Annotated in this window: 47 protein-coding genes, 6 tRNA genes and 2 pseudogenes (2 of these 55 only partly in view); 24 read left to right on the forward strand and 31 right to left on the reverse strand. The window is 71.5% G+C overall.

Translation table 11 applies throughout. The features are described from left to right. From BC793_RS49540 to BC793_RS12915, 3 genes are all read left to right on the forward strand, one after another. Positions 1–1,092: the 3' portion of a hypothetical protein gene (locus tag BC793_RS49540; RefSeq protein WP_239169969.1), read on the forward strand. Its footprint begins 498 nt before the window's first position; only the last 1,092 of its 1,590 coding nucleotides appear in the window; its start codon lies beyond the left edge, outside the window; it ends in the stop codon at positions 1,090–1,092. Positions 1,093–1,184: 92 nt separating this feature from the next. Beyond that, positions 1,185–2,369 (forward strand): AAA family ATPase, encoded by a 1,185-nt coding sequence (locus BC793_RS12910; RefSeq protein ID WP_109592674.1) that lies wholly within the window; start codon positions 1,185–1,187, stop codon positions 2,367–2,369. Next, a complete protein-coding gene (locus tag BC793_RS12915; RefSeq protein WP_203896166.1) occupies positions 2,366–3,778 on the forward strand; it encodes a vWA domain-containing protein in 1,413 nt (470 codons plus the stop codon). The genes BC793_RS12910 and BC793_RS12915 overlap by 4 nt, the downstream gene beginning before the upstream one ends. A gap of 689 nt (positions 3,779–4,467) precedes the next feature. Here the strand turns inward: BC793_RS12915 and BC793_RS12920 are convergent. The 4 genes from BC793_RS12920 to BC793_RS12935 form a co-directional block, all read right to left on the reverse strand. Continuing rightward, entirely contained in the window at positions 4,468–5,349 is an 882-nt protein-coding gene (locus BC793_RS12920; protein ID WP_109592676.1) for a phosphotransferase family protein, read from the reverse strand. A 181-nt stretch (positions 5,350–5,530) separates the two neighbouring features. Then, positions 5,531–7,102 carry a DHA2 family efflux MFS transporter permease subunit gene (locus tag BC793_RS12925; RefSeq protein ID WP_109592678.1) on the reverse strand — a complete coding sequence of 524 codons (1,572 nt, stop codon included), beginning with the start codon at positions 7,100–7,102 and terminating at the stop codon, positions 5,531–5,533. A 58-nt stretch (positions 7,103–7,160) separates the two neighbouring features. After that, positions 7,161–7,748 (reverse strand): CPBP family intramembrane glutamic endopeptidase, encoded by a 588-nt coding sequence (locus tag BC793_RS12930; protein WP_109592681.1) that lies wholly within the window; start codon positions 7,746–7,748, stop codon positions 7,161–7,163. After that, positions 7,745–8,191: a hypothetical protein gene (locus BC793_RS12935; RefSeq protein WP_146246245.1), complete on the reverse strand. Its 447-nt coding sequence runs from the start codon at positions 8,189–8,191 to the stop codon at positions 7,745–7,747. The genes BC793_RS12930 and BC793_RS12935 overlap by 4 nt, the downstream gene beginning before the upstream one ends. A gap of 236 nt (positions 8,192–8,427) precedes the next feature. Here BC793_RS12935 and BC793_RS12940 point away from each other — a divergent pair, with 236 nt between their 5' ends. After that, a complete protein-coding gene (locus BC793_RS12940; protein ID WP_109592685.1) occupies positions 8,428–10,278 on the forward strand; it encodes an elongation factor G in 1,851 nt (616 codons plus the stop codon). A gap of 38 nt (positions 10,279–10,316) precedes the next feature. On the opposite strand, the gene BC793_RS12945 is transcribed toward BC793_RS12940, so the two are convergent. Beyond that, positions 10,317–11,765, reverse strand: coding sequence for a nucleotidyl transferase AbiEii/AbiGii toxin family protein (locus BC793_RS12945; protein ID WP_239169970.1), 1,449 nt, complete (start codon positions 11,763–11,765; stop codon positions 10,317–10,319). A gap of 2 nt (positions 11,766–11,767) precedes the next feature. Next, on the reverse strand, positions 11,768–12,616 hold the full coding sequence (locus BC793_RS12950) for a GNAT family N-acetyltransferase (RefSeq protein WP_109593028.1): 849 nt from the start codon (positions 12,614–12,616) through the stop codon (positions 11,768–11,770). Between the two features lie 48 nt (positions 12,617–12,664). On the opposite strand from BC793_RS12950, the gene BC793_RS12955 reads away from it, so the two are divergent. Next, entirely contained in the window at positions 12,665–13,231 is a 567-nt protein-coding gene (locus BC793_RS12955) for an NUDIX hydrolase (RefSeq protein ID WP_109592687.1), read from the forward strand. Here BC793_RS12955 and BC793_RS12960 read toward each other — a convergent pair. The 9 genes from BC793_RS12960 to BC793_RS13000 all read right to left on the reverse strand — a co-directional run bounded on the left by BC793_RS12960 (position 13,209) and on the right by BC793_RS13000 (position 17,971). Beyond that, positions 13,209–13,796, reverse strand: a complete 588-nt coding sequence (locus BC793_RS12960; RefSeq protein ID WP_109592689.1) for a dihydrofolate reductase family protein — start codon at positions 13,794–13,796, stop codon at positions 13,209–13,211. The two genes, BC793_RS12955 and BC793_RS12960, sit on opposite strands and share 23 nt — an antisense overlap. A 279-nt stretch (positions 13,797–14,075) precedes the next feature. After that, on the reverse strand, positions 14,076–16,106 hold the full coding sequence (locus BC793_RS12965; RefSeq protein WP_146246246.1) for an NACHT domain-containing protein: 2,031 nt from the start codon (positions 16,104–16,106) through the stop codon (positions 14,076–14,078). A gap of 103 nt (positions 16,107–16,209) precedes the next feature. Beyond that, on the reverse strand, positions 16,210–17,217 hold the full coding sequence (locus BC793_RS12970) for a hypothetical protein (RefSeq protein WP_146246247.1): 1,008 nt from the start codon (positions 17,215–17,217) through the stop codon (positions 16,210–16,212). 252 nt (positions 17,218–17,469) lie between these two features. Then, positions 17,470–17,543, reverse strand: a tRNA-Met gene (locus BC793_RS12975). A 5-nt stretch (positions 17,544–17,548) separates the two neighbouring features. After that, positions 17,549–17,640: transfer RNA gene (locus tag BC793_RS12980), tRNA-Ser, on the reverse strand. 20 nt (positions 17,641–17,660) lie between these two features. Continuing rightward, positions 17,661–17,733: transfer RNA gene (locus BC793_RS12985), tRNA-Ala, on the reverse strand. A gap of 5 nt (positions 17,734–17,738) precedes the next feature. Continuing rightward, positions 17,739–17,812: transfer RNA gene (locus BC793_RS12990), tRNA-Leu, on the reverse strand. A gap of 7 nt (positions 17,813–17,819) precedes the next feature. Beyond that, a tRNA-Gly gene (locus BC793_RS12995) sits at positions 17,820–17,894 on the reverse strand. Positions 17,895–17,898: 4 nt separating this feature from the next. Beyond that, a tRNA-Arg gene (locus tag BC793_RS13000) sits at positions 17,899–17,971 on the reverse strand. 284 nt (positions 17,972–18,255) lie between these two features. Here BC793_RS13000 and BC793_RS13005 point away from each other — a divergent pair. Continuing rightward, entirely contained in the window at positions 18,256–18,612 is a 357-nt protein-coding gene (locus tag BC793_RS13005) for a DUF2784 domain-containing protein (protein ID WP_109592695.1), read from the forward strand. Here the strand turns inward: BC793_RS13005 and BC793_RS13010 are convergent. After that, the gene (locus BC793_RS13010; RefSeq protein ID WP_109592697.1) at positions 18,590–19,171 is read right to left on the reverse strand and encodes a TetR/AcrR family transcriptional regulator; all 582 of its coding nucleotides are present in this window, start codon (positions 19,169–19,171) and stop codon (positions 18,590–18,592) included. The genes BC793_RS13005 and BC793_RS13010 overlap by 23 nt on opposite strands. Positions 19,172–19,217: 46 nt before the next feature. Between BC793_RS13010 and BC793_RS13015 the strand changes: the two genes are divergently transcribed. Then, on the forward strand, positions 19,218–19,973 hold the full coding sequence (locus BC793_RS13015) for a class I SAM-dependent methyltransferase (protein ID WP_109592699.1): 756 nt from the start codon (positions 19,218–19,220) through the stop codon (positions 19,971–19,973). On the opposite strand, the gene BC793_RS13020 is transcribed toward BC793_RS13015, so the two are convergent. From BC793_RS13020 to BC793_RS13030, 3 genes are read right to left on the reverse strand one after another with little or no spacing between them, the layout of a single operon-like run. Next, on the reverse strand, positions 19,951–21,360 hold the full coding sequence (locus tag BC793_RS13020) for a glucose-6-phosphate dehydrogenase (protein WP_109592701.1): 1,410 nt from the start codon (positions 21,358–21,360) through the stop codon (positions 19,951–19,953). The two genes, BC793_RS13015 and BC793_RS13020, sit on opposite strands and share 23 nt — an antisense overlap. After that, the gene (locus tag BC793_RS13025; protein WP_109592704.1) at positions 21,357–22,067 is read right to left on the reverse strand and encodes a response regulator; all 711 of its coding nucleotides are present in this window, start codon (positions 22,065–22,067) and stop codon (positions 21,357–21,359) included. The genes BC793_RS13020 and BC793_RS13025 overlap by 4 nt, the downstream gene beginning before the upstream one ends. Then, the gene (locus BC793_RS13030; RefSeq protein WP_211340633.1) at positions 22,064–23,617 is read right to left on the reverse strand and encodes a sensor histidine kinase; all 1,554 of its coding nucleotides are present in this window, start codon (positions 23,615–23,617) and stop codon (positions 22,064–22,066) included. The genes BC793_RS13025 and BC793_RS13030 overlap by 4 nt, the downstream gene beginning before the upstream one ends. Before the next feature lie 82 nt (positions 23,618–23,699). Between BC793_RS13030 and BC793_RS13035 the strand changes: the two genes are divergently transcribed. The 4 genes from BC793_RS13035 to BC793_RS13050 all read left to right on the forward strand — a co-directional run bounded on the left by BC793_RS13035 (position 23,700) and on the right by BC793_RS13050 (position 30,431). Beyond that, complete coding sequence (locus BC793_RS13035) at positions 23,700–25,049, forward strand: cation:dicarboxylate symporter family transporter (protein WP_109592708.1); 1,350 nt, start codon at positions 23,700–23,702, stop codon at positions 25,047–25,049. Positions 25,050–25,308: 259 nt separating this feature from the next. Further along, the gene (locus tag BC793_RS13040; RefSeq protein ID WP_158319237.1) at positions 25,309–28,611 is read left to right on the forward strand and encodes a toll/interleukin-1 receptor domain-containing protein; all 3,303 of its coding nucleotides are present in this window, start codon (positions 25,309–25,311) and stop codon (positions 28,609–28,611) included. A 72-nt stretch (positions 28,612–28,683) separates the two neighbouring features. After that, positions 28,684–29,661 (forward strand): ATP-binding cassette domain-containing protein, encoded by a 978-nt coding sequence (locus tag BC793_RS13045; RefSeq protein ID WP_109592712.1) that lies wholly within the window; start codon positions 28,684–28,686, stop codon positions 29,659–29,661. Next, positions 29,658–30,431 carry an ABC transporter permease gene (locus BC793_RS13050; RefSeq protein ID WP_109592714.1) on the forward strand — a complete coding sequence of 258 codons (774 nt, stop codon included), beginning with the start codon at positions 29,658–29,660 and terminating at the stop codon, positions 30,429–30,431. The genes BC793_RS13045 and BC793_RS13050 overlap by 4 nt, the downstream gene beginning before the upstream one ends. Here the strand turns inward: BC793_RS13050 and BC793_RS13055 are convergent. Continuing rightward, the gene (locus BC793_RS13055; RefSeq protein ID WP_239169971.1) at positions 30,405–33,815 is read right to left on the reverse strand and encodes an AfsR/SARP family transcriptional regulator; all 3,411 of its coding nucleotides are present in this window, start codon (positions 33,813–33,815) and stop codon (positions 30,405–30,407) included. The genes BC793_RS13050 and BC793_RS13055 overlap by 27 nt on opposite strands. A 250-nt stretch (positions 33,816–34,065) precedes the next feature. On the opposite strand from BC793_RS13055, the gene BC793_RS13060 reads away from it, so the two are divergent. Further along, positions 34,066–34,677 carry a hypothetical protein gene (locus BC793_RS13060; protein WP_109592716.1) on the forward strand — a complete coding sequence of 204 codons (612 nt, stop codon included), beginning with the start codon at positions 34,066–34,068 and terminating at the stop codon, positions 34,675–34,677. Here BC793_RS13060 and BC793_RS13065 read toward each other — a convergent pair. The 3 genes from BC793_RS13065 to BC793_RS13075 are packed head-to-tail and all read right to left on the reverse strand — an operon-like array spanning position 34,659 to position 37,152. Next, a complete protein-coding gene (locus BC793_RS13065) occupies positions 34,659–35,330 on the reverse strand; it encodes a potassium channel family protein (protein ID WP_109592718.1) in 672 nt (223 codons plus the stop codon). The genes BC793_RS13060 and BC793_RS13065 overlap by 19 nt on opposite strands. Further along, entirely contained in the window at positions 35,323–36,657 is a 1,335-nt protein-coding gene (locus BC793_RS13070) for a TrkH family potassium uptake protein (RefSeq protein ID WP_109592720.1), read from the reverse strand. The genes BC793_RS13065 and BC793_RS13070 overlap by 8 nt, the downstream gene beginning before the upstream one ends. 12 nt (positions 36,658–36,669) lie before the next feature. Further along, a complete protein-coding gene (locus BC793_RS13075) occupies positions 36,670–37,152 on the reverse strand; it encodes an anthrone oxygenase family protein (RefSeq protein WP_239169972.1) in 483 nt (160 codons plus the stop codon). Between the two features lie 184 nt (positions 37,153–37,336). Between BC793_RS13075 and BC793_RS13080 the strand changes: the two genes are divergently transcribed. Next, positions 37,337–38,815: a hypothetical protein gene (locus BC793_RS13080; protein ID WP_146246248.1), complete on the forward strand. Its 1,479-nt coding sequence runs from the start codon at positions 37,337–37,339 to the stop codon at positions 38,813–38,815. 248 nt (positions 38,816–39,063) lie between these two features. Further along, positions 39,064–40,011: a pectate lyase family protein gene (locus BC793_RS13085; protein ID WP_109592724.1), complete on the forward strand. Its 948-nt coding sequence runs from the start codon at positions 39,064–39,066 to the stop codon at positions 40,009–40,011. A gap of 60 nt (positions 40,012–40,071) precedes the next feature. Here the strand turns inward: BC793_RS13085 and BC793_RS13090 are convergent, their stop codons facing one another. Genes BC793_RS13090 through BC793_RS13100 form a run of 3 tightly spaced genes read right to left on the reverse strand, consistent with a single transcriptional unit; the run spans position 40,072 to position 45,189 of the window. Beyond that, positions 40,072–43,044: an NACHT domain-containing protein gene (locus tag BC793_RS13090; RefSeq protein WP_146246249.1), complete on the reverse strand. Its 2,973-nt coding sequence runs from the start codon at positions 43,042–43,044 to the stop codon at positions 40,072–40,074. Positions 43,045–43,078: 34 nt separating this feature from the next. Next, on the reverse strand, positions 43,079–44,110 hold the full coding sequence (locus BC793_RS13095) for an LLM class F420-dependent oxidoreductase (RefSeq protein WP_109592729.1): 1,032 nt from the start codon (positions 44,108–44,110) through the stop codon (positions 43,079–43,081). After that, positions 44,110–45,189, reverse strand: coding sequence for an alcohol dehydrogenase catalytic domain-containing protein (locus BC793_RS13100; protein ID WP_109592731.1), 1,080 nt, complete (start codon positions 45,187–45,189; stop codon positions 44,110–44,112). The genes BC793_RS13095 and BC793_RS13100 overlap by 1 nt, the downstream gene beginning before the upstream one ends. Positions 45,190–45,279: 90 nt before the next feature. On the opposite strand from BC793_RS13100, the gene BC793_RS13105 reads away from it, so the two are divergent. The 5 genes from BC793_RS13105 to BC793_RS13125 all read left to right on the forward strand — a co-directional run bounded on the left by BC793_RS13105 (position 45,280) and on the right by BC793_RS13125 (position 48,818). Then, positions 45,280–45,867, forward strand: a complete 588-nt coding sequence (locus tag BC793_RS13105) for a TetR/AcrR family transcriptional regulator (protein ID WP_109592733.1) — start codon at positions 45,280–45,282, stop codon at positions 45,865–45,867. 77 nt (positions 45,868–45,944) lie between these two features. Then, the gene (locus tag BC793_RS13110; RefSeq protein ID WP_109592735.1) at positions 45,945–46,706 is read left to right on the forward strand and encodes an SDR family NAD(P)-dependent oxidoreductase; all 762 of its coding nucleotides are present in this window, start codon (positions 45,945–45,947) and stop codon (positions 46,704–46,706) included. 1 nt (position 46,707) lies between these two features. Next, positions 46,708–47,655 (forward strand): SDR family NAD(P)-dependent oxidoreductase, encoded by a 948-nt coding sequence (locus BC793_RS13115; RefSeq protein WP_109592737.1) that lies wholly within the window; start codon positions 46,708–46,710, stop codon positions 47,653–47,655. Between the two features lie 51 nt (positions 47,656–47,706). Next, the gene (locus BC793_RS13120; protein ID WP_373871218.1) at positions 47,707–48,159 is read left to right on the forward strand and encodes a pyridoxamine 5'-phosphate oxidase family protein; all 453 of its coding nucleotides are present in this window, start codon (positions 47,707–47,709) and stop codon (positions 48,157–48,159) included. A gap of 59 nt (positions 48,160–48,218) precedes the next feature. After that, positions 48,219–48,818 (forward strand): TetR/AcrR family transcriptional regulator, encoded by a 600-nt coding sequence (locus BC793_RS13125; protein ID WP_109592739.1) that lies wholly within the window; start codon positions 48,219–48,221, stop codon positions 48,816–48,818. Positions 48,819–48,822: 4 nt separating this feature from the next. Here the strand turns inward: BC793_RS13125 and BC793_RS13130 are convergent, their stop codons facing one another. The 4 genes and pseudogenes from BC793_RS13130 to BC793_RS13140 all read right to left on the reverse strand — a co-directional run. Continuing rightward, positions 48,823–49,851, reverse strand: a complete 1,029-nt coding sequence (locus tag BC793_RS13130; protein WP_170167232.1) for an MBL fold metallo-hydrolase — start codon at positions 49,849–49,851, stop codon at positions 48,823–48,825. Positions 49,852–49,976: 125 nt separating this feature from the next. Beyond that, positions 49,977–51,485 (reverse strand): aldehyde dehydrogenase family protein, encoded by a 1,509-nt coding sequence (locus BC793_RS13135; protein WP_109592741.1) that lies wholly within the window; start codon positions 51,483–51,485, stop codon positions 49,977–49,979. 33 nt (positions 51,486–51,518) lie between these two features. Next, a pseudogene (locus BC793_RS52795) lies at positions 51,519–51,719 on the reverse strand (SDR family oxidoreductase); the annotation flags it as partial. Positions 51,720–51,893: 174 nt separating this feature from the next. Then, positions 51,894–52,610: pseudogene (locus tag BC793_RS13140) on the reverse strand (SDR family NAD(P)-dependent oxidoreductase); the annotation flags it as partial. 49 nt (positions 52,611–52,659) lie between these two features. On the opposite strand from BC793_RS13140, the gene BC793_RS13145 reads away from it, so the two are divergent. The 4 genes from BC793_RS13145 to BC793_RS13160 all read left to right on the forward strand — a co-directional run bounded on the left by BC793_RS13145 (position 52,660) and on the right by BC793_RS13160 (position 56,034). Beyond that, positions 52,660–53,397 (forward strand): enoyl-CoA hydratase family protein, encoded by a 738-nt coding sequence (locus tag BC793_RS13145; RefSeq protein ID WP_109592743.1) that lies wholly within the window; start codon positions 52,660–52,662, stop codon positions 53,395–53,397. 74 nt (positions 53,398–53,471) lie between these two features. Next, the gene (locus BC793_RS13150) at positions 53,472–54,299 is read left to right on the forward strand and encodes a CoA transferase subunit A (RefSeq protein ID WP_275416172.1); all 828 of its coding nucleotides are present in this window, start codon (positions 53,472–53,474) and stop codon (positions 54,297–54,299) included. Beyond that, complete coding sequence (locus BC793_RS13155; protein WP_109592747.1) at positions 54,296–54,988, forward strand: CoA-transferase subunit beta; 693 nt, start codon at positions 54,296–54,298, stop codon at positions 54,986–54,988. The genes BC793_RS13150 and BC793_RS13155 overlap by 4 nt, the downstream gene beginning before the upstream one ends. Further along, complete coding sequence (locus BC793_RS13160; RefSeq protein WP_109592749.1) at positions 54,985–56,034, forward strand: NAD(P)H-dependent flavin oxidoreductase; 1,050 nt, start codon at positions 54,985–54,987, stop codon at positions 56,032–56,034. The genes BC793_RS13155 and BC793_RS13160 overlap by 4 nt, the downstream gene beginning before the upstream one ends. On the opposite strand, the gene BC793_RS13165 is transcribed toward BC793_RS13160, so the two are convergent. Then, the gene (locus tag BC793_RS13165) at positions 56,018–57,181 is read right to left on the reverse strand and encodes an acetyl-CoA C-acetyltransferase (protein ID WP_109592751.1); all 1,164 of its coding nucleotides are present in this window, start codon (positions 57,179–57,181) and stop codon (positions 56,018–56,020) included. The genes BC793_RS13160 and BC793_RS13165 overlap by 17 nt on opposite strands. A gap of 62 nt (positions 57,182–57,243) precedes the next feature. Here BC793_RS13165 and BC793_RS13170 point away from each other — a divergent pair, with 62 nt between their 5' ends. Continuing rightward, on the forward strand, positions 57,244–57,470 hold the start of the coding sequence (locus tag BC793_RS13170) for an acyl-CoA dehydrogenase family protein (RefSeq protein WP_109592753.1). Its footprint extends 907 nt past the window's final position; 227 of the gene's 1,134 nt are visible here — the first part of the coding sequence; its start codon is at positions 57,244–57,246; its stop codon lies beyond the right edge, outside the window.

The raw sequence follows: 57,470 nt of genomic DNA on the forward strand, positions 1-57,470 counted from the left end.
CGCGCCTCCGACCTGCGGGAACGCTGCAACAGTCCGGCCACGGCGCCCGATGATCCGGCGCGGCCGGCCTGGATCGACGACGTTCCGGCCGGACGCGGGTACGCCGTTCACCGGTGGACGGCCGAGGCGGCGATCCTTCGGGAGGCCGACGGGTACGGCGGGCCGGTCGCGGTTCGGCTCGGCAACGGGCGGCGGCTCCTCCTCACCGGCGACGGCGGCACCGTGACGCGTGCCGGAAACGGCGCGCCGGTCCTGCCGCACGCGGCTACCTGGCTGCCACCCGATCTGGAGCTTCTCCGGGCGGGGATGATCACCGCCGCGGCGCTGCACCCGCTGGTCGCGGAGGCGCTGGCATCTGTCGCGACCGGTGACGGTGATCGTGATCGTGTCGACGGTGCGGCGCCGGCACGGTACGACCCCGACCCAGGTCCCGACCTTGGCGCTGGCGCTGGCGCTGGCCCTGGCCTTGGCGCTGGCGCTGGGGCTGGCCCTGGCCTTGGCGCTGGCGCTGGGGCTGGCCTTGGCGCTGGCCTTGGCGCTGGCCTTGGCGCTGGCCTTGGCGCTGGCCTTGGCGCTGGCCTCGGCCCCGGGACGGACGGGTCTCGGCTGGTCGAGTGCTGCGGGGAGGTGCACCGGCTGGGCCTGGTCGACGGCCGGCTCACTCCGCTCGACCACGAAGCCGGCGAGCTTCGCCGCGAGGAGCTGCTCGCACTTCTCGGCGGGCCGCCGCTGCCCTGCCTGCGGGCAGTCACCACCGCCACCCGGCAGCCGGAGTGCCTGGACGAGGTGCGTGCCCGGCTGGATCACGGCGATCATGCGGGCGCCACCGCGGTCATCGCCGAACTGCTGGGCCCGGACCTGGAACCGGAAGGCGCCTTGCGTGAGGTGCTCACCGATGCCGAGGCGGGCCGGATCGAACACGGGCTGTACCGGGCGGGACTGGCGACCGGCTTGAACGCCCCGATCGGATCACCCAAGGACCGGGCCGGACGGCGCGGTCGTCATCACCGGCTCCCGAAGAACCGGCTAGCGAAGAGCCGGCTCGCGAAGACCCGGCTCCGGCTCCCGAAGAGGGCAGCCGTCCTCCGCTGAACCGCGGCCGGCGCACGCGTTCGTGCGTACCCCCTGATCTGTCGTGGTGGCCGCGAGCCGGCCACCCCCGTCTCCCCAAGGTGATCGAATTGATGCTTTCTGACCGGAATCTTCCCGTGGCCGACGACCTGATCGCTCTGCTCACCGCGACCGGCACCGAGCCGCGGCCGGACAATCAGCTGGAAGCCCTCACCCTGGCGGTGGCCGCCGACCTCCCGGTACTGCTGTGGGGTGAGCCCGGCATCGGCAAGACCGCCACCCTCGAACAGCTCGCCGAGGGGCTCGGACTGCCGTTGACCACGGTGATCGCCAGCGTGCACGAGCCGTCGGACTTCGCCGGGCTGCCGGTCGTCGGCGACGACCCGGCGACACAGGGCGTGCCGATGGCGCCGCCGGACTGGGCGGTTCAGCTGGTACGCGCGGGCCGGGGCCTGCTGTTCCTGGACGAGTTGTCGACCGCCCCGCCCGCGGTGCAGGCGGCGCTGCTGCGGGTGGTGCTGGAACGGCGGGTCGGCGCTCTGCGGCTGCCACCGGGCGTGCGCATCGTGGCCGCCGCCAACCCACGGTCGTCGGCCGCCGACGGGTGGGAGCTGAGCCCGCCGCTGGCCAACCGGTTCGTGCACCTGCAATGGACGTACGAACACGAGGTCGTGGTCCGCGGCCTGGCCGGCACGTGGCCGCGGGCGGTACTGCCACGGCTCGACCCGGATCTGCTGGCGGCGGCGGTGGCGCGGGCCCGGCGGGCGGTGTGCGGATTCCTGGAGGCACGGCCGACGCTGGTGCACCGGCTGCCCGACAGTGAGGCCCGCCGGGGTGGTGCGTGGCCGTCGCCGCGCAGCTGGGACATGACGTTGCGGCTGATCGCGTTCGCCACCGCGGCCGGGGTGTCGCGGGAAGTACTGTCCATGCTGGTCCGCGGCACGGTCGGGGACGGTCCCGGCCTGGAACTGCTGGCTTTCGTCGACCGGCTCGACCTGCCCGACCCGGAGACGCTGCTCGCCGACCCGGCCGCCGCGAACCTGCCGCACCGCGGTGACCTGCGGCAGGCCACCCTCGACGGTGTGGTCGAGGCGGTTCGCAAACGGCCGGACCGGTCCCGTTGGGATGCCGCGTGGGCGGTGCTGGTCCGGGCGCTGGAGACGGGCGCGCCGGACCTGGTGGTGGTGCCGGCCTCCACCCTGGCCGCCCTGCGCCGCGACGAATGGCCGGTCCCGGTGGAGATGGAACGCCTGGCCCCGGTGGTCGGCCTCCGCCGGCGGGTGACGGCGGCCCGATGACGACGACGGCAGGCGGCGGGTCACCGCAGATCGCCCGCAGCGGATCGCCGCCGACGGCACCACACGGCGGGGCACCGCACACGACACCACACCGCGGTTCGCCCCCGGCGGCACCACACCGCGGCTCGCCGCCGGCGGCACCACACCGCGGCTCGCCGCCGGCGGCACCACACCGCGGTTCGCCGCGGGCGGCCTTCACCCGGGAGGAATCCGACAAGTTGTACGCCGCCAGACTGTTCGCCGCCGAGGCGAGACCGTATCTGGCGACCGCGTTGTACGCCCTGAAACCGATCCTGTCGTGGACGGTCCCGACGATGGCCGTCGACCGGTACTGGCGCTGCTACGTCTCCCCCGCTTTCGTGGCCGCGACACCCGTCGACGAGCTGGCCGGTGTCTGGGTGCACGAGGTCTCACACCTGCTGCGGGACCATCACGGCCGGGGTGAGCGGCTGGCCACCGAGAAGGACCTGACCGGCCCGGGCCACCGGCTGCGGATGAACATCGCCGCGGACTTCGAGATCAACGACGACGTGTACGGCGACGGCCTGCCCCGCCCCGCCGGCGTGATCGGCCCCGAACTGCTGGGCCTGGCATCCGGGAAGCTCATGGAGGAGTACCTCCCGATGATCGCGATGGGCCTGTACTCCCGGCAGCTGGTGTGGATCGACTGCGGCGGTGGCGCCGACGGGTCGGACCGCCCGTGGGAGCTGGGCCCGGACGGCGCGCACGGCCTGGACGAGCAGACGCGGGCGCTGGTCCGGTACCGGGTGGCGCAGGGACTCATCGGCCGCGGCGACGCGCCCGGCGGGTGGCAGCGCTGGGCCGAGAAGGTGGTGCATCCGCCGCAGCCGTGGCGTGAACTACTCGGCAGCGCGGTCCGGTCCGCCGTCTCGGCGCCGGGGGTCGGTGAGGACTACGTCTACCACCGTCCGTCACGGCGTTCGTCGAGCCTGCCCGGGGTGATCCTGCCGAGCCTGCGCCGCCGCCCGCCCCGGGTGAGCGTGGTGATCGACACGTCGGGCTCGGTGAGTGACGCCGAACTCGGCAGCGCCCTCCTCGAGGTCGCCGCGATCACCCGGGCCGTCGGTGGCCGCCGTGACCTGGTGCGCGTCGTCTCCTGCGACGCGGCCGCGCACGTCACCGGCGAGATCTGCGAGTCCGAGGGCATCCCGCTGCTCGGTGGTGGCGGCACCGATCTCCGGGAGGGATTCGCGAAGGCCCTGGCGACCCGGCCGGCCCCGGACGTGATCGTGGTACTGACCGACGGGCAGACCCCGTGGCCCCAACGGCAGCCGCCGTGCCGCACGGTGATCGGCCTGTTCCCCCGTCCACGCTTCGTCGACGAGAACGACCCGGACTTCGAGCTGGACCTGCCCCCGTCCTGGGCGCGCGTGGTGACTCTCGGCTGAGCCGGGCCGGATCTCGCCGTCAGGGCGGCTCACCCGCGGGCATCACCCCCGCGGGAAACGGGGGGCGGTCCTGGCGGCGCTTCTTCAACCCACCCAACCCAGCTGGCCCTCACCGCCGCCTCAGCGGCTGGGAGACAGCGGTGAGAACCAGCCAGGAAGATCCAGCTGGCTCCCACCGCTGCCTCAACAGCCCCGAGACAACGGTGGAGACCAGCCAAGAAATCCAGCTGGCCCTCACCGCTGCCTCAACAGCCCCGAAACAGCGGTGGAGACCAGCCACGAAGATCCAGCTGGCCCTCACCGCTGCCTCAACAGCCCCGAAACAGCGGTGGAGACCAGCCACGAAGATCCAGCTGGCTCCCACCGCTGCCTCAACAGCCCCGAGACAACGGTGGAGACCAGCCAAGAAAATCCAGCTGGCTCCCACCGCTGCCTCAACAGCCCCGAGACAACGGTGGAGACCAGCCAAGAAAATCCAGCTGGCTCCCACCGCTGCCTCAACAGCCCCGAGACAACGGTGGAGACCAGCCAAGAAAATCCAGCTGGCTCCCACCGCTGCCTCAACAGCCCCGAGACAACGGTGAGGACCAGCCGGGCATGATCCACGGTTGCGCGGACGGCCCCGCAGATCTCGGGTGGTGAGGCCGGTGCCCACGCGACGGCGGGCCGGGGGCGGCGTCTGGCCTGGTTCAGCGGGGGCGGAGAGCGCCACGGATCAGCGGGGTCACGACGGCGGCGAGACCAGCGGCTTCGGTGGCGGTGAGTGCCGGATCGGCCCGGCGGATCTCCAGTGCCTCGTCGAGGCCGTCGAGGGGCTCGCCGCCGGTGCGGTTCAGGAAGGCGGTGAGGAACGCGGCGGCCGCGACGGCATGCGGATGAGCCGGGGAGGCGGCGACCTGCGCCATGATCACCGCGGTGAGGCATACGTCGACGGCGGGCCGGCCCTGGGCGGCGTTGTGCCAGTCGATGACCACCGGGCCGCGGGAGGTCAGCATGACGTTGTCGGGATGCAGGTCACGGTGCAGAATCCGGTCGCTGGAGGCTCCATTGCGCTGCGACGGAGGCCGGCGCGCGCCGGGGTCGCCGGAGGTAACGCCCGGGAGCCCGGCAGACCGGGCCGACACCGCGACCCCGGCAAGTCCGGCTGGCACCGCAAGCCCGGCAAGCCCGGCTGGCGCCGCGAGTCCGGCAGGCCCGGCTGGCCCCGCGAGCCCAGCGGACCGGGCTGGCACCGCGAGCCCAGCCGACCGGGCCGGCACCGCGAGCCCGGCGGACGGGGCGGGCAGCCGGTGCAGGCGCTCGTGGAGATCGACCAGGATCGCGGCGCCGTCGTCGACGCCGAGTTTCCCGGCGGTGAAGGCGTCCGTCATGGTGGGCCCGTCGAGCCGCTCCAGGATCATGTCGGCGCCACTCGCCGCGTGCACCTGCGGTACCGGATATCCGTGCCCGGCCAGGTACGTCATGATCTCGGCCTCGGCCGTCACGTCGTCGCCGCGCCGGTAGCGCCGCAGCACCCGCCGCTCGTCGATCGCGTAGACGTCGGCCTCGCGCCCGGAGCCGAGAAGATCCATGCCCGTCACGCTACCGACACGGCGCGAGGCCGCCCGGCAGACGCCGGACGGCCTCGTCAAAGCTTGCCCCGGTCACCGCGGGAAGGCCCCCGATGACCCGAACGACCGCTCAGTGCAGCACGACCGGATTGAGCCTGATGACCGGTCAGTGCAGCACGACCGGGGTGAGCCGGAGGAGCGGTCAGTGCAGGACGACCGGGGTGGCGCCCTTCTCCTCGTCGAGCAGGTGCGACTCCTCGCGCTTGCGCGGCAGGAACAGCGCCGGAATCAAAGTCAGCAGCACCAGGACGAAGCCGACCGTGAACGTGGTGGCGAACGCGTCGGCCGCGAACTCCAGGCCCCGCTCCAGCAGGCCGGGGTCGGGGAACCCGGCCACCGCCTCCGGCTTCATCTGGCCGGCGATGGCGAGACCGGCCTCGGTGACCGGGTCGCTGCCCGGCGGGACGGGCACGCCGGGAACAGGCGGTGACTCGTTCAGCTCGGAGGTCAGGATCACCGACATCACGGCGCCGCCGACCGACCCGGCGATCTGCTGAAGGATGTTGAGCAGCGTCGAGCCGCGGGCCACCTCGTGGTTGGTGAGGGTGCGCAGCGCCGATGTCATGATCGGCATCATGGTGCCGCCCATGCCGAGGCCCATCACGAACAGCGAGCCGCACAGCAGAACGTACGACGTGTCGGTGCCGACCTGGGTGAAGGCGAAGAACCCGGCCGCGATCAGGAGCAGCGCGAACGGAACGGTCCGCCCGACCGGGACCTTGTCGGCGAGCATGCCGGCGATCGGCATGGTGACCATGGCGCCGATGCCCTGCGGGGCCATCAGCAGGCCGGCGTGCAGCGTCGACTCGCCGTGGATCTGCAGGAAGTAGCTGGGGAAGAGCAGCCCGGCGCCCATGAACGCCACGGTGAACACGGCCAGCGTGATCGACGCGACGGTCAGGTTGCGGTTGCGCAGCAGGCGCAGGTCGAGCAGCGGGTGCCGCGGCTTGAACGAGTAGAAGATGAACCCGATCACCAGCAGCGCGCCGACGAGCATCGGGACCCACACCTTGGTGGCGCTGATGCTCTGCTCCTCGGGCAGCGTGGAGACGCCGTAGAGGAAGAGGGCGAGACCGGGCGACAGCATCAGCATGCCGATGAAGTCGAACGACTCGGACGGCTCGGGGGTGTCCTTCGGGAGCACGATCTGGGCGTAGATCAGCGCGCCGATACCGATCGGCAGGTTGATCAGGAAGATCCAGTGCCAGCTGTACGAGTCGATGAGCCAGCCGCCGAGGATGGGGCCGCTGATCGGGCCGAGCAGCATCGGGATGCCGAGGACCGCCATCAGCCGGCCGATGCGCTCGGGCCCGGCCGCCTTGGTCATGATCGTCATGCCGAGCGGCATGAGCATGCCACCGCCGAGGCCCTGGAGCACCCGGTAGGCCACGAGCTGCCCGATGCTGTCCGCGGTGGCGCAGAGCACCGAGCCGAGGGTGAACAGCAGGAGCGCGGCCATGTAGAGGCGTTTGGTACCGAATCGGTCGGCGGCCCAGCCGGTCAGCGGGATGACCGTGGCCAGGGCCAGGGTGTATCCGGTCATGGTCCAGGCGACCTCGGCGTACGTCGCGCCGAACTTCTCCATGAAGGTCGGGATCGCGACGCTGACCACGGTGACGTCGAGGATCGACATGATAGCGCCGAGGACGACAACCCCGGCGACCTTGAGTACGGCGCCGTCCAGTTTCGCCGGCGCCGAGGTCTGACTGCTCACAACATCTCCACAGGTAGGACGGCATTCCGGAGCTTAGTGACGAGGTACGACACGGTTCTCAGGATTTATCGGTGTCACCGGAATCCGCGGGCCCGGATCGACGCACCCATGCCGAAGCGAGTATTCCCAGGCCATTGGCGGTCCAGTGCAGGACGAACGGGGCGATGATCCCCCCGGAGGCAGCGCGGAGAATGCTGAGAAGAACGCCCGCGAGGGTGGTGAACGCCACTTCCCCTCTGTCCGGAAGATGCCAGAACCCGAAGAGAACGGCCGTGATCACGGTCGCCCAGACCACTCCGTGACCGTCGGCGATCAGCGCCCACAGCACTCCGCGGAACGCCACCTCCTCGAAGACGACCGTCGAGAGGGGCACGCCGATCAGGGCCTTGCGGACCGGGTGGTCGTAGGAGCGGGCGGCCAGCGCACGGCGCCCGGCGGGGACGAGCAGGACGATGCCGTATCCGGCGGTCATCGCGCACGCGGCGCCCAGGGCGTACCCCCAGCCGGTCAGCGGCGGAACCCGGCCGGAGACCGCGACCAGCAGCGCCGCGGCGAGCGGCCCGGTGCAGGACTGCGCCCGTGCCGGCCCGCGGTGGTTCCAGACACGGACCGCCGCCATGATCAGCAGGACGGCGGCGAGGGTCACGCGTCGGCGAAGGAGACGACGACCTGGCCGAAGACCCGCGGGTCCTCCTCGTCCCAGGGCAGGATCAGGGACAGCTCGACACCCGGGGCGGCCTCGACGGTGAACACGCGCTCCTCCTCGGTCACCGGCAGGTGCGCGGCGAGCCGGTCGACGACCTCCCGCCATGGCAGCGTGAGCAGGTCGATCCCGCGGAACCGCAGCGAGTCGGGCTCGGCGGCGTCGTCCCACAGAGTGCCCTCGAACCTGATCGACTCGATCCGCCGGTTGTCGTGACCACGGCGCGGGGTGATCGACAGGCCGCTGCTCCGGTAGACCGTCCAGGCACCGCCCATGCACATCCAGGACGGGCTGCCGAAATGGCGCAGAGCCGCCTCGACCCGGTCGTACTCCATGCCGAGGCGCACCGGCCCGACCGCCGGGGCGGTATCGAGATCGATCAGCATGACCGTCACCTTAATCGCTCGACACCGTCGGCGCGGCTCTCGTACCGTGGCGCCATCACCGCGACCGGAGAGGAGACACGGCCATGCGCTACCGCACCGCCGTCGTCATTCCCGTGTCGCGTTTCGAGCTGATCCTCGTGTCTGGTGTGGCCGGCTCCGGCTGCGCCACCGGGGCTGGTCTCTGCCTGTAACAGGCGCGGTCCGCCTTCCGATCAGACTCGAGAGAATCCAAGATCATGCATGTCCGGAACATCGGCATCCTTGCGCACGTCGACGCCGGCAAGACCACCCTCACCGAGCGGATCCTGTTCGCCACCGGTACGACCCACAAGAGCGGCCGGGTCGATGACGGCAACACCGTGACCGATTTCGATCCACAGGAACGTGACCGTGGCATCACCATCTTCGCCGCGGCCGTGAGCTGTGACTGGGCCGGTCACCGGATCAACCTGATCGACACGCCCGGCCACGTCGACTTCTCCGACGAGGTGGAGCGGTCGCTGCGGGTCCTGGACGGCGCGGTCGCCGTCTTCGACGGGGTGGCCGGCGTCGAACCGCAGTCCGAGACGGTGTGGCGCACCGCCGACCGCTACGCCGTGCCCCGGATCGCGTTCGTGAACAAGCTCGACCGTGCCGGCGCCGACCTGGATGCCGCGGTGGCCTCGATCCGTCACCGGCTCGAGGTGATCCCGCTGGTGCTGCAGGTCCCGATCGGCCGGGAGGGCGACTTCACCGGCGTGATCGACCTGGTCGACGAGCCACCGGCGTCCGCCGCCGAGGCACGCCGAGCGCTGGAGGAGGCCGTCGCCGAGTTGCACGCCGGCGCCCTGGAGGAGTGGGGCGACATGTCCGACGCGACGCTGAAGCAGGCGATCCGGGACCTGGTCGGCAACGGTCAGGCGGTGGCCGTGCTGTGTGGCTCCGCGCACCGCAGCATCGGCGTCGAACAGCTGCTCGACGCCGTGGTCGACTATCTGCCCGCTCCCGCCGGCGACAGCACGAAGGCCCCGGTGGCACTGGTGTTCAAGAAACGCGACCGGCTCAGCTACCTGCGCGTCTACGACGGCACGATCACGAAGGGGGATGTCCTGTGGGACGCGCGCGACGGCCGTACCGAAAGGATCTCGCGCATCCTCCGGGTGCAGGCCGACCGGCACACCGACATCGACCGGGCGGTGGCCGGCGACATCGTCGCCGTCGCCGGGCTGAAGGCCACCCGGACCGGCACCACCCTGTCGACCAGGGCGAACCCGGTGGTCCTGGAGGCTCCGCGGGTGACCGAGCCGCTGGTCTCGGTCGCGGTGGAGGCACGCACGCGCGCCGACGCGCAACGTCTGCCGGGCGCTCTCGCGGCGCTGGCCGAGGAAGACCCTTCCCTGGCCGTACGGACGGACGCCGAAACCGGTCAGACCCTGCTGTCCGGCCTGGGCGAACTGCATCTGGAGGTGGCCGTGGAGAAGCTGCGGCAGACGACCGGCCTGGCGCTGACCACCGGCCGTCCGCAGGTCGCCTACCGCCAGGCGGTGACCGGCGGTGTCACCGGGTTCGTCCACCGGCACGTCAAACAGGACGGCGGCGCGGGCCAGTTCGCGCACATCGTGCTGGACGTGACGCCGATGGAGGGCACCGGCTTCGCGTTCGCGTCCACGGTGACCGGTGGCCGGGTGCCGGCCGAGTTCGCCCGTGCGGTCGAGGCCGGCTGCCGGGAGGCGCTCGCCGACGGTGAGCATCCGGTGGTGGGACTGCGGGTGACGCTGACCGACGGCCAGACGCATGTGAAGGACTCGTCGGAGATGGCGTTCCGCACGGCCGGCCGGTTCGGGCTGCGCCAGGCGCTGCGCGCCTGCACGCTCACGCTGCTCGAACCGGTGGCCGAGGTGACGGTCAGCGCGCCGTCGGACGCGATCGGCGCGGTGCTCGGCGACCTTGCCGCGCGGCGCGGCCAGGTGACCGATTCGTCGGTACGCACGGTGACCGCCACGGTCCCGCTGGCTGAGCTGTTCGGGTACGCGACCCGGCTGCGCAGCCGCACGCACGGGCGGGGCACGTTCACCAGCCGTCCGGCCGGTTACCGCCCGGCGGCGTAGGTGACGGGCGGGCCCGGGGTGCACGCCCCGGGCCCGCCTCAGGACCGGTCCAGGGCGAGGGCCAGCCGGCGCAGCCAGTGCCGGGCGGTCCCCGCCACCTGCGGGTACTCGTCGGCGAAGTTGTCCCAGTCCACGTCATGCCAGCTCAGCGGCGTGACGGCGGAGAACTCCAGGGCCTCGTCGCCGAGTTCCGGGAGCAGCAGTTCACGGACCAGCTCGACGTCGACCGTGGTGTGCTCGGCGAGCAGCACCGCGTCGTACAGATCCTTGCCCTGCGGGTACCGGTCGGTGGCCAGCCACAGCAGTTTCCAGGCCAGGGACAACTCCGCGGTCGCTCCCAGGACCAGGGGCTTCACACCCGCAAGCGCGACCGGCTCCGGCTCGATCGGCAGATCCTCACCGAACACCACGTCGATCTGGACGCTGCCGTCGGGAACGCCGGGCGCCGAGAAAGGGATGACGAGCCGGCGGCCGTCAGCTCGCTCGTACGTCCAGATCGCCGACTCGCTCGCTTCGCCGGGCCGCAGGCCGGCCCGGAACGCCGCCTGCTTGACACCGTCGAGCAGTTCCCGCGCCTCCTGGCTGTCGCTGGTGACGCTCACCGGCGTGACGACGAAGTCCAGATCACCGGGCCGCCGTGCATCGTCACCCACCCAGGCCCGCATCAGCGCGCTGCCCCGCAGCACCAGATGCTCCGCCCAGCGGCTGTCGCCCAGCACGGTGAGCAGGTCGTTCATCGCTCTTTCCCGGGCCGAGCGCCAGCGCCGGCCGACCTCCGGATCGGCGAAGACCGGCTCGCCCGGCCGATAGGCGTTGTCGAACTGCTTGAGTGCGGGGTCGAAGGCCAGCAGTTGCTCGACGTCACGACCGCCCGGCACCGGCCGGAACGTGGCCGGCATGCCCTGCCGGACGAGTCCTCCGACGGTGCGCCGCTGGTGGTGGAGCACCCGCTCCGGCGTCAACCAGCCCGCGTCCCACCCGGGGTTGCTGTCGTGCCGGACGCACCACCGCCGGATCGAGACGAACTCCAGACCGAGTTCCCGCAGGCCCACCGACAGCGTGGCGAGACTCGCGGTGGCAGCGTCCGCGTCGGTGTCCGCGCAGCGCTGGACCACGATCGGACGCGGGTCACGGCACAGCCCGGCGCCACTGACGTCGAGGAGGTCGGCGAGCGCGATGACCGTGGCCACCCGGTCCGGCTCCGACCGCAACTCGATGTGATGCTCGAAATCGCGCTCAGCCGGCCGGGCCTCGTCGGCCGGTGCCAGGGTGCGGGTCCGGACCGGCCGCATCCATGACCGTTCGCTCCGTTCGATCATCCCGGTCCACTCGCGGACGACCGCCGCGCCGCCGGGCACCACCAGCATCGGCTGCGAGCGGTGCCGGCCGCGGTCCAGCCGGACGTGCCGGAACTCCAGGCCGTGCCGGCCGGCGAATTCAGCGAGCGCATGGCCCAGGGCGCCGTCCACGGTGATCAGACTGATCATGGTCATCTCGGTAGATCGGCCTGGTAGAGCAGACTCCGGTGGGTGGGAAGGTAGCCGAGTGAGTCGTTGATCCGGCGCATCGCGACGTTGCTGTCGGCGGTGTCGGCGAGCAGCCCGGCCAGCCCCGGGAACCGGGCCCGGATCTCCTCGATCTGCGCGACCTTCAGCCACCGCGCCAGCCCGCGCCCGCGATGCTCCGGCAGCACCCCGGTCCCGTAGTGCTGGCCGTCCCCGGTACCGTCCCCGGCCACCACGACCTCGGTGAAACCGGCGATCTCCGCGTCCGGCCCGATCACGGCCGTGGTCAGCAGGATCTCGCCGCGCTTCGCGACCGCCTCCGCGATCCGGTGCAGCCGTTGCACGTCCCACGTGTCCGGGGTCCAGGCGGCGTCGTCCATCGGCATGTCGTCCATCGCCCGCCGGGACCGCGCGAACGTCTCGGCGAGCTCGTCCGCGACCGTGCCCTCCCAGTGCACGATCCGGTAGCCGTCGACCGGCCCGGCCGCCCCCGCGAACGACGCGAGTTCCAGCCGGGTGTACGTCAGCGCCAGCACCCGGCGCATCCCGGCCGCCACGCAGAACGACTCCCCCGCGGAGCCCTCCTCGACGGCCGGCCCCAGCAGAGCCGTCAGCCCCCGTTCACTCGCGGACGCCACGGCGGCGGCGAGCAGCCGGGTGCCGGCACCGGCCCGGCGTTCCGCCGGATGCACGGTGATCCGCAGGTCGGCGGCCCCACCACCGGCCGGGATGTGGACGCGGGCGGTGCCCAGTGGCCGGTCGTCGTCGCCTTCGGCGATCCAGGCCGGATTACCGGTGGACGGGTCCGTGAGCGCGGTGATGCGAGTGATCATGCGACGCATTGTCACCTGGCTGGTACATATGGGTGGCATCATTTTCGGATGCGTTCAACGGTGGCGGCAGTGCACGACGTGGTGACCAGGCTGGAACCGGTCGACAATCTCGAGGGCGAACACCGCGGGCACGCCCTCGGCTGGCTGCGGAGCACCGATGACGTGTTCCGCCGGATCAAGCCGGCCGAACCGTCCCGGCACCTGGTGTCCTACGTGGTGCCGGTGGATCCGGCCGACGGCGACCTGCTGCTCGTCGAGCACGTCAACGCCGGTCTGTGGCTGCCGCCGGGCGGGCACGTCGAGGTGGACGAGGATCCGTACGAGACGGCCGCCCGTGAGATCGAGGAGGAGTTGGGCGTCACCGCCCCGGTGTCGAAGGACCCGCTCTTCCTGACCGTCACCGAGACCGTCGGCATCGATGCCGGGCACATCGACGTGAGCCTGTGGTACACCGTCGAGATCCCCCGCGACCAGCCGCTGAAGCCGGACACCGGCGAGTTCCACAGCGTCCGCTGGTGGAGCCGCGACGAGATCGTCAAGTCCGACCCGGCCCGGTTCGACCCGCACCTGGGCCGATTCCTGCGCAAGCTTCCTAACGCAGAACGCGGTAGGTGAGATGGGTGACGCCCCGGCCCTCGATCACCCGCGGATCGCTGAGCCGGACCGGCGTCACCACCTGATCGCCGAAGAAGCTGGTGCCGGTGCCGAGCAGCACCGGCACCAGCGACACGGTGAGCTCGTCGAGCAGCCCGGCGTCCAGATACTGCTGGGTGAGCGTCGGCGTCGACACCGACACCACCCGCTCACCGGCCGTCTTCTGCGCGGCCTCCAGCGCCGAGATCGCATCGGTGAAGAACGACGTCTCCGAATCGTCGCGCGGCCACCCGCCCGGCACCGAATGGCTCACCACGAACACCGGGCACCCGGCCGGATGCCGCCCACCCCACCCGTCGGTGTGGTCGAACAGCCGGCGGCCACAGATCAGCGCACCCGCGCTCGCCAACGCTGGCCGCAGAAAACCGGCACTCGCCTCGGTGACATGAAAAATCCACCGCGGATCAGCGCTCGGCACCTCGACGTCGCCGTTCTGATACCACCCGAAAAGCTCGGCCACACCGTCGTGCTCATCCGCGACGAACCCGTCCAATGACATGGACAGGGCCGCGACGACTCTGCCCATGGCAGGCCTCCCAACGTGCATCCCTACCTCGCAGGTTTCTCCTCCGAAGCGGTTCACGCAAGCGATTCATCTGCACATTCGCCCAGGTGAGGCCTTAGTGCGCAGGCCTTCGCGCAAAGAACTCCCACCCTCGTCGGATACGGCCACCCGCCCCGTTCCGCAGCGGACGCCCTACATGCCCCCTGAGCCGGGGCGGTATCTTCGCCCGCACGGGGCCACCTGTTCCGAGCCGGTTTCGCACCGGCGACACCTGGTGCCGGGCATCTCCGCCGTCTCTGATCAGACCGGCATCGAACGAACGCTCGCGGCGGTTTCCGCGGACATCGGGTGAGCCAGACGGTCACGCAGAAGGGCGTGCCGGAATTGGTAGACACTGCCGGCGCGGCGCAGTACGCCACGTTCCTGGGCATCGGCCAGGCTCCGGGACAGCCGCAGAGGAAGTCTGCGGAGGGTGGCGAGAACGAGAGTCGCCACACAGAACTGACCCCAGGCGCTCACCAGCACCGCGGCCAGGGCGGCGGCCGGCACCACCCCTCCGATGACGGCCCACAGAAACGGTTCGGGCCTGAACAGGGCGGGGGCCGACATCGCCGCCACGGCCCCGCCGATGGTGGCTGCGGAGACGAGTGCCGCGTTTCGGTCCATCGCCAGCGACGCCGCGGGAGTCGTCGCCGAGGGGGCGGGTTCCGCGCTGCTCGCCAGCGCGGTGACCGCACCGCCGGACACGGCGCAGATGACAGCTTCCAGAGGGCTCATGCCGGCGACCATCGCCACGGTGAGCAGGACCGAGCCGACCACGGCGAACGACGTCATCAGGCTGCGCAGCGCCAATCGCCGCGGATGGTGACGGTCGGTGAACAGCAATCTCGCGAATGCCACCATCACGCCGGCCGACACTCCGGTGACCAGCGCGTAGTGCCTCGTGAAGTCACCGTCCCAGGTGAAAGCGGACAGAACCAGGGCCACCACCAGGACAGGCGAGATCAGGGCAGCCAGAATGACGTAGACGATGGAGACCACGTGCGCGGTAGGGGCCGGGCGGATATCGCTGATCCGCCACCATGCCAGATCGTGGAGCTGGTATTCCTTCAGATGGACCGCGAGCGTTGCCAGCCACCGGCGTGTGCTGTCGGCTCGCCCCGGATAGGTGGCCGGGATCAGGTGGTCCAACAGGTGCTGCTCGATGCCCTCCCGGCTGGCAGCCCAGTCCGCGGTCAGCAACTCCTCCGGCGTGCGGCCGGTGTTCCGATAGACCATCCGGGTCAGCCAGATCATCAACGGGGTGGACAGCGCCTGCGTCAGTGGAGTCCCGCTCTCCTCACGCAGATGGGCCAGGACCCGCGACCAGCGCCGGTCGGTCGATCCCGCATCGTCGGCGAGATGCTCGGCGGCCTCCGCCGCCGGGACCGGCTCCAACTCCACCACCACAGCCGCCGGAATCGGACCGCACGCCTGGACAGCCGCCTGGTACGGCCTGGTCCGGCAGGTGACGACGAAGTCACGGCCGGCCGCCACCGCGCTGGACAGGCCGATGAGAGCGGCCCGCTGCATATGTTCGTCGAGCTCATCAAGCCCGTCGAGGACCGGCAACACGAATCCGCCGGCGACGAGATCCCGCGCGAGGCTGCGCGGCTCGGCGTTCGGTCCGGGCAGCGTCCGGGCCAGGCTGCGGTCCTGGGCGATCAACTGGTCGGCGATCCAGTCGTCCAGAGACTGCACCGGGTTCCAACTCGCCGTACTGAGCAGCACCGCGACCGGCTCGATCCCACGCCGAAGGGCGAGCAGTTGAAGGATCAGCTGGATGGCCAGCATCGACTTGCCCGACCCCGGCTCACCGAGCATCACCAGCCGCTTCGGGATGTCGTCGCGGTCGAACACACTCGCGATCCGCGCGTAGTCGCTGTCCACGTCGACCGGACCGGCGCCCGCCGACTGCCGGACCGACGCCCAACTGACCATCACCGCCCGCGTCTGGGCATTCACCGTCCACCGCACGTTCAGGGGCCACGGTTCGCAGACCCGGCGGGCGGCCTGCTCCGCGGCCCACTGCTCCCGCTGCGCGGCCGCCAGGCGCGACAGCACGGCCTCGCGTTCGCCGCCTGCGTCGCCGTTGCCGAGGCGCCACAACCACGTCAGTGCGCAGACGCACGCCGCACCGGCGCTGACCGAACCGAAGACGACGCTCGACCACTTGTCCGCCCGCTCCAGACCCTCGTGCTGCAGGAACCAGGCCAAGGTCAGGGCCGTCAGGGCGGCTGCCGCCAACGTGATCAGGAACCAGACTCTGGGGCGTCTATACCAACTCGGCACCGGACCATGATGGGTCTCACGGCCGGAGAGCGACACCACCCGTACGGCTGACTGATCGACAGAGATCATTATCGCCGATCAGGGGCAGGCCCGCGCATCAGCGCTAGAAGCCCTGTGCGATGTAGGCCCCGAAGTTGACCGGGGGCGGCGGGACGGTCGCGTCGGGGCACGTAGGGTCGGGGACGTCGATGCTCGGCGCTTGCCGTGGCCATTGCAAGAGGTAGTACACGGTCCGGCCGGTGCTGTCGATGGCCTGCCGCAGCGTGCTGGCCGCAGTCGGGTCGTTGTTGAACACCTCGCCGATCGTCCAGCCCTGCTTGGTGTAGCCGTACTGGTTCATCATGTTGTGTGCGGTGGTGAACAAGGCGCCCTCGTCGACCCCGTTACGACGGTAGAAATGGAAGTCGAACAGGTACGGCGGATTGTTCCCGTACACCTTGGGGATATTCTCGATCCGGCCGGCGTAGCCGATGGCGGAGAACCCGACCGTGTCTTTCTTGTCGAAGGCGTTGGTGTAGTCCTTCCACAGCTGCTGTGTGTAGGCGAGCAGGACCTTCTGGCTGTTCGTCGGCACCGCCTCGTTGCACAGGTCGATCCGGTAATGGATGCCGGAGCCGGCGATGATCGGGCGCAGGTTGGAGATCAGGTTCCAGTTCTCCTGGTACATGTCGTCATTCCAACTCGGCCAGTTGTAGGCGGCGTTCTCGCCGATGGGCATGAACGCCACCTGGATCTCGACGAATCCGGCGTCGTCGATCGCGCGCAGCAGATCGGCCAGGTTCTGCCGGTTCGAGGCGGAGAGGTTGCCGCCGGTGGAGTCCATGGCGGTACCGGTGTCCGCGCGGTGCCGGTGGATGATGTGCACCCGCAGTCGTGCCTGGCCGGCCGCGCGCATCGCGGCGAGCTGGCCGCGGATCACGTCCGGGGCTTTGTGGAACGAGTTGACGACGCCGTACGGTTCCCGGTTGCAGCCGTCGATCCGGTACCAGCCGTAGTTGGACCCGCCCCGGGAGGTCGCCCCGGTCGTCGCTGCCAGCGACCGGCCTGCCGGCCAGCCGACGAGCCCGGCCGCGCCGACCGCCGCCGATCCCAACAACACCCTGCGACGCATCGCGCCACCTCTTCCGCTCGTCGCCTCGAACCGAACCGGTGGTGACCCCGGCGAGTGAACCGGCCGACCCTGTCATCCGGTTGTCAGCTGACGCGGAGAGAGATGGGCCGCCGTAAATCGTTTTCCGGACCAAGGTACAGCGAAGCACCCGCTGTTGTCCGACCCGTGGCTGGTGCTTCCGGCCCTCCTCTGCCGGCCGACCGGGATCTCGAAGCACGCGCCACCAAGCCGCGCCACATCCCGTCGTTCACGTGTCGCCGGGTGGTTTCGAACCACCGGCCTCCGCCTTATGAGGGCGGCGCTCTGGGCCCCTGAGCTACGGCGACCGAAGCGGAGAGCGGGAGATTCGAACTCCCGGCAAGGGTTCACGACCCCTGCTGCGGATTAGCAGTCCGCCGCCTTAGGCCACTCGGCCAGCTCTCCTCTGTCCTACTCGAACCGCGTGGACCCGGCCGGACTCGAACCGGCCACCTTCCGCTTGCAAGGTGGATGCTCTCCCTGATGAGCTACGAGCCCCTGCGTGCCCTCGGCGCGATTCGAACGCGCACCGTCCAGGTCCTCGGCCTGGTGCCTCTGCCTGTTGGGCCACGAGGGCGTCGAAGAGTGGCTACCGGGCCTCGAACCCGGGACCTCCGCCATGGCGAGACGGCGCTCTACCGAAACTGAGCTGCAGCCACACCGCGTCCCCGGAGAGATTCGAACTCCCGACCCCCGGATCCGTAATCCGGTGCTCTTTCCGCTGAGCTACGGGGACATTTGTCATCCGCTGTGGAATTGTCAGACAAGGGCATGACGAGAAACGCCGCCCGATTCCGTGAGGAAGGGCGGCGCAGAGATAACCAGCAGGATGCTAGCTGCGCCACCGACGGAGAAGTCGGCCGAGACCTCGGACGGGGAGACTCGGCAGGACCTGCTTCATTCGCTTGGCGGCCATCGTCTTCTCCTTCCTGGTTCGCGTCCCGGCTGGGTCGGTGTTGATGACAAACATAGGAGGCTCCGCGGTACCCGTCCAACCAATTAATCGAGGAAACTGGAGGCATGGGTTACCGGGTTCTGGCCGAGGCCACGATGGTGGTGCACTTTCTGTTCATCGCCTTCGTGGTGCTCGGCGGCTTTCTGGCGTGGCGCTGGCCGGCGGCGCTGTGGCTGCACCTGGCCGCCGCGGCCTGGGGTCTGTGCATCGTCGTCTTCGCCCTGAACTGCCCGCTGACCTGGGTGGAGGACTGGGCGCGGGAGCGGGCCGGCCAGTCCGGGCTGGCGCGCGGTTTCATCGACACGTACCTGACCGGGGTGATGTATCCGGAGCGCTACCTGAACGAGGTGCGGCTGCTGATCGCCGTGGTGGTCGCGGTGTCCTACGCCGGTGTCGTGATCAGGTGGCGGCGACGGGGATGATCGCCGCGACGGTCCGCCGCACGTCCGCCGGTGCCGGTGGTGGGCCGGTGCGGTCGGCGAAGAGCATGTGCCCGGTCCCGATCAGGATGGCCCCGAGTGTGGCGGTGTCGGCGCCGGCCGCGATCCGTCCGAGGACCCGCTCGTCCTCGAGGTAGGCCGCGAACAGCTCGGCGCCCTCGGTGAGCACCGGGACGCCGGCCGGCCAGGTCTCGCGGAGGCGGGCGCGCAGACCGTCGCGGAAGGTCACCAGCGCGACGATGGCGACCGCGACCGAGCCGAACAGTGCGGTCAGGGCGTCGGCGACGGTGTCGGTGACCGATCCCGTGCCGGCGTGCAGGGCGGTCATCCGCGCGTCCATCCGGCCGGCCCGGTCCAGTACGTACTCCGCCAGGAAGTCGTCGAAGTCGGTGAAGTGGCGGTGCAGGACGCCTTTGGCGCAGCCGGCGTCGAGGGTGACGGCACGGCTGGTGAGCGCCTCGGGCCCGGATCTCAGCAGGATCCGGTCGGCGGCGTCGAAGAGTTGTTCCCGCACGTCGCGCAGGGCCACACCGGTCGGCACGAAAGAAATGTAGCCGAGTGGGCAAGCGCCCATTTAGAGTGGGCGCATGCCCACTAACCCGGATCACCGGCGGATCGCCGAGTCCTTCGGCGTCGACGCCGACCGCTACGACCGTGCCCGGCCGCGCTACCCGGCCGCCCTGATCACCCGCATCGCCGCGTTCGGCCGCGAGGTACTCGACGTCGGCACCGGCACCGGCATCGTGGCCCGCCAGTTGCGCGACGCCGGCTGCCACGTGCTCGGCGTCGAGCCCGACCCGCGGATGGCCGAGGCCGCCCGCCGGCACGGCTTCGCCGTCGAGGAGTCCCGGTTCGAGGACTGGGAGCCCGCCGGCCGCACGTTCGACACCATCGTCGCCGGGCAGACCTGGCACTGGGTGGACCCGGCCGCCGGCTCGGCGAACGCCGCCCGGGCCCTGCGCCCGGGCGGCCGCCTGGCACTGTTCTGGAACGCCTACCAGCCGCCGCCCGAGCTGGCGGCGGCCTTCGGCGAGGTCTACCGCCGGGCCGCACCGAGCCTGCCGTTCAGCCCGTGGGCGGCGACCGACCCCTACGCCACCGTCGCGGAGAAGGCCGCCGCCAGCATCGGAGCCGACTTCGCGACGCCGGAGGTGTGGCGCTTCGCGTGGGAGCACGAATACACCCGCGCGGAGTGGCTCGACCTGATCCCGACCGCCGGCGGCCACACGCTGCTGCCGCCGGCGGAGCTGACCGCCCTGCTGGACGGCCTCGGTGAGGTGACCGGTGAGCGGTTCACCATGCCCTACACCACGATCGCGGTCACCGCGGCAAAGGCAGGGTAGGGCCGCTGGACCCGGCCGGGTACTCCCGCAACGGCACCGCGCCGGAGTGCCATGCCTCGATGACCGGCTCGACGATGCGCCAGCACTGCTCGGCGGTGTCCGCCCGTACCGACAGGGTCGGGTCGTCGGAGAAGACGCCGCGCAGCACCTCGCCGTACGGCGGAAGGTCGCCCTGGCCGAAATCGGCCTCCAGGGTGACCGGATCGAGCTCGAACGGATCTCCCGGGCCGTTGATGTTGAAGTCGATGGCCAGATGGTCCGGGCCGAATCCGATCCGCAGCCGATCGGGCTGGTCACAGCCGTGCAGGCCGTCCGGGACGCGCGGCGGCCGCTTGAAGGTGATCACCGCCTCCTTGCGGCTGTCGCCGACCGCCTTGCCGGAGCGCAGCCGGAACGGGACACCCGCCCAGCGCCAGGTGTCGACGGCCAGAACGATCTCGGCGAGGGTCTCGGTGCCGCGGGCCGCATCGACGCCCGGCTCGTCGGCGTAGTCCGGCAGCTTCCGCCCGTCCAGGTCACCGGCGGTGTAGCGGGCACGAAGGCTGCTGGTGGCCGGGTCGTCCCACAGCCGGGTCGCCCGCAGCACGTCGGCCTTGCGGTCGCGGAACTCCGCGGCGGCCATCGTGAACGGCGCCTCCATGGTGATCAGTGCGAGGATCTGCAACAGATGGCTCTGGATCATGTCGGCGAGCGCACCGGCCTTGTCGTAGTACCCGGCGCGGCCCTCCAGAGCCAGGTTCTCGTCGAAGACGATCTCCACCGACTCGACGTGCATGGCGTCCAGGACCGGTTCGAAGATCCGGTTGGCGAACCGCAGGCCGAGGATGTTGAGCACGGTCGACTTGCCGAGGAAGTGGTCGACCCGGTGCACCTGCTCCTCCGGGACGAGCCGGCTGAGCAGCGCGTTCAACTCGGCGGCGGAGGCGCTGCCGGTGCCGAACGGCTTCTCCAGCACCAGCCGGGTGCCGGCCGGCAGATCCACGCCGAGCAGCGCCTCGCAGGCCTTCGCGGTGACCGCCGGCGGCAGCGCGAAGAAGATCACCGCCGAGCCGTGCACCTCCCCGAGGAGGCGCCGCAGGTCGTCGGGGTCCGTCACGTCGGTACGCACCCAGCGGGCCCGGTCGGCGACGTCCGAGGCGGCCGGGGCGGTGTAGGTCGCGGGCGGCCGCTGACCGGCCGACTCGGCGGCGGCACTCGCGCCGTGCGCCCCGAACGAGTCGTGCACGCGCTGTCGCCAGCGCGCGTCGTCCCAGTCGTCGGTGGCCGCGCCGATCAGCGTCAGGCCGGGCACGTGCCCGGCGGTGAGCAGCGCGCCGAGGCCCGGCAGCAGCAGCCGGGCGGTCAGGTCGCCGCTCGCGCCCAGAATGATCAGGGTCTGGTCCGTCATGGACCGTGGGTACCCCCGGACGCCGGACGATACTCGACCTCGGGACGGCCCGGTCCGCCGTATCGCGGGCTGCGCACCACCCGGCCGGTGTCGGCGAGGTGCTCCAGGTAGCGGCGGGCCGTCACCCGGGCCGTCCCGGTGCGCGCGCCGACCTCGGCGGCCGACAGCCCGGCCGGGGCCGCCGCCCGCAACGCGACCAGGATCAGGTCGAACGTCCTCGGGTCCAGTCCCTTGGGGAGGGTGTCCGGCGGAGCGCCGCGCAGGGTCGCGAACACCCGGTCCACCTCGTGCTGGGCGGCCACCTCGGCCGACCCGGCGAGCTGGCGGCGATACTGGGCGTACCGGTCCAGCTTGTCGCGGAACGCGGCGAACGTGAACGGTTTCAGCAGGTAGTGGGTCACCCCGAGCGCGACCGCCTGGCGGATCATGGTGATGTCCCGGTTCGAGGTCACGGCCAGCACGTCGGTGCCGCTGCCCGCCGCGCGCAGCGCCCGCGCGATCTCCAGGCCGTGCTTGTCCGGCAGGTTCAGATCCAGCAGCACCAGATCGACCGGCTGGGCGCGCAACCGGGTCATCGCGTCCCGCGCGGTGTGCGCCACACCGGCGACCACAAAACCCTCGACCTTCTCCGTGTACGCCCGGTGCGCCTCGGCGATCAGCGGCTCGTCGTCGACCACCAGGACCTGGATCGGCGGGCGGGTGCTCATGCCGGCACCGGCAGCCGGACGCTGATCACCGCACCACCCTCCGGGGCGGTGTGGATGTCGTAGCTTCCGCCGTACCGCTCGGCGACCTGCCGGACCAGCGACAGTCCGATGCCGTGCCCGTCGCCCTTGGTGGACCAGCCGCGCCGGAAGGCGCTGGCCGCCTGGTCCGGGCTCAGACCGGGCCCGTTGTCGCGCACCCGCACCAGCACCTCGCCGTCCTCCTCCCGCACCAGCACACCGACCCGCCGTGGCAGCGGCGTCTCGGCGACCGCCTCCAGGGCATTGTCGATCAGGTTGCCGACCACGGTGATCAGGTCGCGGCCGCGCAGCAGCGAGCCGGTGAGCCGGGACTCCCCGTCGATGGTCAGCTCCACGCCGCGCTCGCCGGCCTGCGCCGACTTGCCGAGCAGCAGCGCCGCCAGAGCCGGCTCCTCGACCGCGCCGACGACCTGGTCGGTGAGCTGCTGGGCGACCGCCAGCTCGGCGGTCGCCAGCTGGATCGCCTCGTCCGTGCGACCGAGTTCGACCATGGTCAGAACGGTGTGCAGACGGTTCGCGGCCTCGTGCGCCTGGGCCCGCAGAGCCTCGGTCAGGCCGCGTACCGAATCCAGCTCCCCGGTCAGCGCCCGCAGCTCCGTGTGGTCGCGCAGGGTCAGCACGGTGCCGAGGACCCGCCCGTCGAACCTCGTCTCCCGGCGGCTCGCCACCAGCACCCGGTCGCCGATCAGCACCGGCTCGTCCACTGTGGGGCGGCGCTCGGCGATCAGGCCGGCCACCTCCGGCGGCACGTCGGCGGGCCCGTCGGCGGTCACGCCCAGCAGCCGGCGGCCCTCGTCGTTGATCAGAGTCACCCGGCCGTCCCGGTCCACGACCACGAGGCCTTCGCGGACGGCATGCAGGACGGCATCGTAGTACTCGTACATCCGGGTCATCTCGGCCGGACCGAGTCCGTGCGTCTGCCGGCGCAGACGGCGGCTGAGCAGCCACGACCCGGATGCGGCAAGCAGCAGGGCGACACCGGTGGCGGCGCCGACGACCGGTAGCTGGGCCACCAGCTCCCGGTTGATCTCGTCGGTCTTGATGCCGACCGAGACGAGGCCGATGATGGTGTCGCTGTCCGGGTCACGGATCGGCACGACGGTCCGGACCGAGTTGCCGAGGCTGCCCCGGTACTCCTCGATCACCCGGCCGCCCCGCAGCGCCTCGTCGACCGAACCGGCGAACGGCTGACCGATCAGACTCTCCGTGGGGTGGCTGTAGCGGGTGCGGTCCGGTGCCATCACCACGATGAAGTCGGTGTCGGTGGCGTGGCGGGTCGCCTCGATGAACGGCCGCAGCGCCGCCGCCGGATCGTCGGCCCGCAGCGCGCCGGTCACCGCCGGCGAGTGCGCCATGGTCTCGGCCACGGCGATGACCTCGGCCTCCGCGGCGGCCTGCGCGTCCCGGCTGGCGAGCAGCACCGCACCGGTCGTCCCGATCGCCACCAGCAGCGTCACCACCAGCACCTGGAGGGCGAAGAGCTGCCGGGCGATGCTCCACGGTCGTGCCAAACCGGGCCTCGTTTCGTTTCTTACGGATGAACAGAATGAACGTAACGGTGAAAGCCGCTGAGACCCAGGCCACATTCTCGGCATGACTACCGCTACCGCCCCGGTGAAACGGGACCGCACCCACTACCTGTACCTGGCGGTCATCGTGGCCGTCCTCCTCGGCATCGCCGTCGGCCTGATCGTGCCGGACGTGGCGGTGGAGCTGAAACCCATAGGCACCGGCTTCGTCGACCTGATCAAGATGATGATCGCCCCGGTCATCTTCTGCACCATCGTCCTCGGCGTCGGTTCCATCCGGCAGGCTGCCAAGGTCGGTAAGGTCGGCGGCCTGGCCCTCGGATACTTCCTCACCATGTCGACCGTCGCCCTCGCCATCGGCCTGGTCGTCGGCAACATCATCCACCCCGGCTCCGGGATGCAGCTGGACGCCTCGACCGCCGCGGCCGGGCAGAAGGCGATCGGCACCGAACCCGCCAAGAGCACCGCCGACTTCCTGCTCGGCATCATCCCGGACAGCCTGCTCGCCCCGCTCGCCTCCGGCAACGTGCTCCAGACGCTGCTGGTCGCGCTGCTCACCGGGTTCGCCCTGCAGACCCTCGGCGACCGGTCGGAGCCGGTGCTGCGCGCGCTCGGCCTGTTCCAGCGGCTCGTCTTCCGCATCCTGGCGATGCTCATGTGGCTCGCCCCGATCGGCGCGTTCGGCGCGATCGCCGCGGTCGTCGGCGCCACCGGCACCGACGCCCTGGTCAGCCTGGCCCAGATCATGCTCGGCTTCTACGTCACCTGCGCGCTGTTCGTCTTCGTGGTGCTCGGTGCGCTGCTGTGGGCCGTCGCCCGGATCAACATCTTCAGTCTGCTGAAGTACCTGGGCCGGGAGTTCCTGCTGATCCTGTCCACGTCGTCGTCGGAGTCGGCGCTGCCCCGCCTGATCGCCAAGATGGAGCACGTCGGCGTCAGCCGCCCGGTCGTCGGCATCACCGTCCCGACCGGATACTCCTTCAACCTCGACGGCACCGCCATCTACCTGACCATGGCGTCGCTGTTCGTCGCCCAGGCGATGGGTGACCCGCTGTCGGTGAGCGAGCAGATCTCGCTGCTCCTGTTCATGATCATCGCCTCGAAGGGCGCCGCCGGCGTCACCGGCGCCGGCCTGGCCACCCTGGCCGGCGGCCTCCAGAGCCACCGCCCCGACCTCGTCGACGGCGTCGGCCTGATCGTCGGCATCGACCGCTTCATGTCCGAGGCGCGGGCCCTCACCAACTTCGCCGGCAACGCGGTCGCCACCGTCCTGATCGGCACCTGGACCAAGGAGTTCGACCGCGAGCGGGCCCATCTGGTCCTGGCCGGCGACGACCCGTTCGACGAGCAGACCATGCTCGACGACGACCACGGCGTCCCGGCCGCCCCGGCCGGCGCCCCGGCCGCCGTCTGACACCAGGTCACCCCGGGTACCCGGGGTGACCGCAGCCTCCTGAAACATCAGAGCCGCCACCCCGTCGCCTCCCCAGACGCGACGGGGTGGCCCGTTCTATGCGAAATGATCGATACAATGAAGGCTGTCCGGTCAGGTGACGGCCGGGGAGGCGGGCCGCGCGGGTGCTGGTGGCGCTCGTTTCCGGGCGCCGATTTCCGCCTGAGGGCTCCCGCGTGGAGAATCTGTCGGCGCTGACCATCGAATGCGGGGGCCCGGCATGACTTTCAACGGCTTCATCTCGTACAGCCACGCCGCGGACGGGCGGTTGGCGCCGGCCGTACAGCATGGTCTGCATCGGCTGGCGAAGCCGTGGAACCGCCGCCGCGCGTTGTGGATCTTCCGGGACCAGACCGGCCTGTCGGTGACCCCGACGTTGTGGTCGTCGATCCAGGAGGCGCTGGACGGATCGGACTGGTTCGTGCTGCTCGCGTCACCGGAGGCGGCACAGTCGCCGTGGGTGAACCGCGAGATCGAGCATTGGATCGCGACGAAACCGGCGAATCGGATCCTGCCCGTGGTGACCGACGGCGAGTGGCGGTGGGACCCGTACCGTGGCGACCTGTCCGCGGACTCGACGGCCGTGCCGGACGCGTTGCGCGGGGTGTTCGCCGAGGAGCCGCTCTTCCTCGACCTGCGCTGGACCCGGGACGACCAGAGCCTCAGCCTCAAGGACACCCGGTTCCGCGACGCGATCGCGCAGTTGGCGGCCCCGATGCACGGCCTCAGCAAGGACGAGCTGGAGGGCGAGGACGTCCGGCAGCACCGCCAGTCCCGGCTGCTGCGCCGGGGTGCCGTGGCGGCGCTGGCGTTGCTGACCGCTGTGGCGTCGCTGAGCGGCGTGGTCGCGGAACACAACGCCGACCGGGCCACCGCCGCGTCGGGCGAGGCCCAGCGGCAGGAGGAGCTCGCCGCGCAGGAACGGGGCAATGCCGGACGGTTCGCGGAGGAGGCCCGGCGCCAGCAGGAGAACGCCCGCGCGCAGGAAGCCCGGGCACACGCCGCCGCCGTGGAGACGAAGACCCAGGAGCAGCAGGCGCGGGAGCAGCGGGACGCGGCCGAACGGGCGGCGGCCGAGGCGAGACGGCAGCAGGAGAACGCGCGTAAGCAGCAGCAGTTGGCGAACCGGTCGCGGGCACTGGCCGAAGAACAACGGAAGGTGGCCCGGGAGCAGCAGGAACTCGCCGAGCAGTCGGCGCGGGAGACGGAAGGCCAGCGGCTCATCGCGGACCAACAGCAACGCCTCGCCGCGGAGGCCACCGCGGAGGCCGAGAAGCAGCGGGCCATTGCGCGGCAACAGCAGCGGATCGCCGAGGTGTCCGCGGCGGAGGCCCGCCGCCAGGGGGCCATCGCCCAGGAGAACGAACGAAAGGCGAAGCAGGCCGCCGAGGAGGCCCGCCGGCAGGAGGAGAACGCGGCTGAGCAGAAGCGGATCGCGCTCGGCCGACGGCTGTTCAACCGGGCCACGGCGACGCTCGGCAACGACCCGGCGATGGCGCTCCGGCTCGGGATCGCCGCGGAGAAGATCCAGCCCGGCGCCGAGTCCCGCGCCGAGCTCGCCCGCCTCGTCACCTCCACACGTAAGGTCGGCGCCATCGACGACGTGCTGGCCATGGCCTACGGGGCGAACGACATCATCGCCGTCGTCGACATCGACTACACCTTGTCGCTGTGGAGCGTGGCCGACCCGGCCGTGCCCGTCCGCCTCATCACCCTCGACGATTTCCCGGTCTTCCCCCTCCTGACCTTCGGCCCGGGCGGCAAGACCCTCGCCGTCGTCGGCGGATGGGACTTCCAGCCGGTTCTCCTCGACCTGTCCGATCCGGCCGAGCCGGTCACGATCAGCACGGTGCCCATGCCGGACGCTGCCCGTACGCCCGTCTTCAGCCCGGACGGGCGGACGCTCGCCGTCGGCGACATCGACGGGGTGTGGACCCTCTGGGACCTGACCGACAAAGCGAGTCCCGCGCGGCTCAGCCAGATCGCGGGCAGCCTGACGCCGCCCACGTTCAGCCCCGACGGCCGTACCGTCGTGACCGTCGGCACCGGCACGGTCTGGGACATCACTGATCGCACGCGTCCCACCGCTCTGGTCACGCTGGACGGCAGGTTTCGGAAAGCTGCCTTCAGCCCGGCGCGGCCGATCCTGGCCACCCATGACGCCGACGGAAATCTCTCGATCTGGGACACGAGCGACCCCGCCAAGCCGAAGAAGCTGTTCACGCAGGCGGTCCGCGCGGCCGACGTGACGTTCAGCAGCGACGGCCTGACCCTGGCCACCAGCGACAGAGAAGGGACGGCACGCCTGTGGGACATGACCGCGGACACGCCGGTCCACCTCGCCGATGTGGACAGCAACGACGGCGCGGCGCTGACCATGGCGTTCAGCCCCGACGGCCGGATTCTGTCCACCGGCGTGATCAACGGCGCACTGAGCCTGTGGACCGTCGAGGCGCACGGCGCACCACGGATCCTCGGCCGGGCAGCCGGTGAGAACCGGAACGGGCTGATGGCCGCCCTCAGCTCGGACGGCCGGCGCCTGACCACGGCACACGTCGACGGGACGGCGACGGTGTGGGACCTGTCGAATCCCGCTCACCCAGGCGAGCGGGCCACCGTACGAGTCGTTCCCGGGAAACTCCATGCGGCGGCGGTCAGCCCCGGCGGTGACATCCTCGCCGGCGTCGCCTGGCCGCTGGACGGCTTCGTGACCTTGACCGATCTCCGTGATCCGAGCGCGCCGGCGCCTCTCGGCACGCTGCCCGTCGGGCCCTTCGTCTCGACGCTGGCGTGGGGTCCGGACGGCCGGACGCTGGCCATCGGTCATGGATACGACGTGAACCTGTGGGATCTCACCGACCCGCGGAACCCGGTCCAGCTTCCCGATCTGCTGGGCGACGCTCTGGTCGGGCCGATCGCCTTCAGCCCCGACGGTGGCACCATCGCCGTCGCTGAGGACGAGACGGTCAATCTGTGGAGCCTGGCCGACCGGTCCAACCCGGTTCGGGCCGGGATCCTCAAGGGGCACTCCGCATTCGTGCGCTCCATGGCGTTCAGCCCGGACGGGCGGACCCTGGCGACCGGCAGCCAGGACAGGACGGCGGCGCTGTGGGACGTCGCCGGCCCGATCCGCCGCCGGCAGGCGATCCTGACCGGCAGCAGCACGATCATCGACGCGGTGGCCTTCACCCCGGACGGCCGCACCCTCGCGACCGGCACCAGGGATGCCGTGCTGGCACTCTGGGACGTGGCCGAGCCGTCCACCCCCCAGCGTGTCGGTGGGCTGAAGCGCGCCGACCTCAAGACGCGGTCACTGCTCTTCCACCCGGACGGGCACACGTTGGTCACCAGCGGCACGGACAACAGCGGGACACGGGCGGTTCTCTGGGACTACTCGGCCCTGAACACTCTGCGGGCGGCGCCTTCCCAGGCCGCCTGCGCCGTCACCGGTGGCGGCTTCACACCGGACGAGTGGGCGGCCTACGTCCCGGAGACGAAGTACCAGCCGACCTGTCCCCGCTGAGACAGCGGACTGTGCGGGCCGTGCCAGGCCGGTGTGCGCGCCGTGCCAGGCACGGCCGTCAGGCTCGGCGGCATGGGAACGGAAGATCTGGTGGTGCGCGCCGAAGGGCTGCGCAAACGGTTCGGGAGTACGCAGGCTCTCGACGGGGTGGACCTGCGGATGCGGCGGGGCACCGTGCTGGGCGTGCTCGGGCCGAACGGGGCCGGCAAGACGACCGCGGTACGGGTGCTGGCGACGCTGCTGCGCCCGGACGAGGGCACCGCGTTCGTGGCCGGGATCGATGTACTGAAGAACCCGCGGGAGGTACGCCGCAAGGTCGGGCTCACCGGCCAGTACGCCTCCGTGGACGAGGATCTGACGGGCGTACAGAATCTGGTGCTGATCGGTCGTCTGCTGGATCTGAGCGGGCGGGACGCGCGGCGCCGGGCCGACGAACTGCTGGCGTGGTTCGATCTGACGGAGGCCGCGCAGCGGCCGGCGAAGACGTACTCGGGTGGCATGCGCCGCCGCCTGGACCTGGCGGCGAGCCTGGTCGGCCGGCCTGAGGTGATCTTCCTGGACGAGCCGACGACCGGGCTGGACCCGGCGAAGCGCGAGGACATGTGGGGTGTGGTCCGCACCCAGGTGGCGAGCGGCGCGAGTGTGCTGCTGACCACGCAGTACCTGGAGGAGGCCGACGCCCTCGCCGACGAGATCGTGGTCGTCGACCACGGCAGGGTGATCGCGCACGACACCCCGGACGGGCTGAAGCGCAAGGTCGGCGGGCAGACGCTGCGGGTCCGGCCGGCCGATCCCACCCGGCTGCCGGACGTGGTGCGGCTGCTGGACCTGGTCGCGGCGCCGGGCACGTCGGCGGACCTGGACGAGGCCGCCGGGTCACGGCCGGGCGCGGCGTCGGTGCCGGTGGCGGGCGACGAGGCGCTGGACAAGCTGATCCCGGCGCTGCGCGGCGAAGGGGTCGAGGTGACCGAGCTGGCGCTGCACCTGCCGAGTCTGGACGAGGTCTTCCACGCGCTGACCGGGCGCACCAAAGCCGAGGAGCTGGTATGACGACGTGGGCACCCCCGATCGCCCGGCACAGTGCGGCCCTGGCCAAGCGCAGCCTGATCAAGACGATGCGCACGCCGGAGGCGCTGATCGACGTCACCATCCAGCCGGTGATCTTCCTGCTGCTGTTCACCTACCTGTTCGGTGGCGCGATCGCGGACGGCAACCGGCACACCTACCTGCAATTCCTCCTGCCGGGCATGCTGGCGCAGTCGCTGGCGATGGGTGGGGTGGCGCTCGGCCAGAACCTGAACGCCGACATCGAGAAGGGCGTGTTCGACCGGTTCCGGTCCCTGCCGATATCCCGGGCGGCGCCGCTGGTCGGGGCGGTGCTCGCGGACGTGGTGCGCTACCTCAGCGTCTGCCTGGTGATGCTGCTCTTCGGCTCGATCATGGGCTTCCGGGTGGAGACCGGGTTCTGGCCGGCGGTGGCCGCGGTGGCGCTGTCGATCGGGTTCGGGCTGTGCTTCTGCTGGATCTCGGTGTGGGTGGGGATGATGGTCCGCACTTCGGGCGCGGTGCAGGGTGTGATGTTCCTGCTGGTACTGCCGCTGACCTTCGGTTCCCCCGTGTTCGTGGCGACCGAGACGCTGCCGGGCTGGCTGCAGGCGTTCGTCGCGGTCAACCCGATCACGCCGCTGGTCAAGGCGATCCGCGGGCTGCTGACCGGCGGCCCGGTCGCCGGCCCGGTGACGACGACACTGATGGTCATGGCCGGGCTGCTGGTGATCTTCGTGCCGCTGGCGCTACGCGCCTACTCCCGGAGAGCCTGATCCGATGGCGAGCCGCGCGGGGTCGACGAGACTCTGCGCGGCCGACGCCTCCAGGTTCCAGCCGGCGGCGTACGCCTCCCCGAACCCCTCCTCGCCCAGCGCCGCCCGGGCCCGCGTGGCCACCATGAGCACGTCGAGGGCGGTGTGGTCGTGGGCGCCCCGCAGCCGGGCCGCCGCCCCGAGCAGTGCCGCCGCCTCACGGAGCAGGCCACGCTGCACGGCCAGGCCGGCGGCGGCGACCGCGACCAGGGCCAGGATCGGCATGTCCTGGGTCTGCACGGCCGCCGGGTACGCCATGGCCAGCGCCTTCCCGGCGGTGTCCAGGTCGTTCTGGTGCACCGCCAGGGTGGCGCGCACGGCGCCGACGATGGCGCATCCGTGATCGCCGCCGAGGAGCAGCCGCATGTCCTCCGTCTCGTCGCCGTCGATGCCCGCCTGGGCGGCCGCGCGACTGATCAGCTCGGCCGCGCGGTCGAGGTCGCCGAGCCAGATCAGCATCCCGGCTTCGAGGGCGTCGACGAGCAGCCGCATCTCGCTGGAGCCGGAGTTCCCGGCCCGGGTCCGGGCCTGGGCGACCGCGATACGGGCCTCGTCCGGTTCGCCGCGCCGCATGTGCAGGTCGGCCCAGCGCAGGTCGATGAAGATCTCGTCGGCGATGTCGAGGGAGCCGAACTCGGCGGCGAGGGCGCGGGCCGAACGCAGGTCGGCCAGCGCCCCGTCGAGGTCGCCGTCGTACTGCCGGATCAGCGCGCGCAGCGGCAGCACGGTGGCCTGGCCCCACCGGTCGCCGAGGGCCCGGAACTCGTCCAGGGCCGTCGCGGCGTCCCGTCCCATCTGCCCGACGTCGCCGTTGTTCTCGGCGATCTGGGCACGCATCATGTGCGCCATCGCGGACAGCCACCGGTCCGGTCCGTCGATCAGGCGGGTGATGCGCTGCTCGGCGAGGTCGTTGTCACCGGCGAAGTAGAGGATGAACGCGGCGATGGCCCCGGCCGGTCCGGGCAGCTCCGGATGGGTGGCGAGCCGGTCGGCGAGGGCACGGACGCGGACGCGGCGCTGGACGGCGGTCTCGGTCACCAGCCCCGGCTCGGTGCCGGTGCGGTTGAGGACGAGGACCGCCTCGGCACAGTCGGCGGCGACCGGGTCGACGTCACCGGGCACCGACAGCGCCGCCGACAGCCAGTAGGAGGCGTCCGCGTGCCGGCCGAACATCTGCCAGTACCAGCACAGGTCGAGGGCGAGCGACACCGCCGACCGGGCGTCACCGACGTCGCAGAAGTGGCGCAGGGAGGTCAGCGTGTTGTCGTATTCGGCGCGCATCGCCCGCAGCGCCTCCACCTGTGCGGCGGTGCGCAGACGGTCGTCGTACCCGGAGACCAGGCCGGCCAGATGCCGCGCGGCGAGATCCCGGACGGCGGCGAGGGCGCCCTGTTCGGCGAGACGCTCGATGCCGTACTCCCGGATCGTCTCCAGCATCCGGTAACGGCCGCCCGGCGCGAGCTGCAGCAAGGACCGGTCGACGAGGGCGGCGAGCAGGTCGGCGACGGGCGCGGTGCCGCCGCTGATCGCCGCGGCGGTGGCGACGGTGACGCCGCCGGGCAGCACGGCCACCCGCTCGGCGAGCACCCGCTCGTCGCCGGCCAGCAGGTTCCAGCTCCACGCGATCACCGCGCGCAGGGTCCGGTGGCGCGGCTGGGCGGTGCGGTTGCCGCTGGTCAGCAGGCGGAACCGGTCGGAGAGTCCGGCGGCCAGCTCGGCCAGGCCGAGGGTACGCAGCCGGGCCGCGGCCAGCTCCAGGGCGAGCGGCAGACCGTCCAGGCCGCGGACGATCCGCACCACGTCACCGACGGTGCGGTCGTCGACGGCGAAACCGGGCCGGACCGCGGCGGCGCGCTCGGCGAACAGCCGCACCGCCGGAGCACGTGCGGCATCGGCGGCGCCGGCGCCCACACCGGGCAGGCCGAGCGGGCCCAGCGGCACCAGCGACTCGCCGTCGACGGCCAGCGGCTCCCGGCTGGTGGCCAGCACGCGCAGTTGCGGACACCGGACGAGCAGTGCGCTGACCAGGTGCGCGACCGCGTCGATGAGGTGTTCGCAGTTGTCGACGACGAGCAGGATCTGCCGCCCGTACAGCCGCTCGGCGAGCACGTCGACGTCGCCTCGCCCGTCGGGCCGGACCCGGTTGGCGGTCTCGAACAGCGCCGACCCGCGCAGCCCGGCGGCCGCGACGACGGCGGCGCCGACCTTGGCCGGCTCGGTCACCGACGCGAGATCCACCAGCCAGACACCGTCGCGGAACCTCTCGGCCCGCCGTCGCGCGGCCTCCACCGCGAGCCGCGTCTTCCCGGCGCCGCCGGGCCCGAGCACCGTCACCAGCCGCCCGGCGGCGAGCAGCGCGTCGACCCGGCCGAGGTCGTCGGCCCGGCCGACGAAACTGGTCAGTGGTTCCGGCAGGTTGGTCGGCGGCGGGTCGGGATCATTCCCCGAACGCGGCGGTACGGTCGACGGGCCCCGCCCCGGCGCAAGAGGCGGTGTCCCGCGCAGCAGGAGAAGATGACGTTCCCGCAGCGCCGCCCCCGGGTCCGCGCCGAACTGAGCACCGAGCGCCGCCCGCACCCGCTCGTAGACGGCCAGTGCGTCCGCCTGCCGTCCCTGCGCGGTGAGCGCGTCGATGAGCAGCGCCGCGAGCCGCTCGTTCAGCGGGTGCTCGGCGAGCAGCCCGGTCAGCCGGGTCGCCGCCCGCTCGGCCAGTCCGAGGGCGATCTCCGCCTCGGCCAGGTCGGCGCCCGCCTCCACGACGGCCTGGCCGAGCCGCACCGCCTGGGCCGGTGCCACCTCCGCCAGTTCGGGTGCGATGGTCCCGGGGCCGGTGCCGATCGGCGCGGGCCCGCGGCCGGCCGCCGCGGTGTCCCGGCCGCCCGGGACGGACGTGACCGCGCCGGCGGGGGTCACGGCCGCTTCGAAGGAGCCGGTGGTGAGGGCCACGGCCGCACCGAGCGGTCCGGCCGCGCCCGCCGGGTCACCGGCCCGCAGGCTCTCCCGCCCGGCCGCGGCGAGCCGGGCGAAGCGGTTCACGTCGACGTCGTCCGGCTCGACGGCCAGCCGGTAACCACCCTCTGCCTGAGTGACCGTGTCACCACCGCCCAGCAGCCGCCGCAGCCGGGAGATCAGCGACTGCAGCGCGTTGACCGGGTCGGTGGGCTGATCCTCCGGCCAGAGCGCCTCGACGAGCAGCCCCGGCGCGACCGGCCGTCCACCGGCGACGGCCAACCGGACGACCAGCCCGCGCACACGGGCACCGGTCATCGGCAGCTCAGCACCGCCGCGGGTCACCCGCAGCCCGCCGAGCAGCCCGACGCTCAGCCGGTCGGAGTCCACTCTCACGCCAACGATCCTCCCGCGTGGCGTCCACCCGCCGAAATCGGGCCGTCGTCCGGCGTTCTCCGCTGCCGGGCCGGGGTCCTCCCGGCAGCAGGGGCGACGGCCCCCTCGGCGCACAGGATGACCGCGGTGGGCCGGATCGCCGGTCGGCTCGCGGAGTTCGTGACCGGCGGGGCCGAGAAGAGCGACCGGATCGGCGGTACTCCGGCGATCGGACCTCGGGGCGGCATCCCGGCTGCCTAGCCTCGACGGCATGCGAACGATCATTCTGGCAGTCACCGCGGCCGTGGCCGTCGTAGTTCCGGGCGGTCCCGCGTCGGCCGGACCACCGGCCCTCACCGACTTGCGAGCGGCGCTGCTCACCGGAGCCGAGGCCCCCACCGGCTACCGGCTCATGGAGACCCCGCGGAACATATCGCTGCCGATCCCGCGGAACCGGACCCTGTGCAGCGACGACACGGCGCCGGACGGCGGGCCGGAGACCACCGTGGTGATGGAGAGCTTCGAGGAGGACGACGGCACGTCCGTCCTCCTCGGCATCGCCGCACCCGGCGCGTTCAACGCCCGCTCGTTCGTCACGGCGATGGAGAGGACGCCCGTCCGGTGCCCGAAGGATGACCTTTCGACGCTGACCCCGCTGACCCCGCCGGCCCTCGGCGATGCCGCCGCCGGTTTCCGGGACGTCAGACCCTCGGTCCACGGGACATCGTCCGAGTCCACGGTCGTCGCGGTGGCCGACGGCGACCTGGTGGTGCTCTTCGAGATGAGTGGGGGCGACGAGTCCGACCGGGCCGAGGTCACGCCGTTCCTGACCGCGACGGTACGCAAGCTCGACCGGATCCCGGATCAGTTCTCGGCGGCGTAGGCCTCGACCTTCGCGGTGTCGCCGGCCACGATCAGGACCGCGTTGTCGGGGACGACGGTCTCGGGTCGTGCGTACACGAAATCCTCGCCGGGCCGTTTGGTGCCGACCACGGTGACGCCCCATTTGGTGCGCAACCCGATGTCGGCGAGGGTGCGGCCGGCGGCGCCGCGCGGCGCCCGGACCTTGGCGATGGCGAAGCCGTCGTCGAACTCGATGTAGTCGAGCATCCGCCCGGAGATCATGTGGCCGACCCGCTCGCCCATCTCCGACTCGGGGAAGACGACGTGGTCGGCGCCGACCGACGACAGGATCTTGCCGTGTTTGACGCTGGTCGCCTTGGCCCAGATCTCCGGGACGCCGATCTCGGTGAGGGTGAGCACGGTGAGGACGCTGGTCTCCAGGTTGGTGCCGATCGCGACGACGGCGCGGCCGAACTCGTGCACACCGAGCTGGCGCAGCGCCTCCTCGTCGGTGGCGTCGGCCTCGGCGACCTGGGTGAGGCGGTCCGACCAGTCCTGGACGATCCGCGGGTCGGCGTCGATGCCGAGCACCTCGTAGCCGAGTTCGAGCAGCGTCTCGGCGACGGCCCCGCCGAACCGGCCGAGGCCGATCACCGCGATGTGGGCGCCTTCGGGCAGTTTCTCGTCAGCCAACGAGGGGTCTCTCCTCCGGGTAGCGGTAGTGGCGGCGCCGGGTGTTCAGCGCGATCGCCGTCCCGACCGCAATGGTGCCGACGCGGCCGACATACATCAACAGGACCAGGACGAACTGCGCGGACGGCGGTAGGCCCGGGGTGATGCCGGTGCTCAGGCCGACCGTCGCGAACGCCGAGGTGACCTCGAACAGGGCCCGGTCGAACGGAACGTTCTCGGTCAGTGCGTCCAGGGCCACGGTACCGACGGCGATCAGCGCGACACCCATCAGGGCCACGGTGACGGCCTGCCGCTGGGTCTCCTCGGCGATCCGCCGTTTGCGGATCACCACGTCCGGTTCGCCGCGGATCTCCGCCCAGATCACGTAGCCGAGCAGCATGAACGTGGTCAGCTTGATGCCACCGGCGGTGCTGGCACTGCCGCCGCCGATGAACATCATCCCGTTGGTGACGGCGATCGTCTCGCTGTTGAGCTGTCCGAGGTCGACGCTGTTGAAGCCACCGGACCGGGTCATCACGTCCTGCGTGAACGCGGCCAGGATCTTGCCCGGCGTGCTCAGCCCGCCGAGCGTGCCCGGGTTGCGCCACTCGAAGACCAGGAAGACCAGGAACCCGACGGCCGTCAGCAACAGGCTGCCGGTCACCGTCAGGAAGGTGTGGGTCGACCAGGTCCCGGCGGTACGCCACTCGCGCGCCAGCTCGAACAGGACCGGGAAGCCGATCGACCCGGCCATCACGCCCAGCCCCAGGGACAGGCAGATCCACGGGTCCGTCACGAACCGCACGATGCTGTCGGAATAGAGGGCGAAACCACCGTTGTTGAACGCCTGCACCGCGTGGAAGACCGCCTCCCACAGTGCCCGGCCGAACGTGTAGTCGTAGGCCAGCCAGAACCGCAGGGTGAGCACCACGGCGACGAGGCTCTCCGCGACCAGCATCACCAGTGCCACCCGGCGCAGCACCCGGGCCGTGTTGCCGCCGGCCAGCCCGGCGCTCTCCGCCTGGGCCAGCAGCCGCCCGCGCAGGCCCAGACGGCGCGAGACCAGCAGGCTGAGCAGCGTCGCCAGGGCCATGATGCCGAACCCGCCGATCTGGGTCAGCACGGTCAGCAGCACGTGCCCGAACGTCGACCAGTAGCCGGGTGTGTCGACCACGGCCAGCCCGGTGACACAGACCGCGGACGTGGCGGTGAACAGCGCGGTGATGAACGGGGCGTGGCCCGGCTCGGCCCGCGCCGCCGGGAGCATCATGAGGGCGGTGCCGACCGCGATCAGGGCGAGGAACGCGAACGGCACGATACGGGCCGGGGTCCGCCAGGGTGATCGCACCGATGAGTCATATCACCCGATGTGCGCACCGTGCTCGACGAGGGCCCACGCCGCGGCCCCGAAGGCGCCCGTACTGGTGACCGTGCGCACCAGATTCCACCGCACCCACGGGGTGAAGAACTCCGCCCGCTGCCGCTCGGGGTCGGTGCGGGCCGCGGCGCCGAGCCGGTCGAGACGGTTGTTGAGCGGGATGTTCGCGGCGAACGTGACGGCCAGGGTCGCGGCGTAGAGGACCAGGGCGATCAGGAGCGGCCCGGCGACGTCCGTACGGTCCCGGTTCTGGAACACGGCGATCGCGGTGCACACCAGGGCACCGACGAAGATCAGCCCGAAGAGCGGGTTCTGGATGGCGACGTTGATGTGCTGCATGGCGTCGACGGCGGAACGGTCCGCGGCCCGGCGCAGACCCGGCATCACCGAGCCGGCGTACGCGTAGAAGAGCCCGGCCATCAACCCGAGGGTGAGGACGGCGAGCAGCAGGACTGCGGTGCGCAACGGATCTCCCGTCGTACCGATCGGCTGGTCTGCGAACCGGACGGGCGGTCCCGTCCGTGCCGTGACGGTACGATGCGGGAACAAACTCCGCCGCCCCGCCCCGGGCGGTGCGACGGTTGACACGTTGCGGTCGGTGACCGGATTTCATCTTCGCCGGTTATCCTCCTCCGCCGGGGAGGACAACATGAAACTCGCACGGGGAATGCTTGCGGGCATTCTGGTCACCACGCTCGGTGCCGGGCTCGCGGCATGTGGGCCGATCGGGGTGCCGGAGTCGCGGCTCGTGGAGCCCGGAGGCGCCTACGAGTCCGGATTAGACGACATGGTCCGATTCAATGTGCCCGCCGGGGGAGGCCGGGGCGACATCCGCGTCAGTTTCGGCGTGGAGCCGCTGCCCGCCGACCGCCCGGCCCCACCCGGGATCATCACGGTCGGTGACATGGTCACCGTCGATCTGCGGGGCGACGTCACCAGGGCCCGGATCGCCATCGACTACGCCGAACTGCCGGCCGGGGTCCGCCCCGAGATGCTCAACGTCTTCGCCTGGTCCGCCGACCTCGGTGGCTGGGTGCCGCTGACCGCCTCGGTCACCGACGCGGTCGACCGCACGGTCGCCGGCGACACCGCCCTGTTCGACAGCTTCGTGCTCGGCACCTGGCGGCTCGGCACCGACGCGGCCGGCGACTCGATCACCACCGACAACGGCGTGGTGCTGCCGGTCAAGGCGGGCACCGACCGGACCTTCTGGGCGTACGCCCGGGCCGCCGCCGCCGCCTCCCTGGCCGACGCCGTCGAGCACCTCAGCGGGCCCCCGGAAGAACTGGTCTGCGAGCCACGGGCGGCGAACACGACGGTCCAGGTGGCCTCCACACCGGCGGGCCGGTTCGACGCGTGTGTGCTCGCCGGCACCGGCTCCCAGCAGATCCGGGTCCGCAACCGGCTGCCGTTCCCGATGCTCCTCCAGCTGCCGGCCGACGGACGGGTCCGCCCGCTCATCGACACCCAGACCACCGCCGACAGCCCGGACGCGCTCGACGGCATCCGGGACACCCTGCTCACCTACCTGACCGGCGCCGTCGCGGTCGGCGGCGGGCAGACCGTCACCCTCGAACTCCAGCCCGGCGCGGCCGGCCCGGTCCGGCTCACCGGCCGCCTGGACTGGTCGGTGGTCGCCCTCGACACCGGCCTCCGCCAGCTCGACCTGCTCCTGCCCAACAGCCAGGCGCTGCGCCCGCGGACCGCCGAGGCACTGCTGCTCGCCCACGCCGAGCACGGGGCCGCGGCCCGCGACGCCCTGGCCGCCGGCGACCTCGGCGACCCCGCCGTGCAGAACCTGCTGCGGGCGACCGGCGTCACCGGCGCGGACCGCAGCATCGCCGACGTGTTCCAGTTCAGCTCGTGCGTGCTGGACCGTACCGCCACCGCCGCCGGCGCCAGCCAGGACGTGCTGGTGGCCCTGCGCAACGCCGGGCCGACCGTCATCTCGTTCACCACCGACTGCCTGAACACGATCTACGAGAAATACCTGCCGGAGAGCAGCCGGTCGGCCAAGGCGGTCTCGGACACGCTGAAGGGCGCCACCGGAGCGATCCGCAACGCCGTGCCGAAGGCCGACCGCAAGCGCGGAACCGGGCAGGTCACGGTCACGCTGACGCCGCGCTGACCCCGGGCCGCGGAACGCCCCAGCCCGTCCCAGATCGGACGAGCCGGGGCGTTCCTGCGTTTGTCGCCCGCTTGTTGCAGAAATCCTGCAAACGGATTTGTCTTCACATCTCATCGAGGCTGTGCTTTTCTGAGGCTCGGGAGCGCTCCCCTATCCCCCTTGGTCCGCGACCCGGGCGCCACGATACGAACGATCCCCACGTTCGCGCCCTCTCGCGGATTTCTCGCTACCTGAAAAGGAGCACAGAAATGCGCCGAATTCATCGGCTCATGCAGGGCGCCGTCCCCCTCGCCCTCATCGGTGCGGCACTCGCCGTGCCCGCACCGGCCTCCGCGGCGATCACCGACCTCGTCGGCTGGGGCACCCAGAACGGTGGCACCACCGGCGGTGGCAGCGCCGCCACCACCACGGTGACCAGCGCATCCGCCCTCACCACGGCGCTGGCGTCCACGGCGGCGGCCAACATCCGGGTGTCCGGGACCATCTCCTGCTCCGGCATGTTGCGGGTCCGGTCCAACAAGACGATCATCGGTAACTCCGGTGCGTCGATCGTCGGCTGCGGATTCAACATCAACGGTGACCGCAACGTCATCATCCGCAATCTGTCCTTCCGGAACTGGAACGACGACGCCATCAACGTCCAGGAATCGGCCACCAACATCTGGGTCGACCACAACAGTTTCAGCAACGGTTACGACGGCGCCGTCGACATCAAACGCGGTTCCGATTTCATCACCGTCTCGTGGAACCGGGTATTCAACCACGACAAGTCGATGCTGCTCGGGCACAGCGACGGCAACGCCAGCCAGGACGTCGGGCACCTGCGCGTCACCTACCACCACAACTGGTTCGACGCGTCGACCCAACGGCATCCGCGGGTCCGGTTCGGCAACCCGGTGCACGTCTACAACAACTACTACAACAGCAATTCCGGGTACGGCGTAGCCAGCACCGAAGGCGCCGGGGTCCTCGTCGAGGCCAACTCGTTCGAGAACGTCGACGACCCGTTCCACCTGGGTGAGGGCTCCTCCGACGCCGGGACACTGGTGGCCCGCAACAACCTGCTCGTCAACTCGGGCAGCGGGCAGACCGGCGGCTCGGTCGCGTCGATCCCCTACTCGTACACGGCGGACGCCGCCGCCAACGTGAAGTCGATCGTGACCGCCAACGCGGGCGCAGGCCGCATCAGCCTGTAGACCCGTCCCGCACCACGGCGTCCTCCCCCGGCACCTGTTCCCCGGGGGAGGGCGCCACCCTCAGCCCAACGCCCGGAGGATCCCCTCGACCTCAACGGCCGGCAGGCGGACCGAGTCGGCCTCCAGGGTCTGCCGGAAGATCAGATGACAACGGGCCCGTGCAGCCAATACTCCGACATCCGCGTTCCAGACCCGCAGTGCATGCGCTGCCCGCCGGTGGGCGACCACCAGAGCTTCCAGGTCGGCGCCCTCGCTGCGGTCCATCAGCAGGAGCCGGACGAGCGTGGCGGCGACCGATTCGAGCTCGCCCGGCTCGTGCTCGACGAAGGTGGCCATCGCCGGCCATCCCCATCCGCTCAGGATCGGGTCGGCGGCATGGCGCAGCACGTCGTCGCTGAAGGCACCGGACAGGTCCATCATCGCCAACGCCGGGACCAGCGGGAAATCGGTGCTGAAGCTGTCGGCGACGCCGGTACCGGAGAATTTCCAGCTCGGGCCGAACTGGTTCGACCAGCGTGGGTCGACGGCCGCGGCGGTGGGTTCGTCGGTGAACTCCAGGATCAGGTCGCGGCGTTCGTCGCCGGCCCAGGTGCGCGTGACGTGGATCGGGACGAAACCGTCGAGGAGCATGCCGCCGGGAACCGCGGCGCGCCACTGCAAGGCGGTGTCCCGTAGCCAGCTCGCCGGGTCGCGGGCGTGCAGGTAGAGGTCGGAGGCGCGGACCTGGCCGCCGCACGCGAGGGTGAGCAGCATCAGGTTGAAGGAGTAGGTGGCCATCCAGTGGTCGATGCGTTTGTCGACGGGCTGGTAGGTGCCCTGGGTGTGGGTCGGTCTGGTCACGGCGACCCGTAACTTCTCCAGGAGCCAGTCGCGGGAGTCGGGTGTGAGCATCCGGCGCAGGAACGGGACGACCGTGCTGCGGGCGCACAGCGGGGTGAACCCGAGCAGCGACTGGAGCAGGGTGTCGTCCTCGGTCGCGCCCAGGCGGACGGTACGGGCCCGGGACAGGGCCACCCCCTCGCGGACCGCCTGGACCACGAGACGGGCCACCAGGTATTCGCCGAACGTGGCGTGCAGGAACTCGTACGTCTGGCGGGTCTGGTCGTCCTGGACCGCCTGGGTGCGCTGGATGAAGAAGAACCGGCCGACCATCTCCTCGCCCGCGCTGAAGGCGCGCTGGAAGCCCTCGGTCCGCGGGACGCCGGACGGGCGCAGACCGAGGCCGGTCAGGTCGGCGTCGAGTTCCGCGGTGGTGGCCCACAGGCGCAGCCGGTGGAACATCGCGAACGCCACCACCGACAGGCGCAGCAACTCCTCGTCGACCTGGGCCCGCCGCTCGTGTTCGGGCAGGTGGGTGCCGTGGACACGACGGACCTCGCGCTCGGCGAAATCGTGCAGGAGACGCTCGTAGAGTTCGCCGGTGCCGAAGTCCTCGGCGTCCTGGAGCCCGTTCGCCCCGGCGTCGTAGAGGGCCAGCATCAGCAGGAGCAGCGGCTGGGTGGCCAGGTCGGGGAAGCGCAGGACGACCTCCCGGGTGAGTGGCCGCCGCCCCGTCCCCGCCCAGTACCGTGCGTTGGCCGTGTTCCAGAACTCCAGCCAGCGGTCCACCTGCGGTTCGTCGAACGGCTCCAGCCTCACGACCAGACCACCGGCCGGGACACGGGCCCGGTCGGCCACGGCGACCCGGCTCGTCACGATGACCGCGGCGGGGCGGCCGAGACGGGCCTCCCGCTGCTGGAACGCGGCCACCCGCTCCAGATAGTCGGACTGGTGCACCCCGGTCGCCTGCAACAACTCGTCCAGGCCGTCGAGCAGGATCACCGGCATCGCGGCGTCCGCCGACCCGGCCAGCTCGGCCCAGGCGACGGTCTCGCCGATCGCGCCGCGCAGCGCCTGCTCGATCTGGTCCTGGATGGACGCCTCGGCCCGCACCTCGCGCAGCGCCACCCGCACCACGAGGTAGTCGGCGGCCGGCAGCCGGGCGGCGAGGATCCTGGTCAGCGACGACTTGCCGCCGCCGGGCTGGCCGAGCAGCACCAGCGGAACGACGGCCGCCTGCGGGGTGGTGAGATAGGTGGCGAGGAACGTGTCGAAGTCGGTGCGGGCGTCGGCCCCGTTCCACCAGTCCTCGTCGGCGGGCCGCAGGCCGGGGCCGCCCGGCATCACCCGGAACCGTGGATCCAGGTAGGCGGCGGCCAGGCTCGGCACGGTCAGGTCGTCGGCGTCGCCGCCGAGGATCGGCTCGCCGAGTTCGGCGCGGTAGATACGGGCCAGCGCCGCGCGATGGCGGGCCGGATCGCGGTGTGAGGTGGCCTTCAGCAGAGCCGTCTCCAGGCCCTCCAGGCCGCGGGACACCGCCCGGGACTCGAATCGGGCCAGCCAGATGCCGAACTCGGGCACGTCCTGGACCAGTCGGCGGACGGTGTCCTCGTAGTGGTCGGCGGCCAGTTGCGGCAGGCGCTCGGCGAGCAGCGCCGCGACGGCACGGCGGGCCCGGTCGTCGGCGGTGTCCCAGGCCGCGAGGCCGGTCAGGTGGCCGGCCATGTGCCGGCCTCGGTCCGCATACCAGACGGCCAGGTCCGCGAGGAGACGATCGCCGGTGCGGTCCGGGCCCGGGGCGGGGATGCCGGCGTCGAGCAGGCGGGCCGGCCAGGAGCCGTCGGCACGGGCGGCGGCCAGAAAACGGAGCTGGTCGTCGCGGGTGAAGTCCGGGTTCGCGAGTCCGGCGGTCTGGAGGCAGTCGTCCAGCGATACGAAGAATGACGAGACGACCAGGACACCGTGCGCGGCGTGCAGGCGCCGGGTGCGGTTGTAGCGGCCCTGGTCGCGTACCACATCGGTGATCTTCTCGGCCACCAGATGCCCGAGCCGGATCGCCTCCGTCTTGGCGTCGAAGAGGCTGACGGCAGCCTCGCTGCCGCCCGCGGTCGCCACCGCGAGCACTCCGCCGAGCAGGTTGTCGGCGGCCTTCATCAACGGCCCGGAGCCGCCCAGCAGCTTGACGGCATCGGTGTAGGTCAGACCCTGGGCCACGGTCCCCACTATATGGACGGTCGTAGCGGGGGAATCACGGGAGGAGAGCGCGAAGTGCGGCGACCTGTTTCACCCGCTCGGCGCGGGTGGTGGCCAGCGGGGACGCCAGCAGGGTGGTGACGCCGGCGGCGGCGAGGGCGTCCAGGCCACGCCGGAGGTCGTCGGGGCGGCCGACCAGGGACGTCGCGGTGACCAGGTCGCCGGGGACGGCGGCGATCGCCTCGGCGCGCCGGCCGGACAGGTAGAGGTCCTGGATGCGGGTGGCCTCCTCGCCGTACCCGTAGCGGCGGACCAGGTCGTTGGAGAAGTTGCGGCCGCGGGCGCCCATGCCGCCGAGGTAGAGCGCGAGCTGGGCGCGGTGCCGCACGAGCAGGTCGGGGTCCGGATCACCGACGGCGAACGGTACGGGCACGCTCACGTCCAGCGGTCCCAGTGCGGGGTCGCGCCGGGACCGTCCGTCGGCCAGCGACTCGCCGAAGACCCGGTCGGCGGATCTCGGGTCGAGCCAGAGTGCCTGCCATCCCTCGGCGATCTCGGCGGCCAGCGCCACGTTCCGGGGGCCCATCGCGGCCAGCAGGATCGGGACGCGTGGCCGTACCGGATGATTGATGATCTTCAGGGGTTTGGCGTAGTCACCGGGGAGCGGGATCCGGTAGTGGGTGCCGTCGAAGGTGAGGTTCTCGCGGCGCCAGACGCGGCGGCAGATCTCGACGATCTCGCGGGTCCGGGCGACCGGGGCGTCATATCGCACGCCGTGGAACCCTTCGATGACCTGGGGGCCGGACGCGCCGAGGCCCAGGTTGAACCGGCCGCCGGACACGTAGTCGAGTCCGGCGGCGGTCATCGCGGTCAGCGTTGGAGTGCGAGTGTAGAGCTGCATCACACCGGACGCCAGATCCATGCCACGCGTACGGGCGGCCAGGTAGCCCAGTTGGCTGACGGCGTCGAAGCTGTACGCCTCCGGGACGACGACCAGGTCCGCGCCGGCCTCCTCGAACTCGACCACCTCGTCGACCGCGTCGGCGAACCCCTCGCCGCTGTAGCCGAGCTGGATCCCGAGGCGCATCAGTCGTTGATGATGACTTGGCGGATGACGTCGCCGCTGCCGAGGGCCGCGAGCGCGTCACCGGCCTGGTCGAGGCGCAGCCGCCGGCTGATCATGCCGTCGATGTCCAGGCGGCCGGCGCGCCACAGGGCCAGCAGGCGGGGGAAGTCGCGGTGCGGGTCGGCCGAGCCGTACAGCGAACCGATAATCGTCTTGCCCTCGAAGAGCAGCTCGAACGGGCTGAACTCGACGGTGTCCTCGGCGCGCCCGGCACCGACGACGACGACCTGGCCGCCGCGGCGGGTGGCGCTCCACGCGGTGCGCAGCGTCTGGGGCACGGCGACCACGTCGAAGGCGTGGTCGAAGCCCTCCGGCATCACCTCGGCCTGGAGGTCGCCCAGTTCGTCGGGGGTGGCGGTGTGGGTGGCGCCGAACCGGCGGGCCGCCTCGTGCCGGGCGGGCACCGTGTCGACGGCCATGATGTGCGCGGCTCCGGCGAGCCGGGCGCCCTGGATGGCGGCGATGCCCACGCCGCCGCAGCCGATCACGACGACGCTGTCTCCGGGCCGCACCCGGGCCGTGTTGATCACCGCGCCGACGCCGGTGGTGACGCCGCAGCCGACCAGGGCGGCCACCTCGTACGGCACGTCGTCGTCGATCTTCACGGCGCCGGCCCGGGGCACCACCATCTCCTCGGCGAACGAGCCGCATCCGGCCATCCCGAAGATCTGGAGGTCACCGGCGGCGAATCGGGGGATGACGTAGCCGGCCATCACGTGGGTCATGCACAGGTGGTCCTCGCCGCGGCGGCAGTGGGTGCAGACGCCGCAGGCGGGCAGCCAGTTGACCGCGACCCGGTCGCCGGGGGCGAGGTCGTCGACGCCGTCGCCGACCTCGATGACGTCGCCGGCCGCCTCGTGGCCGAGGACCGCGGGCACCGGCTGGGGCAGGGCGCCCCGCAGGGCGGACAGGTCGGAGTGACAGACGCCGGCGGCGCGGACCCGCAGGCGCACCTCGCCCGGCCCGGGGCCGAGGACCGTCACGTCGTCACGAATGTCGAGTTTCTCGTCCCCGATCGTGTGCAGAACCGCCGCGCGCATCCCGGCACCCCCTCGAAAATTAGAACGCGTTCTACGCTAACCACGAGCCTGGTACCAAGCAAGCGTTCGGTCAAGGGCGATAATCGGCCGGTGACGCAATCCAAGAGCCCGTCCGAGCGGCGCGCGCATCTCGTCCGGCTGGCCGGCGACCTCTTCGCCGAGAAGGGGTTCCGCGCGACGACGGTGCGGGAGATCGCCGACGCCGCCGGGATCCTCTCCGGCAGTCTCTACCACCACTTCGACTCCAAGGAGTCGATCGGCGACGAGATCCTCAGCGCCTTCCTGGAGGACGTCCTGGCCGGTTACCGGGAGGCGGTCCGGGACACCGACGACCCGCGAACGGCGATCGAGCAGATCGTCCGGTCGAGCACCGCCAACCTGAGCCGGCACCGGGCGGCGCTGACCATGCTCCAGAACGACTGGAACTACTTCAGCGGACAGCCCCGGTTCGCCTACCTGCGCACCGCCATGAAGGAGATCGAGCAGACCTGGATCGAGCAGCTCGAACGCGGCCGGGAGACCGGGCAGTTCCGGGCCGACCTGGACACCCGGCTCACGTACCGGCTGCTGCGCGACATCCTCTGGCTGCCCACCTCGTGGCGCTCCTCGGCGACCTGGAGCACCGATCAGATCATCGACGGACTTCTCCGCCTTCTTTTCGACGGCATCCGCGCGTAGCCTCCCAAGCAAGCGCTTGGTAAGCGCCTGTCCGCGGCCCCGAGCCGACCGGACGAGGGTGCACCCGGGAGGACGCGATGGGGCGGCTGGACGGCAAGGTTGCGCTGATCACCGGCGGCGCGCGGGGCATGGGCAAGGCCCACGCCCGGCACTTCGCCGCCGAGGGGGCGCGCGTCGTGATCGGCGACGTGCTCGACGAGAAGGGGCGGGCGGTCGCCGGGAAACTCGGCGCGGACCTCTGCCGGTACGTGCACCACGACGTGACCAGCGCGGACGACTGGGCGGCCGCGGTCGACGCGACGATCGACGCGTTCGGGCAGGTCGACGTGCTCGTCAACAACGCCGGCATCCTGCGGCACGCGCCGGTCGCCGAGATGGACCCGGCCGCGTTCCGGGAGGTCATCGAGGTCAACCTGGTCGGCACGTGGCTCGGGATCCGCCAGGTCGTGCCGGCGATGATCGGCGCGGGCGGCGGGTCGATCGTGAACATCTCGTCGATCGAGGGGTTCGCCGGCGCGTCCGGGCTGTCGGCGTACAGCGCCAGCAAGTTCGGCGTCCGCGGCCTCACCAGGTCGGCCGCGCAGGAGTTGGGGCCGGTCGGCATCCGGGTCAACTCGGTGCACCCGGGCGGCGTGATGACGTCGATGGCGCTCGCCGCCGCACAGACGATGACCGGCGTAGACGGCAGCGGGTTCCTCAAGGGCCTGCCGATCGCCCGGTTCGCCGAGCCGGTGGAGATCTCCCGGCTGGTCGCCTTCCTGGCCTCCGACGAATCGTCCTACACCACCGGCGCCGAGTTCCTCGCCGACGGCGGCCTGCTCAGCGGACCGGGGTACTGAGATGGCGGCGATCCACGGCTCCCCTCCCCCGGCCGCGGCCCCCGGACGGTCGCTCGACGGGCGCGTCGCCGTCGTCACCGGGGCCGGGCAGGGGCTCGGCGCCGCCGAAGCCCGCGCACTCGCGGCGGCCGGCGCCCGGCTGATCCTCAACGACCTGCCCGGGGACGCTCTCGACGCGGTCGTCGAGCAGATCCGGGCCGACGGCGGCGAGGCGGTCGCCCGCCCCGGCGACGTCGCCGACTGGGCGACCGGCGAAGCGCTTGTCAGGACGGCCGTCGACACCTTCGGCGGGCTGGACGTGCTGGTCAACAACGCCGGCGTGCTGCGCGACCGGATGATCTTCTCGATGTCCGAACAGGAATGGGACACCGTCATCCGGGTCCACCTGCGCGGTCACTTCGTGACCACCCGGTTCGCCACCGCCTGGTGGCGGGAGCGGGCCAAGGCGACCGGCCGCCCCGGTTACGCCCGGATCGTCAACACCGCGTCCGAGGCGTTCCTGCTCGGCTCGGCCGGCCAGCCCAACTACGCGGCGGCCAAGGGCGGGATCGTCTCGCTCACCCTCGCCACCGCCCGAGGTTCCTTCAAACACGGGGTACGGGCGAACGCGATCTGTCCGCGCGCAAGAACCTCCATGACCGGCCAGTTGATGGGACCTGCTCCGGACGGGCCCGACCCGATGGCCCCGGAACGGGTCGCGCCGCTGGTCGTGCACCTGGCCGGGCCGTCCGGCGAGCGGATCACCGGCGAGGTGTTCGTGGTGCACGGCGACGTCGTGGCGGTGCTCGGGCCACCCACGGTGCGGGCCGTCTTCCACGCGGCCACCGGGCAGTGGACCGCCGCCGAACTCGACGCCGCCCTGAGCACGGAGTTCGCCGACGATCCACCGCGCCCCGGCTTCGTCTGCGAGGAGACGCTGCCGTTGGCCGCGGCCACGTTCGGTGAATAGCCGCGATCTGCCGTCCCGGCACGGCCTCACACGATCGGCGAGGGAGGACCCGTGAAGCAGCGGGACGCGGTCCGGATGACCGATGACGAGGTGGGGGCGCTCCTGGCGTACCGGCGCAAGGTGCAGATAGCGACGATCAACCCGGACGGCACGCCGCATCTGGTGACCATGTTCTTCGCGCCGGCCGGCGGCCGGATCGCGTTCTGGACCTACCGGGCCTCGCAGAAGGCCCGCAACCTGACCCGCGACCCGCGCCTGACGTGTCTCGTCGAGGACGGCGAGGACTACTTCGCGCTTCGTGGCGTACAGGTCAACGGCACGGCCACCACGATCAGCGACCTGCCCGGGGTGACCGGGGTGGGACGGCTCATCGCGGCCCGGATGCCGGACGTTCCCGCCGACGCCCTGGACGCGTACGTCGCCCACGCCGCCCCCAAGCGCACCGCCTACCTGGTCGAGCCGGTCCGGGTCACCAGCTGGGACCATCGCCGGCTGCTGGGCTGACCGCGCGGGCCCGGCGGCGCATAGACTGACCGCCGGCCGGATCGGGGGTGGGAGGGCGCATGTCAGTAGGTGCGACGGTGGGCCGGCCCCGCGATCCCGAGGTCGACGAACGGATCACCCGGGCCGCGGCCGAGGTCTTCGGCACCGAGGGCTGGGCACGGTTCTCGGTCGACGCCGTCGCCCGCCGGGCCGGTGTCGGCAAGGCCTCCATCTACCTGCGCTGGCCCAACAAGGAGGCACTGCTCGTCGCGGTGTTCGCGTCCCGGCTGTCCGGCGTCCGCGACATCGACACCGGCAGCCTCCGCGACGACCTGGTCGCCCTGGCCCGCCAGGTGCTGCACGCGTTCCTCGACGAGGCCGGCGGCGCGGTCCTGCGGCTGATGCTGGAGGCGGAGAGCATCCCGGCCGGCCAGGAACACCTGGACCGGTTCCTCCAGTCGCAGGCCGCGGCGGCGCGGGCCATCGTCCATCGTGGCATCGACCGCGGCCAGCTGCGCCGCGACATCAGCGTCACCCTGCTGCTCAACACGATCAGCGGGGGCGCCCTCAACCACGCGCTGACCACACCGTTCCGCTCCCGCGCCAAGGTGGCCGCCTCCGCCGACCGCTACGCCGAAGAACTCGTCGACTTCGTCCTGGCCTCGGTGACCACGCCGTAGGCCGTCAGCGGCCGCCGGCCAGGGCTCCGGCGCGGAGGCGGTCGCCGTCGCGGGTCAGGGTGCCGGTGCGGATCAGCAGCTCGACGTGGGCGGCGGTCTCGGCGACGGCGCCGACCAGCATCGGGCCGATCTGGTCCCACGGGCGCGACCAGGTCAGCTGGGACGCCACCTGCCAGATGGTGGCCGGCCCGAGGCGTTCCACGGTCTCCAGGATCTCCCGGCACCGCTCGCGGTGATGGGTGTCCAGCTCGGCGGCGCGGGCCGCGATGCCGCGGAAGCGGTACTCGTGGCCGGGCAGCGCCTCGTACTCGTCGTAGGCGGCGACCTTCTCCAGCGACTCCAGGTAGAGGCCGAGCGGGTCCTCCCCGCTCAGCTGGAGGCCGATGTTGGGGCTGATCCGCGGCAGCACGTGGTCGCCGGTGAGCAGCACCTGCGCGTCCGGCTCCAGCAGGCACAGGTGGCCCGGGGTGTGGCCGGGTGTCCACACCGCCCGCAGCCGCCGGCCCGCCAACGGCACCAGGTCGCCGTCGTCGAGCATCACGTCGGCGTCGGCCAGCGGCGCGAAATGCAGATCGACCGCCGCCCCGAACTTCCCGATCAGGCCGTCGATCTCCTCGGCCGGTACGTGCAGCTGCCGCATCCAGCCGGCCAGCGCCGCGCTCGGCTCGGTGTCCCGGTCGCGCAGCATCGTCGCGTGCTCGGCCGGGTGCATCGCCACCCACGCGCCGGAGGCGTCCCGCAGTCGTGCGGTCAGGCCGTGGTGGTCCGGGTGCACGTGGGTGAGCACGACGCCGGTCACGTCGGCGGCGGTGGCTCCGGCCTCGGCGAGCCCGGCGGTCAGCGCCTGCCAGCCGGTGTCGCTCTCCCACCCCGGGTCGACGACGACCAGCCCGTCGTCGCCGGGCACCAGGTAGCAGAGGGTGTACCGCAGAGGATTGTTCGGAATCGGCACCGGAACCGACACCAGCCCACCGGCCAGCTTCTCCACCGGCGGCAACGTCCGGGCGCGCCAGGCAGCCTGTTGCAGGTTCATCCGAGCCCCTTTCCTAGACGGTTCACGTCTAGGAAAGGAAGCCTATCGTGAACGCCGACCGTTCAGCAATCGGCGTGAACCGCCCGAACCTGAGGACGGCGCTGCACATCGCCCGGCGGGGCTTGCTACATCATCTCCTCGGTGGTCGGGATCAGCACGGTCTTCAGCTCGGTGTAGGCCTCGATCGAACTACGGCCGCCCTCCCGATTCAGGCCGGACTGGCCGTACCCGCCGAACGCCACGTGCGGCTCCAACTGGTAGCCGTTGATGCCGACGGTTCCGGCCCGCAGTGACTTCGTCAGACGGAAGGCCCGCTTCACGTCGGCGGTCCAGACCGTGGCCGCCAGGCCGTACGTGGTGTCGTTCGCCAGGCGCAGCGCCTCCTCCTCCTCGGTGAACGGGACCACCGCCAGGACCGGGCCGAAGATCTCCTCACGGGCGATGGTGGCGTCGTTGGAGACGTCCGCGAACAGGGTCGGCTGGACGAAGTTGCCGGCCGCCAGCTCCCCGTCGGGGCGGCCACCGCCGGTCACCAGGCGGGCGCCCTCGGCGCGGCCGCTCTCGATGTAGCCGAGGACCCGGTTCAGCTGGCGTTCGTTGATCAGCGGGGACGCGGTGGTCTCCGGGTGGAACGGGTCGCCGTAGGTGACCAGGGCGGCCATCGCCTCCGCGATGGCCAGGAACTCGTCGTAGACGTCCCGGTGCACCAGGGCCCGGGTGTGCGCGACACACGCCTGACCGGAGAGGCCCATCGTCACCGTGCCCATGGTGGTGGCGGCCGCGGCGTACACATCGGCGTCCGGGAAGACCAGCGACGGGCTCTTGCCACCCAGCTCCAGGCTGGTGCGCTTGATGCCGTTGGCGGCGGCGGCCAGCACCTTACGGCCCACCCCCCGGCTGCCGGTGAAGGTGATCTTGTCGACCTGCGGGTGGTTGATCAGGGCGTCGCCGGTGGTGTCGCCGGGGCCGGTGACCACGTTCAGGACGCCCGGCGGCAGGCCCGCCTCCTCGACGATGCGGGCCAGGCGCAGCGCGGAGAACGTCGCATACTCGGACGGCTTCAGCACCACGGTGCAGCCGGCGGCCAGGGCGGGCGCGAGCTTCTGGGCGGCCAGCAGCAGTGGACCGTTCCACGGGATGACCGCGGCGACCACGCCGACCGGTTCGCGCAGGGTGAGCACCATGTGCTCGCCGCCCTGATAGGCGGGCAGCGTCTCGCCGGCCAGCTTGTCCACCCAGCCGGCATGGTGCTCGAAGACGTCGGCAACACACTCGACCGACATCGCGTACGTCTCACCGAAACTGACCGGCACCCCGTTGTCCAGGGCGACCAGGGTCTGCAGCTCCGCGGCGTTCGCCCGGATGGCGTCGGCGATGCGGCGCAGCACCCGGATCCTCTCCTTCGCCCGGGTACGCGGCCACGGGCCCTCGTCGAAGGCGGCGCGGGCGGCGCGTACCGCCGCGTCCACGTCGGACGCCGTGGCGACGGCGAACGTGCCGACCTCCTCGGCGGTCGCCGGGTGCAGATGGCTCCAGGTCCGGCTGTCGGCGGCGGGTCGCCAGTCGCCGGCGATCAGCAGTTCCCCGCCGGCCAGGCCGACCTCGTCGCGTTTGGCCTTGATCGAGAGCACCATGCCGACCTCCGGGCGCGCGAATTGAAACAGGTTCTATTTCTCGGCACGGTACGCCGTGTCCCGGAGGTCCGCCAGATACGCCGGCCACTCGCCGCCTCCGTGCACCGCGAGCGAGGCACCGCTGATGTAGCCGGCCAGCGGTGACGCGAGCAGCAGGCAGGCACTCGCCACCTCCCCGGCGGCGGCGGGGCGCCCCATCGGCACGGTCCTGGCCACCGTCGACGCCGCCGGACCCCCCACACCGGCGCGACCACCGTGTGCGCCGCGCGCTGCAGGCCCGGAACCCGCGGACCCGGAGGCCGCAGGTCCGGAAGTCGCAGGTCCGGAAGTCGCAGGTCCGGAAGTCACAGGTCCGGAAGCCCTGGGCGCAGAAAGCTCGGCCCCGGAAGACGCCGAGCCAGAAGATGCCAACCCTGTAGGCGCGGGTCCGGAAAGCGCGGGTCCGGAAATCGGGGCGGCCTCCACTGGGCCGACCACCAGGGTGTTGACGCGGACTCTCGGAGCCCACTCGGCCGCCAGGCTGGTGGCGAGGTGGTGAAGGCCGGCTTTGGCCGCGCCGTAGGCGGCGGTTCCGGGTGACGGCCGAGTGCCGCTGACGCTGCCGATCATGAGAATCACACCGCCGGTGCTCTGCTCCCGCATGACCGCGTTGGCGGCCTGCGCGACATGCAGCGGAGCGATCAGGTTGAGTTCGATGATCTTCGCGTGCAGCCGGGGCGAGGCCGAGCCGGCGGGCACCTCCGGGCTCCCGCCCGCGTTGTTGACCAGCACATCTATGCGCCCGAAACGATCGATCGCCGCATTGATCAAGGCTGCGGCCTGCGCCGGATCACGCACATCGGCCTGGAAGAACACCGGCAGGCGCGAAGCGGAAGCCGAAGGCCCGGAAGCCGAAGGAGTGGAAGCCGAAGGCCCGGAAGCCGAAGGCCCGGCGGAGACCGGAGGGACTGAGCAGGCGGACGGGGTCGTGGGCGTAACGGGCGGGGGTGCCGGGTCCGGTGGGGTGCGGCCGCAGATCAGGACGTCGGCACCGGCGGCCTGGAAGGCGGCGGCGATCGCCGCTCCGATGCCGCGGGTGCCGCCGGTGACCACCACGGCGCGGCCGGTGAAGTCGAGGGGGTCCATGGATGTCGATGCTAGCCACCCAAGCAAGCGCTAGGTTAGCCTGACCGCCGTGGGGATTGAGCTGCACAGAGGCGCGGTCGCCGAGGTGATCGTGGATTTTCCGCCGGTCAACGCGCTTCCGGCGGCCGGTTGGCACGCCCTCGCCGACGCGGTCATCGCGGCCGGGGCCGATGAGCGGACCCGGGTGGTGGTGCTGGCGGCTGAGGGTCGCGGGTTCTGCGCGGGCGTGGACATCAAGGAGATGCAGCGGACCTCGGGCCATGACGCGCTGCTGGCCGCCAACCGGGGCTGCGCGGCGGCGTTCGCGGCCGTCTACGACTGCCCGGTTCCGGTGATCGCCGCCGTGCAGGGGTTTTGCCTCGGTGGCGGGGTGGGCCTGGCCGGCAACGCCGATCTGGTGGTGGCCGCCGACGACGCCACGTTCGGATTGCCCGAGGTGGACCGGGGCGCGCTGGGTGCGGCGACCCATCTGGCCCGGCTCGTTCCGCACCAGCTGATGCGGACGATGGTCTACACCTGCCGGCCGGTGACGGCGTGGGAGTTGCACCGGTTCGGGACGGTGCTGGAGGTGGTGCCGGTGGCCGGGCTGCGCCGGGCCGCCCGCCGGGTCGCCGAGGAGATCGCGGCGAAGGATCCGCTGGTCATCCGCCGGGCGAAGGAGTCGCTGAACGGGATCGACCCGATCGACGTGAAGCGCTCCTACCGGTTCGAGCAGGGCTTCACCTTCGAACTCAATCTGAACGGCGCCGGCGATCGGGCCCGCCAACGATTCCTGGACGGCCGATGAGCGCGGCCGGTGAGCGCGGCCGAGGAAGCCCGACGAGGGAAGCCGGACGACGAAAGGGAGGGCCGGTGAGCGGAGTGGACAAGCTCGTCAGCATCGACGACGCGGTCGGTGAGGTCCGGGACGGGATGACGATCGGGATCGGCGGCTGGGGATCCCGGCGTAAGCCGATGGCGATGGTCCGCGCGCTGCTGAGGGCCGGCCGCAAGGACCTGACGATCGTCGGTTACGGCGGCCCGGACGTGGGGCTGCTGGTGGCCGCGGGTTGCGTACGCAGAGTCGTCACCGGTTTCGTGTCCCTCGACAGCATTCCGCTCGAACCGCACTTCCGGGCCGCCCGCAGCGCCGGCACCGTCGAGCTGACCGAATACGACGAGGGAATGCTGTACTGGGGCCTGCTGGCGGCCGCGAACCGGCTGCCGTTCCTGCCGATCCGGGCGGGTCTCGGCTCCGATGTCATGCGTGTCAATCCGGGGCTGACGACGATCCGCTCCCCCTACGCCGACGCCACCGAACTCGTCGCGATGCCGGCGATCACTCTGGACGTCGCGTTCCTGCACCTGAATCGGGCGGACGCCACCGGCAACGGCCGTTATCTGGGCCCCGACCCGTACTTCGACGACCTGTTCTGCCTGGCGGCGAAGAAGCGGTTCCTTTCTTGCGAGCAGGTCGTCGGGACCGACGACCTGCACACCGGTGGGCCACCGCAGGGCCTGCTGGTCAACCGGTCGATGGTCGACGGTGTGACGGAGACGCCGAACGGGGCCCATTTCACCAGCTGCGTGCCCGACTACGGCCGGGACGAGGCGTTCCAGAAGGAGTACGCGACGACCGGCTGGGAGACGTTCCGCGCCCGCTATCTGGACGGCGACGAGAACGACTACCAGAAGGCGGTACGACGGTGACCCGCGCCGAGACGTGTGTGGTGGCGTGTGCCGAGGCATGGCGCGGCGACGGGGCGGTGCTGGCGAGTTCCGCCGGCCTGATCCCGGGTCTGGGTGCCCGTCTGGCGCAGCTCACGTTCGCCCCGGAGCTGCTGGTCACCGACGGTGAGGCGACCCTGCTGCGGGACGGGCGGCCGGAGGGCTGGCTGCCGTACCGCCAGGTCTTCTCGATCGTCGCGGCCGGCACCCGGCACGTCATGATGGGCGCCGGCCAGCTGGACCGGTTCGGCAATCAGAACATCTCCTGTGTCGGCCCCTGGGAGCGGCCGGCGTCGCAGCTGCTGTGCGTGCGCGGCGCGCCGGGCAACACGGTCAACCACCCGGTCAGCTACTGGGTGCCCCGGCATTCGCCACGGGTGTTCGTCGAGCACGTCGACATGGTCTCCGGGGTCGGGCATGATCGCGGCGCGTACGAGATCCGGCTGGTCGTCACGAACCTGGCGGTCCTCGACTTCGCCGGCCCGGACCGGTCGATGCGGCTGCGGTCGGTGCATCCGGGTGTCACCGTCGACGACGTGGTGGCGGCCACCGGTTTCGCCCTGACCGTTCCGGATCAGGTGCCGCAGACCCGTGAGCCCACCGGCGAGGAGCGGCGGCTCATCCGGGAGCACCTCGACCCGGACGGCCTGCGGGAGCGGGAGGTCCGGTGAGGACGGCGCTGACCGAGTTGCTCGGCTGCCGGCATCCGATCGTGCAGACCGGCATGGGTTACGTCGCCGGGGCCGGACTCGTGTCGGCGGTGGCGGAGGCCGGCGGTTTCGGCATCGTAGCCTCCGCGACCATGGGTCTCGACCAGCTCCGCGCCACGATCAGGGAGATCAAGGGCAACACCGGTCGTCCCTTCGGCGTCAATGTACGGGCCGACGCCCCCGACGCCGCCGAACGCATCGACCTGCTGATCCGTGAGCGGGTGAGGCTCGCCTCCTTCGCACTCGCGCCGGACCGTGATCTGATCCGCCGCTGCACCGACGGCGGGGTGCTGACCATGCCGTCGGTGGGCGCGCGCCGGCACGCCGAGAAGGTCGCGGCCTGGGGGGTGGACGCCGTGCTGGTGCAGGGCGGCGAGGGTGGTGGGCACACCGGGCCGGTCCCGACGACGCTGCTACTGCCGCAGGTGGTGGACGCCGTCGACATCCCGGTGGTGGCGGCCGGCGGGTTCTTCGACGGGCGGGGACTGCTGGCGGCGCTCTCCTACGGTGCGGCCGGGGTCGCCATGGGCACGAGGTTCCTGCTCACCTCGGACAGCCCGGTCGGGCCGCGGGTCAAGCAGCTCTACCTCGATGCGGACGTGACCGGCACCGTCGTCACCACGCGGGTGGACGGGGTGCCGCACCGGGTGCTGCGTACCGCGTACATCCGGGGCCTGGAAAGTTCGGGACGGGTGAGTGCGCTGGTCAGGTCGGTCCGGCATGCCGTCGCGTTCCGGCGTCTCGCCGGGATGACGTGGCCGCAACTGGTGCGGGCCGGGCGTGCGGCGCGGCACGGGCGTGAGCTGAGCTGGGCGCAGACGCTGATGGCCGCGGGCACGCCGGTGCTGTTGCGCACGGCGATGGTGGAGGGCCGCCCGGAGTTCGGGGTGATGTCGGCCGGCCAGGTCGCCGGGGTGATCGACGACCTGCCGTCGTGCGCCGAACTGATCGCGCGGATCATGAAGGAGGCGGATGACGGGCTGGGGCGGCTCACAGCCGTTCGATGATGGTCACGTTGGCCTGGCCGCCGCCCTCGCACATGGTCTGCAGGCCGTATCGTCCGCCGGACCGTTCGAGTTCGTGCAGCATGCTCACCATGAGCCGGGCGCCGGTCGCACCGAGCGGATGACCGAGAGCGATCGCGCCACCGTTCACGTTGACCCGCGCCGGGTCGGCGCCGGTCTCCTTCAGCCACGCCAGGACGACACTGGCGAACGCCTCGTTCACCTCGAAACGATCGATGTCGTCGATGCTCAGGCCGGTCCGCCGGAGGGCGTGCGCGGTCGCCGGGATGGGCGCGCCGAGCATCAGGACCGGGTCGTCGCCGCGCGCCGACAGGTGGTGGATGCGTGCTCGCGGCCGCAGCCCGTGGTCGCGGACCGCCCGTTCGCTCGCGACCAGCAGGGCGGCGGCCCCGTCGGCGATCTGACTCGCCATGGCCGCGGTGGTGATCCCGCCTTCACGCAGTGGCTTCAGCGCGGCCATCCGCTCGGGGCCGGTGTCGCGGCGTGGGCACTCGTCGACGCCGCCCGCCCGGCCGCCGCCCGCGCCACCCCAGACCGCTCCGCCGCCCCCTCCGCCGAGGATCTCGCGCTCGAAGAGCCCACCGTCGATCGCTCTGATCGCCTTCTCGTGACTCGTCAGCGCGAAGACCTCCATCTGCTCCCGCGAGATCGACCAGCGGGCGGCGATGTCGTCGGCGCTGCGGAACTGGGAGACCTCCTGCTCGCCATACCGCGCGGCCCACCCGTCGCTGCCGGCATAGGGCCCGGCGGGCGCCATCGCGCTGCCGATCGGGACCATGCTCATGTTCTGCACTCCCCCGGCCACGATCAGGTCGGCGGTCCCGCTCATCACGGCCTGCGCCGCGAAGTGCACCGCCTGCTGCGACGACCCGCACTGCCGGTCGACCGTGACGCCGGGAACGTGTTCTGGAAATCCCGCCGCCAGCCAGGCCGTCCGCGCGATGTCGCCGGACTGCGGCCCGAGCGTGTCGACACACCCGAGAATGACGTCGTCGACGGCTCCCGGATCCACGCCGTCGACCACCGCCCTGATCACCGCGGCCCCCATATCCGCAGGGTGGACCCCGGAGAGGAGGCCGCCCCGGCGGCCGACCGGGGTCCGCACCGCACCTGCCAGATAAGCCTCCATATTGACGCCCTCCCGAGACAGCGAGTAGAACGTGTTCTAACTTACCGGGATCGGGGTGACCCATGCACGTCGGATACACACCCGAGCAGGAGAAGCTGCGGGCGGCACTGCGCGACTACTTCTCCGCACTGATGACCCCCGAGTTACGAGCCGGCCTGACCAGCGGCGACGGCGAGTACGGCGACGGCCCCGCCTACCGTGAGGTGGTCCGGCGACTGGGCCGCGACGGCTGGCTGACGATCGGCGGCCGGTCCCGCCTGGAGCAGCTGATCTTCGCGGACGAGGCGGC

It is taken from the genome of Actinoplanes xinjiangensis, assembly GCF_003148685.1.
In the GTDB taxonomy this organism is placed as follows: Bacteria; Actinomycetota; Actinomycetes; order Mycobacteriales; family Micromonosporaceae; genus Actinoplanes; species Actinoplanes xinjiangensis.

Excerpts from the sequence above, each read along its gene's own strand:
- BC793_RS12910 (WP_109592674.1), top strand. The coding sequence starts at position 1,185 with ATGCTTTCTGACCGGAATCTTCCCGTGGCCGACGACCTGATCGCTCTG.
- BC793_RS12915 (WP_203896166.1), top strand. The coding sequence starts at position 2,366 with ATGACGACGACGGCAGGCGGCGGGTCACCGCAGATCGCCCGCAGCGGA.
- BC793_RS12920 (WP_109592676.1), bottom strand. The coding sequence starts at position 5,349 with ATGGATCTTCTCGGCTCCGGGCGCGAGGCCGACGTCTACGCGATCGAC.
- BC793_RS12935 (WP_146246245.1), bottom strand. The coding sequence starts at position 8,191 with ATGCTGATCGATCTCGATACCGCCCCGGCGGTCGGGCCGGTGCGCCTC.
- BC793_RS12940 (WP_109592685.1), top strand. The coding sequence starts at position 8,428 with ATGCATGTCCGGAACATCGGCATCCTTGCGCACGTCGACGCCGGCAAG.
- BC793_RS12945 (WP_239169970.1), bottom strand. The coding sequence starts at position 11,765 with ATGATCAGTCTGATCACCGTGGACGGCGCCCTGGGCCATGCGCTCGCT.
- BC793_RS12950 (WP_109593028.1), bottom strand. The coding sequence starts at position 12,616 with ATGATCACTCGCATCACCGCGCTCACGGACCCGTCCACCGGTAATCCG.
- BC793_RS12955 (WP_109592687.1), top strand. The coding sequence starts at position 12,665 with ATGCGTTCAACGGTGGCGGCAGTGCACGACGTGGTGACCAGGCTGGAA.
- BC793_RS12960 (WP_109592689.1), bottom strand. The coding sequence starts at position 13,796 with ATGGGCAGAGTCGTCGCGGCCCTGTCCATGTCATTGGACGGGTTCGTC.
- BC793_RS12970 (WP_146246247.1), bottom strand. The coding sequence starts at position 17,217 with ATGCGTCGCAGGGTGTTGTTGGGATCGGCGGCGGTCGGCGCGGCCGGG.
- BC793_RS13005 (WP_109592695.1), top strand. The coding sequence starts at position 18,256 with ATGGGTTACCGGGTTCTGGCCGAGGCCACGATGGTGGTGCACTTTCTG.
- BC793_RS13015 (WP_109592699.1), top strand. The coding sequence starts at position 19,218 with ATGCCCACTAACCCGGATCACCGGCGGATCGCCGAGTCCTTCGGCGTC.
- BC793_RS13020 (WP_109592701.1), bottom strand. The coding sequence starts at position 21,360 with ATGACGGACCAGACCCTGATCATTCTGGGCGCGAGCGGCGACCTGACC.
- BC793_RS13025 (WP_109592704.1), bottom strand. The coding sequence starts at position 22,067 with ATGAGCACCCGCCCGCCGATCCAGGTCCTGGTGGTCGACGACGAGCCG.
- BC793_RS13035 (WP_109592708.1), top strand. The coding sequence starts at position 23,700 with ATGACTACCGCTACCGCCCCGGTGAAACGGGACCGCACCCACTACCTG.
- BC793_RS13040 (WP_158319237.1), top strand. The coding sequence starts at position 25,309 with ATGACTTTCAACGGCTTCATCTCGTACAGCCACGCCGCGGACGGGCGG.
- BC793_RS13045 (WP_109592712.1), top strand. The coding sequence starts at position 28,684 with ATGGGAACGGAAGATCTGGTGGTGCGCGCCGAAGGGCTGCGCAAACGG.
- BC793_RS13050 (WP_109592714.1), top strand. The coding sequence starts at position 29,658 with ATGACGACGTGGGCACCCCCGATCGCCCGGCACAGTGCGGCCCTGGCC.
- BC793_RS13060 (WP_109592716.1), top strand. The coding sequence starts at position 34,066 with ATGCGAACGATCATTCTGGCAGTCACCGCGGCCGTGGCCGTCGTAGTT.
- BC793_RS13080 (WP_146246248.1), top strand. The coding sequence starts at position 37,337 with ATGAAACTCGCACGGGGAATGCTTGCGGGCATTCTGGTCACCACGCTC.
- BC793_RS13085 (WP_109592724.1), top strand. The coding sequence starts at position 39,064 with ATGCGCCGAATTCATCGGCTCATGCAGGGCGCCGTCCCCCTCGCCCTC.
- BC793_RS13095 (WP_109592729.1), bottom strand. The coding sequence starts at position 44,110 with ATGCGCCTCGGGATCCAGCTCGGCTACAGCGGCGAGGGGTTCGCCGAC.
- BC793_RS13100 (WP_109592731.1), bottom strand. The coding sequence starts at position 45,189 with ATGCGCGCGGCGGTTCTGCACACGATCGGGGACGAGAAACTCGACATT.
- BC793_RS13110 (WP_109592735.1), top strand. The coding sequence starts at position 45,945 with ATGGGGCGGCTGGACGGCAAGGTTGCGCTGATCACCGGCGGCGCGCGG.
- BC793_RS13115 (WP_109592737.1), top strand. The coding sequence starts at position 46,708 with ATGGCGGCGATCCACGGCTCCCCTCCCCCGGCCGCGGCCCCCGGACGG.
- BC793_RS13125 (WP_109592739.1), top strand. The coding sequence starts at position 48,219 with ATGTCAGTAGGTGCGACGGTGGGCCGGCCCCGCGATCCCGAGGTCGAC.
- BC793_RS13130 (WP_170167232.1), bottom strand. The coding sequence starts at position 49,851 with ATGAACCTGCAACAGGCTGCCTGGCGCGCCCGGACGTTGCCGCCGGTG.
- BC793_RS13135 (WP_109592741.1), bottom strand. The coding sequence starts at position 51,485 with ATGGTGCTCTCGATCAAGGCCAAACGCGACGAGGTCGGCCTGGCCGGC.
- BC793_RS13165 (WP_109592751.1), bottom strand. The coding sequence starts at position 57,181 with ATGGAGGCTTATCTGGCAGGTGCGGTGCGGACCCCGGTCGGCCGCCGG.